We start from the raw sequence: 57,671 nt of genomic DNA on the forward strand, positions 1-57,671 counted from the left end.
TAAATATACTGAAATTATCAAATTCAAAAAAGTTAATTAGCTGACTCATGTAAGCGTTACAGCCTGCGAATGTACAAAACACACATTGGAAGAGGGGATTTAAATGAGTAATGTAAAAGATGTAAAAGATATAACAGCATTACATGCCGGTAATGTTAGTGTAGATGAATTGCCTTGGATTCCTTATTTTGGAGATGCGAAATTTAAATTGCTTAAAGTCAACCCAGTGACAGGGCAGACGATTACTTTATTATATGTTCCTGCGAAAATGCAGCTTCCGGCGCATTTCCATCCTGGAACAGTCATTGTATATACTGTCCAAGGGACTTGGAGATATCTCGAGGAGTCTTGGATCTCCAAACCGGGTGACATGGTTTACGAGCCTGCCGGTTCCAAACATACACCTTCAGCTGTAGGGGATGAAGATGTTATTACTTTCAATATTGTGGAAGCAACATTAGATTATATAGGTGAGAATGGCGAAATTCTTGCCAGAGATAATTGGGAATCATTCCTGAAAAAATACTATGACTATTGCGCGGCTGAAGGAATTGAACCTGTTGATGTGACTAAATTTTAAAAAATAGATTCGTAAAAAAGAGAAGCCCGGGCGTCATGAGACGAAGAGGCTTTTCTTTTTATATAATCAACACTTAATAATTTTGAATTTTTTGACAATGAATATTTTTCACTTTTGTATATTAGTAACACTTACTTAAACAATAAAAGTTTTAATTTTATTTAATTATTACTTATGAGTATAATCAGTAACATAATAATATTTATAAATTTTAGAATATTCAAAATGGGAGGGGCTAAAAAAACATATGCCAACAGAAACAGTTTTGATTACAGGCGCTACTAAAGGGATCGGTTTGAAATTCGCAAATGTTTTCGCAGACCATAGCTATAACTTGGTATTAGTTGCCAGAGACGCAAGGTTGTTGGAACAACAAGCCGAGAATTTAAAAAAGGATTATGGAGTGCAAGTAAATACTTTTGCCGGTGACTTAAGCAGCCATGCAACAGTAGAGAGCTTGCACCGGCACTTGAAAAGCGAAGGAATCAACATCGATATTTTGATTAATAATGCCGGGGCTGGCGGATTAGGGCCAATGACGGAATTGGATATTAAGAAAGAATTGGAATGTCTGCAGCTCAATATGATCTCGCTCACGTATTTAACCAGACTTATAGTGGATGAAATGGTAAAACGAAAGCAAGGTAAAATTTTAAACGTGGCTTCAACAGCGGCCTTTCAGCCAACTCCATGGATGTCGATGTATGGGGCGAGCAAATCGTACGTTTTATCCTTTACGGAAGCGATTGCGGAAGAACTAAAAGGAACCGGAGTTCAAGTTAGTGTATTATGTCCCCCTTCAACCAAAACGCAGCTCACGGAAGGATTGGCCACAACAGGAACAAAAATTTTCATTAAGAACTTGATGGACCCAGAAGCAGTTGCCAAGTGCGGTTTTGAAGGGTTAATGAAGAATAAAACAGTGATCATCCCAGGCTTTAAAAATAAATTTATGGCTAAATCTGTGGGACTGCTGCCGAGGAAGTGGGTAACCATCTATATCCGAAAGCTTATCGAGCAAAAAGTGTAAATAGCCATTAAATTTCAATCCTTGAAAGGGTAGGAGTTTTTACAGCTATCTTCGATTGGATTATAGGACGAATTTTTGGAGAGGAATTAAATTCCTTACCTGCTCTCAAACCTTTAATAAAATTGTTAAAAGTTTCAGAGGGGCAAAAATTCTTATGTTAGCAGTTCATTAACAATCCATAGATGGTTATGAGCATGATTATTGAATGAGCAATCGCTCGCCTCAATTACTCATGGGCGAAATAGGATTCAAAAAAATATATTTAAGAGGGGACTTACAATGAACTTTTTATTATCAGATGAACATCAGATGATGCAAAAAATGGTGCGCGAGTTTGCACTGAACGAATGTGAGCCTACTGCAGCACAGCGCGATGAAGAAGAATACTTTGACATCAAGATTTGGCGAAAGATGGCAGAACTTGGCTTATGCGGAGTCCCTTGGCCGGAGGAATACGGTGGTGCAGGTGCCGATTATTTAAGTTATGTGATAGCGGTGGAAGAACTTTCACGGGTAGACGCTTCCATAGGGACAACTCTTTCCGCCCATACATCGTTAGCCGGATGGCCGGTTTTCAAGTTCGGAGCGGAGGAACAAAAACAAAGATATTTGCAGGCCATGGCAAAGGGAAAAAGCATGGGTGCGTATTGCTTGACAGAACCTGGATCGGGATCTGATTCCAGTGGAATGAAAACATCAGCGGTACTAAAGGGCGATGAGTGGATCTTGAACGGTTCGAAGATTTTTATTACCAACGGTGGCTATGCGGATATCTATATTGTCTTCGCTCAGACCAATCCGGAATTAAAGCATAAGGGGATTACCGCATTTATTGTGGAAAAGGACTTCCCAGGTTTCTCTGTAGGAAAGAAGGAGAAAAAAATGGGCATTCGCTCCTCCGCCACGACGGAAGTTATCTTTGAGGATTGCCGCGTGCCAAACGACAATCTTTTGGGGCAAGTGGGTGAAGGATTCAAGATTGCCATGATGACCCTCGACGGCGGTCGGAATGGAATCGCTGCCCAAGCGTTGGGAATTGCTCAGGGAGCGTTTGATAAAGCAGTCGAATATGCAAAGGATCGCGTCCAATTTGGCAAACCAATTAGCTCGCTTCAAGCAATACAATTCAAACTAGCCGATATGGCCACAAAAATCGAAGCTTCCCGTTTATTGACCTACCAGGCTGCCTGGCGTGAAGATCAAGGAATTCCTTACGGACATCAATCGGCGATGTCCAAACTGTTTGCCGGAGACGCTGCAATGGAAGTATCGGTTGAGGCCGTTCAAGTATTTGGCGGATATGGCTACACAAGGGAATACCCGGTTGAACGGTATATGAGAGATGCCAAAATCACTCAAATTTATGAAGGCACGCAAGAGATTCAGCGTCTAGTTATAGCAGGAAATCTGTTGAAATAATAGAGAAAATTCAAAATTTAATCAACCTAAGTAATAAGCTGCTAATTTAAAGAGGTGGAAGAACAATTCACCGTCATTAAATAGTTGCTGATGATAGGGGAGAAGTAAATCATGTATTTTGAAGATTTTCAGGTGGGAGATTCATTCCCAGTTCTGAAAAAAGATCCGATAACACGAGTTCAGCTCGTAAGATTTGCCGGAGCATCCGGAGATTTTAATCCACTGCATACCGTTGAAGAGGTTGGGGAGCAAGCTGGCACAGGGTATTATCGCTCACGGAATGTTAATCATGAGGATGTTATCCCAAGGAGTTACATCATGGAAATCACGAAAAAACATTAAGAGAATACAAGTACGTTTTAGTAAAATGACGTATCCCGGAGAATCTATCGAAATTGTTGGCAGAGTGATAGAGAAAAAAGCTGACAACCTCGTGTTGGCTGAAGTACTGGCGAAAAACTGTGAAGGCGATGTAAAAGTTTCAGGGATTTTTGAAGCTCAATTACAATCAAGGGATTTGTAGAGCAATCTTATTCTCCAAACTTACATAAGGGGATACAAAAAAATGAACATATTAGTTTTGATGAAACAAACGATCGATCAGGAAGAGAAAATTGTCCTCAAAATCGGCACCGTAAGTGAAGAAGGGGTAAGCTTCATTATCAATCCTTACGATGAATATGCGATTGAAGCAGCGATTCAATTGCGTGAAGAACATGGTGGTGAAATAACGGTTATCACTGTAGGACCGACACGTGCAGAAAATGCGTTGCGTACGGCACTTGCGATGGGTGCGGATAAAGCGATTATTGTTAATAGCGAAGATTTAAATCTTGATGAATACTGTACAGTCAAAATTCTTGAGGCCGTTATTAAAAATCGGGAATTTGACATCATATTAGCCGGTAATGTGGCAGTTGATCATGGCAGTGGCCAAATTGGACCACGCCTTGCAGATGAACTCAATATTCCACAAGTGACGTCGATTACAAGGCTGGAGATTGATGGAAACGAAGCGGTGATAGAGCGTAACGTTGAAGGAGATATAGAGGTTGTCTTGGTATCTCTCCCAGTATTGGTTACAGCCCAACAGGGACTAAATGAACCGCGTTATCCTTCCTTGCCCGGCATCATGAAAGCGAAGAAAAAGGCAATTGAGAAGCTAGAGATTGATGATTTAAATATCCATGACATTCTTGAAGTAAAGACAATAACTACCAAGACATTTTTTCCGCCGGAAAAAGGTGCAGTCCGAATGCTGGAAGGAGAAATCAAAGCTCAAGTTTCTGAACTTGCTGTACTTCTTCGCGGTATTGCGAAGGTAATTTAACACAAAGGGGGACGAACTAACATGAGAAAAGTACTTGTAGTGACAGAAGCTAAAGCCGGGAACCTAAGAGGTGTTTCGCTGGAGTCCCTGACAGCAGCGCAGCGCATTTCGGAAGGTGGAGAAATAATAGCTGTGGCTTTCGGCAGTAATGCGGTTCATTATGCAAATGTTTTAGGGAAATATGGAGCAAATAAAGTATATACGGTGGAAAACCAAGAACTCGATGTGTATACAACGGACGCATATTCTAAAAGCTTGAGACAGGTAATTGATGAAGTGGAACCAGATGCTATTTTAATGCCACATACGGCAATTGGGAAAGATCTTGCACCACGCATTGCAGCGCGTTTGGGGCTGGGACTTGTATCTGACGTCATTGATGTTCAGGTAGAAGATTGTGACGTTATCTTTACACGTCCTATTTTTTCTGGAAAAGCGTTTGAGAAAAAGAAAGTAATATCTGGCATCCCATTCGCAACTGTTCGTCCGAATAACATCCCGGCTGCAGAAATCAGCGGAACAATTGAGATTATCCATTTTTATGCTGAAATCAAAGAATTACGGACGGTTGTAAAAGAAGTAGTACGAAAAACAACTAGCGGTGTAGATTTATCAGAAGCTAAAGTTGTCATCTCTGGAGGACGAGGGGTTAAATCCCCTGAAGGTTTCAAGCCGCTTCAGCAATTGGCGGATGTCCTGGGGGGAGCGGTCGGTGCTTCCCGTGGTGCATGTGATGCTGATTACTGTGATTATTCACTGCAAATCGGACAGACGGGAAAGGTCGTAACTCCTGATTTGTATATTGCCTGTGGAATTTCAGGTGCCATTCAACATTTAGCCGGGATGTCTAACTCAAAAGTTATCGTGGCGATTAACAAAGATCCGGAAGCCCCAATCTTTCAAATAGCCGACTACGGTATTGTGGGTGATTTGTTTGAGGTGGTTCCTCTACTAGCGGAAGAATTCAATAAAGTACTAGTAAACTCTTAAAATCATTTTGATAAGTAAACAGGGCATTACTCTTGTAAAGGAAATTTTTTCTGATTAACAATCTGTATGAATGTATCAATTGATGAAATTCTTGAGGGAGCAGACTCATTATCGAATATGGGCAATCCTTCTATAAAAAAATTACTATTTGAAAGGAACTTGTACATGTTTAAAAAGGTTCTTATTGCTAATCGAGGAGAAATTGCTGTTCGTGTAATTAGGGCGTGCAAGGAAATGGGGATATCCACGGTTGCCGTTTATTCTGAAGCAGACCGAGAAGCCCTGCATGTGCAAATGGCGGACGAAGCATATTGTATTGGACCCCCGGCATCGCCACAAAGCTATTTAAATATTGAGAATATAATTAGCGTTGCTCAAATTACGAATGCGGAATCGATCCACCCTGGTTATGGTTTTCTGGCAGAAAACGGTACTTTTGCTGAAATTTGCTCGGATTATGACATTTCATTTATTGGGCCAGAAGCAGAAGCCATTAATAAAATGGGGGATAAAGCGGTCGCGAGAGATACCATGAAAAGTGTAGGAGTACCTACCGTTCCTGGAACAGATGGTCTAATTGAAGATCTTGAAGAAGCTGTTACGATAGCGAAGGAAATTGGATTCCCCGTCATTGTTAAGGCAACAGCTGGAGGCGGCGGTAAGGGAATGAGAGTAGCAGAGGATGAAGAGGAATTACGCAAAGCCATCCGTCAAGCCCAAAAAGAAGCAGAAACCGCATTTGGAAACGCCGGTGTTTATCTCGAGAAATACATTGAGGAACCACGCCATGTGGAAATTCAAATTATTGGGGATATGCTCGGTAATGTCATTTATTTAGGGGAAAGAGACTGTTCCATTCAAAGACGCCATCAAAAGCTGGTAGAAGAAGCACCGTCACCAGCCCTTGAGGAAGATATTCGTAAACAGATGGGTGCAGCAGCAATCGCCGCTGCAAAGGCTGTTAACTATCATGGAGCGGGGACTGTTGAGTTTTTATTAGATAAAAACGGTCATTTCTATTTCATGGAAATGAATACCCGAATTCAGGTAGAACACCCTGTTACAGAAATGATTACTGGCATTGACTTAATCAAGGAGCAAATTTCGGTGGCAGCAGGCTACCCTCTCTCTTATAGACAGGAAGATATTAAAATAAATGGCTGGGCAATTGAATGCCGTATCAATGCAGAAAACGCGGCAAAGAATTTTATGCCTTCTCCAGGGAGAGTTGAAATGTATCTTCCTCCTGGGGGCTACGGTGTACGAGTAGATAGCGCTCTCTATCCTGGATGCGAGATTTCTCCTTATTATGATTCGATGGCAGCAAAAGTGATCGTTTGGGGAAAAAATCGTGAAGAGGCGATCGTGCGCATGAAGAGGGCACTTGATGAATTTGTTATTAGTGGAATCAAAACAACTATTCCATTCCATCAAAAACTTTTCGAACAAGAGAGTTTTTTAAAAGGACAGTTTAACACAAAATTTATTGAAACGAATCCATTACTGTTAGAAGTGTAATTCATCAAGTTAACAATGATTAAGGAGAGATAGAGATGTTTAAAATTCAGGAAATAAGAGAAATCATTAAACTAATTGATGGATCGACTTTAGACTGCTTTGAACTTGAAATGGGAGATACTCGAATTTCCGTTAGAAGAAGTTCAATGATAAATCCTTCTGTTATACAAGAAAATAAATCTATTAATCCAGCTATTCCTGCTGTTTTGGATGCACCTGTTCTTGTAGCAGCAACCAAGTCGAATGAAATTTCAGAAGCGTCTATTCAAACGGCAGCGACGAAGGAAAATACTGAGAAACAAGAAATAACACCAAAATATCTGAGAACTGAAAACCTATTAAAAATTGTTTCCCCTATGGTTGGGACGTTTTACAAGGCACCGGCAGTCGATGAGGCTCCATATGTAAAAATTGGTGATAAGGTTGAAAAGTCAACAGTTGTCTGTATCGTTGAAGCCATGAAATTATTTAATGAAATTGAAGCGGAAATGGATGGAGAAATTGTAGAAGTTTTGGTTGAAAATGGTCAACTGGTTGAATACGGACAACCTCTCTTTTTAGTAAAACCGACTGCCTAACACTTCGTAGGAGCGAAACACCATCAAAAATATCAGATATGTTAGCCAGCTTCAAATACAAACAAAAAGGAAGTTGAGATAACCAATGAACACAGTTTATGAGAAGATTTATGATTTATGGGATCGGAAAGTAAAGATCGAGCTTGGGGGTGGTAATGACCGAATTGATAAACAGCATAAACGCGGGAAACTGACTGCAAGGGAACGGCTTGAATTATTGCTGGATGAAGATTCCTTTGTGGAATTAAACCCATTCATAAAGCATCGTGCAACCAATTTTGGTATGGAAAAATTAGAAAGCCCGGGAGAAGGTGTAGTAACCGGATATGGAAAAATCAAGGGGCGCCTGATCTACGTATTTGCTCAGGACTTTACCGTTTTTGGAGGCGCTTTAGGAGAAATGCATGCATTAAAAATTTGCAAAATTATGGACTTGGCAGCCAAAAATGGGGCGCCGATTATTGGGTTAAATGATTCTGGCGGTGCTAGGATTCAAGAAGGAGTCGTTTCCTTAGACGGATACGGTCAGATCTTTTACCGGAATGCCATTTATTCAGGGGTAATCCCACAAATTTCTGTCATTATGGGTCCTTGTGCAGGTGGGGCAGTGTATTCTCCAGCCATCACTGATTTTGTATTTATGGTAGAAAAATCCAGTCAAATGTTTATAACAGGACCAAAGGTCATTGAAACGGTAACTGGCGAGAAAATATCTGCAGAGAATCTTGGAGGTGCAAAGGTTCATTCCTCTATCAGTGGTTGTGCGCATTTTATTGGTAATTCCGAAGCAGAGGTCTTAGAGGAAGTAAGAAATTTAATTTCCTTTCTGCCTCAAAACAATACGGAAAATCCTCAGTCTTTGGAATGCATGAAAGAGGATGATTGGCGGGAAGATTTGCTGGACCTAGTACCTCTCAATGCAACGAAGGTATATGATATTCGCAAGGTATTAGAACAAGTATTAGATCAAGGGGATTTTATGGAAGTTCAAAAGGACTATGCGAAAAATATCGTGGTTGGTTTTGGAAGAATTGATGGGAATAGTGTAGGAGTTATTGCCAATCAGCCAAAAGTAATGGCAGGAGGACTTGATATTAATGCTTCGGATAAAACTTCAAGATTCATTCGATTCTGTGATTCGTTCAATATACCCATCATTACGTTTGAAGATGTTACTGGGTTTTTCCCTGGCGTCAATCAGGAGCACGGAGGAATCATTCGACACGGAGCAAAAATTCTGTATGCCTATTCAGAAGCTACTGTTCCAAAAATAACGGTTATTCTGCGAAAAGCATTTGGCGGAGCCTATGTGGCAATGAATTCAAAAGCCATCGGTGCAGACATAGTTTATTCATGGCCAAATGCAGAAATTGCCGTAATGGGTCCGGAAGGAGCAGCCAATATTATTTTCGCGAACGAAATTATGAAAAGCAGTGATCCAGCAGCCACTCGCTCTGAAAAAATTGAAGAATATCGAAATATGTTTGCGAATCCATATGTTGCGGCTTCTCATGGAATGGTAGATGACGTGATCGACCCAAGAGATACAAGAAAAGTTCTGAAACAGTCTTTAGAGATGCTTAGAACAAAAAAAGAAGTAAGACCGAAAAAAAAACATGGGAATATTCCATTGTAGGATGTGTTCCAAAAAATAGGAAGAAAAAAGATGGTAAAAAACTTTTATGATATGTGGAAAAATTATTATTCTTAGTATAGTAATCTGTTGAATGATCAAGTAACGAAGGAATTTCCAACTCAAGCGATCAGCCAAGGGGATCTCGTTATTCGCGGACGTCAGGTCAAACTTGAGGCAATCACTGTTAATGTACTCAACTTATCGGGTGTAATGGACAACATTGCTCCACCCCATCAAGTAGAAGCATTAATGAATCGCATATCCAGTAAAGACAAACAGTATTTAAAATTACCAGATAGTCACACGTCCATTGCTTTTGGAAGTAAAGCTTCAAAAATAACGTATCCAACGATTGGTAATTGGTTGGAAGAACGATCAAGTTAATAGTTTAAAAAGATGGGATGAAGGGGTGAAATTATGTGGGTATGTAACACACATATGAAACAAGCACTGTCATTTTTAGATGCTCCCCATGTTAGCAAAGCATGGTATCAAATTAAGTGTTCTTATTGTGAAAATTTTGCGATTGCAAAAGTTTATTATCCGTACCCAACTTACCATTTTTCAAAACAATTCATGTATTCTTTGTCAAAAACCTCCCAGGAAAAATCAGGTTAAAAATACAAATTAGAATTATTACTTAATTATAGACTTGAAGGGAGTGACTTGAAACGGTGACCAATAATAGTAAAATTACAGAATCTAAAATATTGGAGACAGGTAGTTTAATTTTGCCTGAAGTCGTATTTTATTGTAATGATAGATGAAATTATTTACTTCTTCTACTACAAAAGGATTTGTAAGATGCTCTTTTTGTTGAAAGTAAAATGCTTCCGACTTTATGGTGGAGTGGAAGGATTCAATTATGGCGTTATCAAAGCAGTTACCTTTCCGAGACATGCTTGTGATAATGCCGTTTTCTTTTACCAAGGCCTAAAAATGCATAGGAAGTATACTGAGAACCTTGATCGCTGTCAATACTTGTAAGGAAAGAAAAATAAAGAAATGGAACAGTGGGCATACGCCTCCCGTAATCAGGGGACTTTAATTTGTGTAAATAATAACCAAATCCCCATCTGGTTTACAGGTGGGGATTACGACGCCTACGTATATTTGGTTCAATTCTTAAGTTATACCGCAATCGCGCCGGATTGCTGAAGATCGTTATTATAGGAAAGCACCCGTTAGCCATCCATGCAGCAGAAATATCGTCGCTGCACCACAGAGAATGAAAATATGTAACTGTCCATACTGGTTCTTGATCCAGTCAACCAATCCATAGATCAATGAATTGCGGCTCTCTTCATTTTATTAACGCATGAGATGGGTCTTCTTTGGTATTGTCGTTTTTCGGAGTTACAGAAGTTTAATTTCACGGTAGTTGAATAAATTTGTTGTATATTATCCTTGAGTGTCTTCGTCACTTTGATATTCTAAAATATCTCCAGGCTGACATTCTAAAGCCTTACAAATCGCCTCTAATGTTGATAATCGAATCGCTTTTGCCTTTCCATTTTTCAATATAGAAAGGTTAGCCATTGTTATTCCAACCCTCTCCGAAAGTTCTGTTACGCTCATTTTCCTTTTAGCCAACATCACATCAATATTGATTATAATTGCCATGTTATTCACCTCAGACTATTAAGTCATTTTCTGATTTAATATCGATGGCTTCTTGTAAAAGCCTTTGAAGAACAGCAGCAAAGACTGCAATCACCATCGAAGCAAAAATAACGACCAATCCGATTAATATGATACCTGGGGCGTCATCTATCTCCGCCATAAGATAAAAGAGTGGCATGCCTATTACAAACAAGATACTGATTGTGATTGCACAGTATTTTATATTTTTTAATGCTCTTACAGATAATTCCGAGAAAGCGTTGTTCTTGTCAATATAGCTTAAAAGTTTAAAAGCTTGATATAGAGCAAAGTAAAAAGGTATCGCCGTTACATACAAATAGATTAAAACGAGATATTTCATATAAGCAATATTTGGAAACAATTCTGCTGCATACTTCGCTATCTCAGGCACCAAAAAGATGCACAAAGCAAGAATCGGCATTCCAATAAGAATAACAGCTATCTTTAAAAAGAGCGTTGACACTTGTTTCATAAAAAGCACCTCACTTAATTTAATATGATTTTGATTTTAATACATAATTTATTGTTTTACAATAAATTATTATCGGTTTTAAATATTTTCTTATTGATATATATTAGGAAATGATAAAAAGAATTCCTTTGTAATCAGGAATTCTTTTTAACTTTAAACTATTCAATTTATAACTTCTTCAACTCCCTCGGTAAGCTGAGGATTTCTAACGAATGCTAAAGCCCCCTTTAAATAATGAAATATAACGTTTGTGTATGCTTATCTGTATTTTTCATGAAGCCGTTACTTAATTTTGGTTTACAATATTTATTTATTGACATTTTTTTAAAAGAACATTAATATGAAGTTAACTTCATGTGAAGTAAACTTCACTTTAGAAAAGGAAGTTGGTTAGGAGAGGTATATTTGAAAAATAGATTCACACAGCGCTTTTTATTCTCAAGTTTGTTAATTATATTGGGGATCATCAAGATAATTCTCGATAAATCAGCAGGATTTAATTTTGGCTATACCCTGTTATTTTTAGGTGGAATAATTTTGTTATATTCAATAATCTCTTACATAAAATCTCGAAATAACACATTATTAGAAAAGGAATTATCAAAGGAATATGACGAAAGAGACATTATAATTGATGGAAAAGTTGCCCATTTTTCCTTGAATATTCTGGTATTTGAAATCTTAATTATAATGTTTCTATCCAATTTTGTGGTCATTTCAACAAATGCTGCATTATTTGTTGTTTTAGTATCATTAATAATTAGTGAAATGGTATCTAGAAAATATTATAATCATGTCCTTTAATTAGGAGGATATATGAAAAATAGAGTGAAAGAATTGCGAATGAAACATGATATAACACAACAAGAATTAGCTGATAAAGTAAGTGTATCTTCAAGAACAATCATCTCATTAGAAAAACAAAAATATAATCCATCTGTTCTACTTGCATATAAAATAGCTTCAGTTTTCAAGTTATCAATTGAAGAAACTTTTATTTTTGATGAGGATGACAAATAATACATTACATTAAGATGCACATATTAAATAAACAACGGAGGATAGAAAATGATTTTTATATTATTTATTTTTGGTGGAATTCTAACTTGCTGGGGCATTTATCGTATGCGAACAGACTTTAGTGAAAATAAGAAGAAAAATAACATCGTTAGTTTGCTATTACAGGGTGAAGCTTCAGGAATAGGGCAGCTTTTAGGAGGGATTATCTGCATTATCTTGGGCATTATCGCATTTATTATTAAATAGTAACAAATAAGAATTTTCGGTTCTATAAATATCAATTACTTTTTCACTGAATACTTGTCAATGAAATTACTTTTTATGAAGAAGCTAGTCGATTACATTAAATAAGAGCATGTTTTGATCAATCTTTTTTCAAAACATGCTTTTCATATTTGTAGGATAAAAACGTTAATTTAATCAAATTTTATTTCAAAGCTGCATTCAAGAAGCAATTTTATGAAAAGCTCTAATCCTTTTCTGATTTCCCATCAGTTATATTATCAAAGGAGTAAAGTTATTACTTGGTAGTTTTTTCTTTCTTTCTTAACGCTTTAAATAACGAATACCCAACTGCAACCAATACAATTGCAGATATCTGCACCAAAGCGATCCTTCCATACAAATAGAGGTTGGTTGCTAGAACTAACCTGATAATATATTAATAATTGTAATCTCCACTCTGCTGTTCACTTTCAGCAGGAACCGAAACTCCCATAGTTTGCAAAGATTCTTTTGCTTGATTTAAATAGGATTCTGCTTGTTCTTGCCACTTGATAATCACTTTAATAAAGGTTTTAAACTCAGGACTTGCATTTTCCTCCATCGTTATTAATCCTTCACGTACATTTTTATCTTGATTTTCAGCATTTTTTATACAAGCCACCAGTGTTTCTACAATGGATTGCTGTTGCTCACCATTTACTAGTCTCTGTGATGAACCTACTGCTGTAACGCGATGATAGGAAGCAGGCACTAGATGATTATGCATCTCGCGATTCCCTTTTAAATTTTTGGTTTTTGGTATATGGAAAAGTTCAGAGCTCATAGCACATACCATTTCTTCGGCATATAAACTTTGGTGTAACAAATTTAAAATATGTCCCCAGTTGTTAACTCGATAAAAATAGTAAGGCTGCAAAAAAACATCTCCTTTTTATAGAAAATTGGAACCTCCATCTCCATATTATGATTAAGTATCGAAATTAATGTAAATGTATTACCTGGCAAGACTTTCTTCTTAAGCAAACGGGTGAGTGAGCCGAAAATCATTCGAGTTGCTATGGCAGCTCTTTATTATTTAACTTACGAAGCAGTTTACTTGAATAAACAATATAATTTACTGTGATAAAATGCTTAAAATGGTATAAAAAATTTTTTTCGGTTGTAACACCCTTTGTATTATTTAGGAAAGGAATGATGAAGAATGATGACTTATATTTTAGTAGTTCTAATGTTATTTTTAATCCCAGGTCCTGCTGTTATTGTAACAATCTCTCATACTATTAAAGGTGGGAAGAAAAATGGAATTGTAACAGGTTTAGGTATTGCTTTTGGTGATTTAATCCATACTTTTGCGGCGGTTCTTGGGCTTTCTGCTATTTTAATGACTTCTGCCTTTGCTTTTGAAGTAGTTAAATATATAGGTGCAGCATACTTAGTTTATTTAGGAATTAGTGCTTTGATTAATAAAACCAAAAAGGCTGCGAAACCTACTGTAGATAAAGTGAATCCTAACTTTCCTTTTCGTCAGGCTCTGTTGATTGAATTACTAAACCCAAAGACTGCACTTTTTTTCTTAGCTTTCTTACCACAGTTTGTCCGTAGCGATGGCTATCCAGTAACAATTCAGCTTTTAATGCTTGGGTTAACATTTGTACTGATGAGCATAATTTATACCACTTTCATAGCATTCCTAACGAGTATAATAGGTGGAAAGTTTTTAGCTAAAACGAACCAGAGTTCAAATTGGATGGGGAAAGTCGTAGGTTTAGTCTATATTGGTTTAGGTTTAAAGTTAGCTTTTCAAACTCAAGAATAAATAACTCAATGGTTATCATAAATAGTTATTCCAAAGGGTGCAAGAGTTGAAGATCCAGGCTGTCGTGAAGGCAGCTTTTTTTTATTGAGCTAACGAGAAAGTTAGTTGAAGAAGGCAATGAAAGTATCATTTTACTTGTGGTAAAATATGTATAATGGTACAAGCTTGTTTAGTTAAAAATTATTAGGAGGTTTATTTGTGAAAAGAAAATTAGTTTTAACTCTTGGTTTTACAGGAGTTTTAGCATTATCGATTGGTGTTGCGAAAGGCTTGCAAAGTACAGAGGTATTTGCACGAAATGAACAACCAAATATAGAAGAGGAACAAACAGACACTAATAGCGGAGATCAAGACAGAGTTGTAAAAAGAGAGGAACAAGAAATTAGAGAAAATATGTTAACTAAAGAAGGGGACCTTAGCACAGTTATTACAAGAGAGGAACAAGAAATGGTAGAAAATATGTCAGCTGAAGAAGGGTTTGTACCACAAGAAGATGGGACAGGGTTCTTTTTTGAAAAAGAGAATAAAAAGTAAGTTTAGTTGTTAAGCTAACGGGTAAGTTAAAATAATTCGACGTATGAAATGGAAAAGGGTTTAAGCGTATCATGTAATAAAGGAAAGCCGGCTGCTTTCCTTTTTATCTATTTCTAATCAAGCTGACTGCAGCTTTTGCCATATCTAATCACATCATATATAGATCGCCCGTCAGATGAGTGAGTTTCTGAATATTTAAAAGGAAGCAAAGAAAAGAAAACAAAGTAAACGGAAAAATAAACAAACTGATAGAAAAAAATATGAGGTTCAAGAATACCGATGTGGATCATTGTATTAACGATCAAAATCGCTGAAAGATTAAACAGAGAGCCGCCGGCATATACAAATGCGTGTGTGTAGCGATTATCCCACTTCAAATTTTCATATTGGCAAAATGAATCTAAGAAGTAGTATTGCTTTACTTCAAGTTTTCCTATTCTGAACAACAGTTTTCCTCTGCCCAAAATAAATACAGCTTTGCCTCCAAACATCCACACGAAAACAAAGTGCCCCAGCTGATGAATAAATGCTACGATCGGCAGCACGAAAAAGAAAGCCAAAAAAAATGTAATCATATCTTCTAACTGAAACATGAAAAAGGCCCTCCTAAAAATCATTTACTTATTGAATTCCCCCACACAGCTGAATAAAACTGAAAAAAAAAGAACCTTTCTGTCCTAGACAGATGAAATCTTTTCCTGATTCATGCGCCTAATTCCTTATCTTTTCATAGGCTGAAGGAGAATGAGAAAAGGAGTGTTTTCTAAATGGACTGTTACCGGGAGCAGCTTCAAGTTCCGCATGCTCATTTTTTTCAGGGAGTCACTGAAGAGAAGGAAAATCACTATCATTATTTACTCGGGTTTTCTAAACCTCTGAACGGGAATTCATATGATGGTCATTTTCATTATGTTGAAGGGTTAACAACGTTTAAAAATCAGCATTATCACAGGTTTTACGTTCAAACAGGACCTGCTATACCAATGCTTGATGGGTCTCACTATCACTTATTCTTCGGGAAATCTTACCGTAACTATACAGAAGCAGAGCCTCCGGAGTTTGGAGGAGTGGTTTATTCTCCACAGCAAAAGCATGTTCATCACCATTTATTTAGCGGCCGAACGGGCGGACCTATCGGTTATTGATACACAGCCGTTTGTCTGAACCGAAAACTGGAAATAATAAACTGGTATTCACTGATTTAAAGTGATAAGATGTTGAATAGCGGACTATTAGGAATGAAAGAGTGGTTGCAAGTTGAAGAAAGAGAAGCTGGTCGTAATTATAGGACCGACAGCTGTTGGCAAAACGAATTTGAGCATTCAGCTCGCAAAGAAGCTAAACGGAGAAATTATCAGCGGAGACAGTATGCAGGTTTACCGCGGGATGGATATAGGCACTGCAAAAGTAAAGCCTGATGAAATGGATGGAATTGTCCACCATCTCATTGATATAAAAAATCCTGAAGAAGAATTTTCTTCAGCTGAATTTCAGGAGATTGCACGACCATTAATTACGGAAATTCATGCAAAGAAAAAACTCCCTATCATCGTTGGCGGCACGGGATTATATATACAATCTGTTATTTATGATTATCAATTCACCGATGCTGCTTCTGATCCGGATTTTAGGAAACAGCTTGAATCTGAGGCCTGTTCAGCGGGAAATGAAACGATTCATAGAAAGCTTGCTTTGATCGATCCTGTTTCTGCTGAGAGAATTCACCCTAATAATGTCAGGCGTGTCATCAGAGCACTTGAAATTTTTCATTGTACGGGAAAAACAATGACCGATTTTCTCGCAGAGCAAGAAAAGGTTCTGCTGTATGATGTTGTCATTATAGGACTTACAATGGAGAGAGAACAGCTCTATGAGAGAATTAATTTAAGAGTAGACCTGATGATGGATCAGGGCCTGATTCAAGAAGTGAAAGGGCTTTATCACATGGGGCTGAGAGATTGTCAATCCATACAGGCAATAGGCTATAAAGAATTATACGCATATTTTGACGGCGCTGTTTCCCTTGAAGACGCAAAAGAGCAGCTTAAACAAAATTCCCGGAGATATGCTAAGCGTCAGCTTACTTGGTTCCGCAACAAAATGGATGTGCAATGGTATGATATGAGCAAGCCATTTGATATGGATTTGAGATTCAATGAAATTTTTACATATATAGCAGGAAAGCTTAACTTAAGCGCGAATACATAACACATAGAGAAAAGAGGAGGACGAAACATGAGAACAACAGTAAATATTCAAGACCAAGTTTTAAATTCCATCCGTAGAGACAGTACCTTTGTAACAGTATTCTTACTAAATGGCTTTCAATTAAGAGGGCTTGTCAAAGGATTTGATAACTTTACGGTTCTTTTAGAAACAGAAGGAAAGCAGCAGCTTATCTATAAGCATGCGATCTCAACTTTTGCACCGCAGAAAAATGTAACACTTGAATTAGAATAGAAATATGAAAGCAGCCTTCAGCAAAATGGAGGCTGCTTTTATTTTGATTTTGATAGTTATTCCCCCTTGTTTCATAAGGAAATAAGAGAAAATATTTCTCGGGAAAGCGCATAGTACTACAAAACATCGCATTTATCAACAGTTTTTTTAACAGTTAAAATAATTTTCATATTTTTATATAGGCATTTGTCACGATTTTGCCCGCTGCAACGTATAGTAGTAAAAGAATGTGAGGTGAACATCTTTGGATCAAGCAGTCACATTTAAAAACAATGGTCAAATTAATGTGATTTTAAATGGACAAAAAAAGACGTATCATGAGAAAATCAGCGAATCAACATCCTATGAAATAAAAATTCCGAAAACACAGCCTCAGCATGTCATTCTTAATGAAATGGAAGCTGAATTAAACACTCTTGTAGGCATGGAAGAAATGAAACGGATGCTAAAAGAAATTTATGCATGGATTTATATCAATAAAAAGCGTGAGGAACAAGGTCTTAAAGCTGGAAAGCAATCTCTTCATATGATGTTCAAAGGAAATCCAGGAACAGGAAAAACGACAGTTGCCAGACTGATCGGCAAATTGTTTTTTCAAATGAATGTGCTCTCAAAAGGACACTTGATTGAAGCTGAAAGGGCAGATTTAGTCGGAGAATACATTGGACATACAGCACAAAAAACAAGAGATCTGATTAAAAAATCACTTGGCGGGATTCTTTTTATAGATGAAGCATATTCACTTGCACGCGGTGGAGAAAAGGATTTCGGCAAGGAAGCGATTGATACGCTTGTTAAGCATATGGAGGATAAGCAGCATGAATTTGTTTTAATCTTAGCGGGCTATTCAAAAGAAATGGATCATTTCCTCACCCTAAACCCTGGTCTTCATTCAAGATTTCCGCTGGTCGTGGATTTTCCTGACTATTCCGTAGAACAGCTGATGGAGATATCGAAAAGAATGATGATTGAACGGGAATACACATTCAGCAAAGAAGCCGAGTGGAAGCTTCGTGATCATTTAAATATGATTAAAACAAATATGGCTCCTGCAAAATTTTCAAATGGAAGATATGTTCGAAATGTCATTGAAAAATCGATCAGATCTCAAGCTATGAGACTTCTTACATCAGATCAATATCAGCGTGATGACCTGATGACAATTAAAAGCCAGGATCTCATCATAAAAGAATAAAGCCGCTGTGTGCGGCTTTATTAATGATGAATAGATTTGTTCGGCAGTCGCCATTTATTCGTATATGAGAGCACCCTGCATGCTACCAGCAATACAAAGAGTGTATATAGTTGAATGGCAGACTCGGCAAGGTTAAAACCTATGACGAGACCCGCAAGGACAGCCCATACTGCATAAATTTCAGATTTTAAGACAAGCGGTTTGCGTCCTGCTAAAAGATCACGGATGATTCCCCCGCCGCTTCCAGTTAAGACTGCTGCTACGACAACTGCACTTATAGGATGATTCATTTCTGTGGCATATAAGGCCCCTTGTATGGCAAATGCGGATAACCCGATTGCATCCGTCAGGTTTCCCCATTTTTGCCAGTGTTTAAGCAAGTTATTCGGAAATAAGAAAACGGTCGTCATTGCAATCAAAGCTATTTGAAAGAGCATACCCTGTTCCCAGAGGGCGGATACTGGCACGCCGATCAGCAGATTTCTGATCGCACCGCCCCCAAAAGCGGTAACGATCCCTAATATATATACGCCTAAAATATCATATTCTTCTTCCATCGCAACAATTGCACCGCTGACAGCAAACGCAATTGTTCCAATGATGCTTAAAACTTCCCAAGTCATACTTGTATCCCCTTTGCTTATGCGCTTTCTAGTTGTAACCGTTTTTGATTTTATATGGCGTCATGGAGAAATGCAACCATTTTCTTTCATATAACGCTGTATATAGGAAACAATTAGTGAATTCCTGTTTTTTTTGTTATGATGATAGTGCAAAATTATTGCTGAAAAGGATGATACACGTTTGAAAGAGAACATATATTCTGGAATCGAAAAAGTCATTCTGGTTGGCTGTCAGCTGCCTAAATTAGATGACGAGGCCTTTCAATATACAATGAGTGAGCTCGCTTCATTAACGAAAACGGCAAACGGTGAAGTTCTGATCCAGCTGTCTCAAAAAAGAGAAAGAATTCATCCAGCTACATACATAGGAAAAGGCAAAGTGGAGGAGCTGATTGCTCTTTCAGAAGAACTTGAACCGGACTTAATAATATTTAACGATGAGCTTTCCCCAAGCCAGCAGCGTAATCTGACGGCTGCACTTGATATAAAGATAATAGACCGGACGCAATTAATACTTGATATTTTTGCGACTCGTGCAAAGTCAAGAGAAGGTAAACTTCAAGTTGAGCTTGCGCAGCTTCAATACTTATTGCCGAGACTTAGCGGACAAGGCATAAACCTTTCCCGTCAAGGAGGCGGTATTGGAACAAGAGGGCCGGGTGAAACTCAGCTAGAAACCGACAGAAGGCACATTCGAAGCAGAATACATGAAATTAAACTTCAGCTTTCTGCCATTGTCAGCCACCGTAATCGGTACCGCGAGAGACGGAAGAAAAATCAGGCATTCCAAATTGCCCTCGTTGGCTATACCAATGCAGGCAAATCCACTCTTTTTAACAGAATTACAGATGCAGGCACATTTGAAGAGGATTTGCTTTTTGCTACATTAGATCCTATGACCAGAAAAATGACACTGACTTCGGGGTATCAAGCCCTGCTTACAGATACGGTTGGATTTATTCAGGATTTGCCGACTACATTAGTTGCAGCATTCCGATCTACATTAGAAGAAGTAAAAGAAGCAGACCTCATTCTTCATGTTGTTGACAGTTCAAATGATGACTATCAAAATCATGAAAAAACAGTATACAAGCTTCTTGATGAATTGAAGGTTACTGCCATCCCGGTCCTGACTGTATACAACAAAAAAGATAAGCAGTCAATTGAGTTCGTTCCATCGCCAAAAGCTGAGCATGTTTTGATCAGTGCATTCAGCGAGAGTGACATCGGTCTACTTAAACAGAAGATCCAATCTGTTTCAGTCGAGCAAATGGAGCCATTCAGCATTGAAGTCCCTTCGAGTGAAGGCAGACTCCTATCCCTTATTAAGACTGAAACGATGGTCGGACATTTTGGATTTAATGAAGAAACAAATGAATACGAAATACAAGGACACTATTTGCCCGCACACTCAATTGCCGGGCATATACAGATGTACAACAGAAAGGGCAGCAGCAATGTTTAAACAACTAAAATTTGGTGAGAAAATATCACAGCTATCTAATCAGGTAGAAGAAAAAATAGGACAGATTCATAAAAAGATCGACGAAAGAATGGAACTAAATCAGTACCGTGTGCTGAAAAGCTACAGAGATCACAAAGTAAGCGATTCGCATTTTATTCCTTCAACAGGTTACGGGTATGATGACCATGGGCGGGATACGCTGGAGAAAATTTACGCAGATGTCTTTGGAGGCGAGGCGGGGCTTGTGCGTCCTCAGATCATTTCAGGCACGCATGCAATCTCCATTGCTTTGTTTGGAGTCCTCCGCCCTTTTGACGAGCTCCTTTACATAACCGGAAAGCCATACGATACGCTTGAAGAGATTGTCGGAATTCGGGGGAGCGGAGTCGGTTCGCTCAGTGAATTTAAAATCGGTTATAAGGCAGTGGATTTAAAAGAAGATGGAAGCGTTGATTTTGAAGCTGTCAGAGCGGCAATCACGGATAAGACAAAAATGATCGGCATTCAGCGTTCTAAAGGTTATGCAACAAGGCCATCCTACACAATTGCTGAAATAAAAGAAATGATCGATTTTGTAAAATCAATTAAGAATGATCTGATCGTTTTTGTTGATAATTGCTACGGGGAATTTGTTGAGGAGCTGGAACCCTGCCATGCAGGTGCGGACTTAATGGCGGGTTCTCTCATTAAAAATCCCGGAGGAGGACTTGCCAAGACAGGCGGTTATTTAGTGGGAAGAACGGATTTAATTGAGGCATGCTCATACAGAATGACATCACCGGGCATCGGAGCAGAAGCAGGTGCTTCCTTATATAGTCTTCAGGAAATGTACCAGGGCTTTTTCCTTGCTCCGCATGTAGTCGCACAAGCTCTTAAAGGAGCAGTATTTACTGCTGCGATACTTGAAATGGCAGGACTCAATACAAATCCTTCGTGGGATGCTGTCCGGACTGATCTTATACAATCAGTTCAATTTAATCAGGCGGATTTAATGATTGCTTTTTGTCAGGCTATTCAATACGCATCCCCAATTAACTCTCACGTGACACCATATCCAAGTTATATGCCGGGGTATGAAAATGATGTCATAATGGCTGCAGGTACTTTCATACAGGGTGCAAGTATTGAACTGTCAGCTGACGGACCGCTGCGTGCGCCATTTACAGCCTATGTGCAAGGCGGATTAACCTATTCTCACGTGAAAATTGCCATATGCTCAGCTATAGATCATCTTCTTCAAAAAGGACTCATTCATTTATAATGTTAATGTCATTTTTCCTAACATGTTGTTGACACATTATATGACATGGGATATAATAAGACTAAGTTAAGAAAAGGAGGGAATACAATGGGTGATACAATTCGACGCACGATGCCCTTATTCCCGATCGGAATTGTCATGCAGTTGACAGAACTTTCTGCCAGACAAATTCGATATTATGAAGAAAATGGCCTGATTTTCCCTGCTAGAACAGAAGGAAACAGACGATTATTTTCATTTAATGATGTAGACACACTGCTTGAAATCAGAAGCCTTATTGAACAAGGCGTCAATATGGCAGGCATTAAGCAAATCTTTTCAAAGAAAGAAGAACGAATTGATTTGCCTAATGATGAACAGCCTAAAAAAGTGGAAAAACCGGATCTATCTGATGCTGAATTGCGAAAATTGCTGAAAGCTGAACTTATGCAGGCAGGGCGTTTTCAAAGGTCATCACTCAGACAGGGGGATATGTCTAGATTTTTTCACTAATGAACTAAGCTTCACTTAAATTAATCATAAATATATCTTTGTATTGTTAGGAGAGGATTTTTCAAAATGGCTAAGTATACGAAAGAAGATATTGTACGATTGGTACAAGAAGAAAACGTAAAATATATCCGTCTGCAGTTTACGGATATCCTGGGAACAATTAAAAACGTTGAGATTCCAGTAAGTCAGCTTGAAAAAGCTTTAGACAACAAATGTATGTTTGATGGATCTTCAATTGAAGGCTTCGTCCGCATTGAGGAGTCTGACATGTATCTTTTCCCTGATATCGATACATTCGTTATCTTCCCATGGACTTCTGAAAAAGGAAAAGTAGCACGTTTTATCTGTGATATTTACAGCCCGGATGGAACTCCATTTGACGGTGACCCTCGTAACAATTTAAGACGTATGCTGAAAGAAATGGAAGACTTAGGATTCACAGATTTCAATCTTGGACCTGAGCCGGAATTTTTCTTATTCAAACTTGATGAAAAAGGCGAACCTACTCTTGAACTAAACGACCATGGCGGCTACTTTGATTTAGCACCAACGGATCTTGGCGAAAACTGCCGCCGCGACATCGTGCTTGAGCTTGAAGAAATGGGCTTTGAAATTGAAGCTTCCCACCATGAGGTAGCACCTGGACAGCATGAAATTGACTTCAAATATGCTGGTGCAGTAAAAGCTTGTGACGATATCCAAACGTTTAAACTTGTTGTTAAAACAATTGCCCGCAAACATGGTCTGCATGCTACATTCATGCCAAAACCATTATTTGGTGTAAACGGATCTGGAATGCACATGAACTTATCACTATTCACAAACGGCGAAAATGCGTTTTATGACAAAAACAGCGACCTTGAATTAAGCGAAACAGCTAAACATTTCATCGCTGGCATCATTAAGCATGCACCAAACTTTACGGCTGTTACAAACCCGACAGTTAACTCATACAAACGTTTAGTTCCTGGCTACGAAGCACCTTGCTATGTTGCTTGGTCAGCACAAAACAGAAGCCCGTTAATTCGTATTCCAGCTTCACGCGGTCTAAGCACTCGCGTAGAGGTACGCAGCGTTGACCCTTCAGCTAACCCATACTTAGCAATGTCTGTATTGCTTGCAGCAGGACTTGACGGAATCAAAAACAAACTTGCAGCTCCAAAACCGATTGACCGCAACATCTATGTAATGACAAAAGAAGAGCGTGTAGAGAACGGAATCGTTGATCTTCCTGCTACACTTGCTCAAGCATTAGATCTATTAAAAACGGATGAAGTTATCATCAATGCCCTTGGCGAGCATTTGTTCGAGCACTTCATGGAAGCGAAAGAAATTGAATGGGATATGTTCAGAACTCAAGTTCACCCTTGGGAAAGAGAACAGTATATGTCTCAATATTAATACCTTCAAACCCCTGATGCCATTGGCGTCAGGGGTTTTTTGTTTTTTGGTCAAATTGGTTAATTTCATTTCCAATTGATGTGCGACCAAAATTTGACCAAAAAATAATTACTTTAAGACATTTTTCAACAAGCAAATGGAAAAGGCGCAAAAAACTCAGCTGTAGCATTGGCCACAGGAACAGACATCACTCGATCAGCTTCACGAGATGCAGGAGCAGCTATTGTGAACCTAGAAGATTACAAAAGTGGAAATGGTGAAGGGACTGACAATGGTAAAGTAACTAGTCAGGCTGCTCGAAATACTCATTCGAACGGTACTGTTTCGGAAGCGCGGAACTGGTTCAACTAAACAATCAGAAGGTAGAAAAAACGAAGAGGTCAAACCTTCTACTCAACGAACATCAGGATCAAGTACTCATCAACCTTCCCAGCATCGCAAGCCGTCAGGAAGAATGGAAAGTCACCAAGAGGTAGCAGCTTCAAGAGAATCAGATAAACACATTACTCGATGGGAAGCTGAGCAGCAGATCAAAAAAAGAAATGCAAACCCTTCTACTGAAACGGTCAAGAGATCAGAAAGCAGGCAACCAAGAGCAAAGGAATCCAAACGACGAAAATGATGTTGGAGAAAAGCATTCTGACGCAATTACATTTGATTGGATGAGCAATCCCTAGTTGTTGCGTCAGAATGGCTTTCAGAAATGAGATCATATGCAAGGCGTGTTGAAGAAAGGTGCAAAAGTTGCTGGAACCGTTGCCGTTCTTAAAAACCCTCTTACGTGGATCATTGCAGGTATCCTTCTTCTTCTTACATCTATTTTCGGAATCGCTTTATTCGTTTCTATCAGTTTGGGTGGTGAGAATCAATTTGAATCTGGAATGTCAGGCGAAGGTGCAGGAGGAACAGTGCAAGTGTCGGCTGAAGTCCTTCGATATGAACCCCTCATACGGAAATATGCAGAGGAATACGGGATTGGCGAGTATGTGGGGCTAATTATGGCTCTTATTCAACAAGAATCAGGTGGAAGGCATTTAGACGTTATGCAATCGTCTGAATCGATCGGACTTCCACCCGGGGCTATCACGGACCCTGAATACTCGATTCAAATTGGTGTGAAATACTTTGCAGACGTGATGAAACAAGCTAAAGGTGATGTTCATTTAGCTTTTCAGTCATACAACTTCGGTAACGGGTTTATTGGATTTGCATTAGAACGTGGGGGCTATTCGAAAGAAGTAGCAACCCAATTTAGTTCTATGATGGCTGCTAAAATGGGCTGGTACAGATATGGTGACGTGGATTATGTTGAACATGTTCTTCGCTATTATGATACTGGAAATGGCAGTGTAATGGTTGTAGGCGACGGTACCCAATCGTTTGATGTAGAGGAAGTTCATACGATTATGAAAGAGTTTCTTGGCCGGCCTTATGTATGGGGTGGCAGAACACCAGCCGCAGGAGGTTTTGATTGTTCGGGATTGCTCGAGTACGCCTTTGCACAAGTTGGGGTCGACATGTACGGAACAGCTCAATCCCAATATGACAAAACCGTCCCGGTTCCTGAAGATCAAATTAAACCAGGGGATCTAGTCTTTTTTTCTACCTATAAGCCAGGTGCCTCTCACGTTGGTATGTATGTGGGAGATGATCAATTTATTAATGCAAATGGCAGCAATGGTACGTCTTATTCATCCGTTCAAGAATGGAAAGGCCTATATCCATTCTTAGGTTTTAGAAGGATTCAGTAATGGGGGTGAAATCATGGAACCAAACCAAAAGAAAAATTACATCTTGTTGATGTGCGGATTTGTAGCAGCTGCCATCATCGTCGTGTATGTCTTCAGCTTGCGCTCTCAGCTGCAGGAAATCAGAGCCAATCAGAGAAATTATGAAGAACAGATTAATTCGTTATCATCTGTTCAACAAAGCGAGGCTGTAAATACAAACCGTGAGTTCCTTGAATCGTTTTTCACCTATGAAACCACAGCTGAACGATATAAAAAAATAGAACCTTTCATGACCGATCAAGGATTTAAAGCAACCCATCCTTCAGGGACAGAACTTCCGGATTCAGAAGAATCGGTAAAATCGTCCATGGTAGGGCTGAAACCCTTTGAGTATCAGTCATCGAAAACGGAAGCAGAGTTTTTTAATGAGTTTAAACTCTCGACAGAGTTTAATAATGTGGCCAGCACAGAAACGGTGATTGTCAAAACGTCCTTGATCTATGTGAAAGAGAAAGGTTGGAGAATTGATGATGTCGAGTATGTTGGCGAGTTAACAGGACGATCTATGTAACGCTATTGAGTGCAGATGAAATATTCTTTTAAAAATTATTAAAATGAGGTGTAACTGTGGAACGTCCTTTTATTCCTTCAAGTAATCCCCGAATATTTAATCTGACTGAAGAAGATATCGAGTGGTTTGATGACTTTTTTCAATCAAAAGAGTTTGCAGAAGCTTTAGCAATCGTTTGGGGATTTGGCTCTCATTTTGTTGATTCATTTGCAGTTCGTAATGCGAATCATACGGTGGTAGAACGGTTTTCTCAGCTAGTGAGAAAAACACGACCTTTACATTCTTATGAATGTAAGGATAAAGCAAAACCATATATACAGTGGGTATGCGCTATGCATTATTTACATCCTTTTGTTTTGAGAATTAAAAATATGGGGTGGGTAGGAAGTAACCATGAAAATAAACCATATCCTAAAGGGAATTTTGATGAAGAAGTGTTCGTTAAAATGTACATTAAATTGCATCATTCATTAGATACTTCCTACAGTAAGTCTATTAAATATACCCGTCCTCGTCTTAGGATCCACGGAACAGCAGATGTACTAAGTCATATAAGTCATTTTCATTTTAATCAATTGAACGTAGGAGAAAAGAAAATTCAAAATCATAAACAAACTACCCGAACGAAAACGCTTCAATATACGTAAAAACTAGAAATTCCCCAGATCTTAAATTATGTAAAAGCTGAAGAATCAATTAAGAAATTTGATTCCTTGAAACTAGGATATTAATTTTCAGCTGATAGTGAACACGTAAATACGTTTTATAACCTCTGCATGTGGCGGTACCCCTTGAAGACGAAATCAGCCATCGCGGGCAAATACGCATAATCAAAAATTGCTACAAAAGCAGACCGAATAAAGAGAAAATTGACAGCATATGAGCTGTCAATTTTTCAATCTATACCGATTTATACTGGCTACAATGTAAGCTTGCAGTGGATTTAAAATTAAGTTCGAAAATTCATAAAAAAATTTGATGAAAAATTCTGTTTTGATAATGCTAGATTCTCTTTCGAATTGTCGAAGTAAAATCCAAGGAATGACTATTAAAATCACGAACGAAATTTCTTGGAAATGATTCCTGAATTGCCGAAAAGACGAACGATTTTTAACCAGTTACAGCTGCAAATCGATGTTGTACCCGAACAATCCCCCTAAACCTTGGGCTTTCCCCAAACCCACTGGGAAACATTTCTCCAGACCCCCTTTATCGAACTCCCCAACCCCTCAGTCCTTGAGGGGCTCCCTCGCCGGGAGGCAGGAACAAACGTGGTTTGTTCAATGCCAAGAGGGTTTGGGTGTAGTAAACCTGTCAACTCCTTAAATTCCTTCCACTCCGTTTCAGTCAGACACTTACCGTTGACAAGGGCGTTTAATAAGTGTTTTGATTACCAGTCTATAAGGAAAAATACCAAAATTAGTAAGAAAGGTCTATTGTCGTTGGAAATTATATCCTTTATACTCACCTTGTCAAGGAGGAGAGTTTGATGAAAAAAAAATGGTTAGTAGCAATATCCGCGATTGCACTTGTGGCCTCGCCACTTCCCTTTCAAACCGCAGACGCATCCTCAGAAAATGAATCGGTTCAAATGTCAGAGTTACCACCTGAGCTTGAACCCATTTTGAATGTAGCACCTGAACACCAGCCTACCTTGCAGCAAGGAAGTGCAGGTATAGAGGTTGAATTCGTTCAAGTAACGTTAAACCATTCTGGTTTTGAAACCGAAGTGGATGGACTGTTCGGAGCGCAAACAGATGAACAAGTGCGCCAGTTCCAGTCCGAGCATGGATTAGCTGTTGATGGAATTGTTGGTGTGGAGACATGGACTGCTATGTTCAATGAACACCAAGAAGTCATATTTCCAGTAGAAAAAGCGATTACTTATGCAGAGGAAGCCCTAGATAATGATGATCTAGTGTTTAGTAGCGATGGTGTGCTTCATAAGGACTCAGATGGAAAAGTATTTTATTCTTTGAAAGCACAAAGTCAAGATTTAATTGATGGCGGAGGTACTGGAACGGTCGGATTCTATGATGTGTATCAAAATGGAGATGTTGTGGAATCAAAACCAAGATAGAAACTTGATTTATATGAATCACTGAAAGGCTTTCTCCCGTTTTATCAACCCTTGAACAAGATCCCAAAATATCAGATGAATACTCTATACAAAACTAGTTAACATAATCAGATATTATAGGCATATAAAAAGGATCTTCGAGTTGTTGTGGAAGATCCTTTTCTTGTTTAATTAAGCAACTGTTAGTTGAATAAGTCCCGATAAAGCTGCAATTAAACCTATCAAAATACCTGATATTAATATCGTCCATAGAATAATATTCAATGGATTATTCAATCCCATTACTTCTTGCCATTTTGCCTTATAAGTATTGTCATTTACATGATATCTCTTTAATTGAAAATAAAGATACATATTGAGCATGATAGAAATTATTAAACTAATAATTAAAGCTACAATCATTGTATTAATTCCCCATTTTTATTAGTGATTACGATTTAATACGTTTCTTGTGTAGGAAAAGTTCCAACTATTGTAAATTTCTATTGAGTATCGGACCTGTTGATTTAGTCAACATAAGCGATTTTATCGGTAATTAAAAAACTACCCTTTAAGGGGTCCAGCCAACTTTTTAACCCTTTTATACGTTAAGACATTTTCTACCATATAATGATACATAATCACCTAAATATATTCATTATGTATCATTTAATAATTAATAAATTCCACTAAAATTAATAGGAAGCAAGAAAACCCTTATGTATCAAGGGATAGCGATTTTTAACCAATGATACATAAATACAATGAGTATCATTGACACGAAAGGAAGCTTAGCGTAATAAAAACTGACTTCCAACTTCCATAAATTGTCTTAGCGTATATTTCCGTTAAAATGTTGGCGGTACCCCCCCTATAGGTATTCCTTTGAGATTGGCTCATATTACTGACAAAATTTCATATCAACAAGGGATTCCCTTTCAGTTCTTGAATAATCATTGAAGAAAAACATAAGTTTTTTAAAAGGAGGATAAGGTAAATGATTGACTACGTAGTGAGTAATAAGGAATGGATATTCTCAGGTGTAGGTGTTGTGTTTCTAGGTTTTCTATTTAAAAACATTCTTAAAAAACTTTTTATCAAAAAGGATAAACTGCAGCAGGCTAATAATCATAAGATTATAAAGAACAATTTTACTCAAAAAGCAGGAGATAATTCTCAAAATATTATGGGGAATAATGTGAAAATTACTAATAAGAAAGAAAATGAGGATATATAAATGTTTTCTGATAATTATAAACAAACCGGAGGTAATCATTCGAATAATTATCAGGCGGAAAACATGCAGATACATCAATATAATGGAATATCTTACTCTGATGTAAAACAACTTACACTTGATATTTTTGAGGCTAATTTCTATAGATTGTCTAAAGAGGCAAGCGAAACTGCTCTTCAACGTGTAGAAGAGTTGATGGACAAATTTTTAGGAAAGTTGAGGAATCAAAGTCCACAATTATTAGATAACATGAATGATCCTGATGTGCAATATAACTTATATAATGTGCAAATGGCATATGCTAGATCAGGAGACGAAAAGCTAGGAGAACGACTATTATTAATGCTTTTAGAGCGTATAAAAGAAAAAAACAGAAATTTGAAGCAATTAATTTTAAACGAAGCTATAGCAGTCCTACCAAGACTTACCGAGACACAATTAGACATACTAACACTTATATTTGTATATACAAAGGTAAAATTCAAAAATATAGTTTCCTATGAAACTTTAGCAAGAAAGTTAGAGGAAAATATAAATCCTTTTTTGACAAATGATTCTAGTGCTAATGACTATGACTTTAGTGACTATTTATATTTAGAGTCTCTAGGTTGTATTAGGAGTAAATATGTTCCAAAATCTTTCACTAGAAATACATCTTATAAAATAACAAAGGATCTTACAGGTTTGTATATGGATCGTTATCCGCTGTTATTTTCTAGTGGAGTGGATGTACTGACATTAGAAGGCATGCTTAATGGGTTTCGTTTAAATAAAAAAGAAAAAGCAAAGGTTGAAACATTACTAATGTTTTGTATAACAACAAGCCTAAATCAGTATAATGGAAGGGTAAAGACACCAATATTGGACAATAAAGCAGTAGTAAATGAACTAATGGAATTAGGAGAAACAAAAGAACTATTTTATAATTATTCTTTACAATTAGATACTTCAATATTTGATGAAAAAATGGCAAAGCAGAAAGCAAAGGAATTAGAATTACCAGAGGAGATAATAAATAAACTTTACAAGCTTTCTTGTGATTCTATAAAGGTTAATAATGCAAAAGAAATCTTAATGTCAATATACTCTAATTATGGTTTGTTCTATGAAAGATGGGAAAAATCTAATGTATGGGGTCTAACACAATTAGGAGAAGTACTTTCACACGCACACTACATTAGTAAAATCAAATCTGAGCCTAATTTAAGTAACTGGATGGATGGCAGGTATGGCTGATAAATGTAAATAAAATTGTTTACTCTCAAAAGCGTAAAACCGCATTCTGTAGATTTGAAACAAAGTTGAACTGTTTATAAAAAGTCGCACCGTTTTACCCCTTTAGATAACCATTGTAAATGTCAAAATAAGATTGTACAAATTAGATTGAATAGTGATGTACATATTTGATTTTATGGATGAATATTCCATTTTAATCATAGACCGTGATAACTTGACACGGAGCCTCTACGGGCATGAATTTCGAGACAAGAAGCCAGCAATATCAATAGCTGGCTCCACCTGACAAGGCTATCATGCCCGTCTCTCCATGTAAAGTTTCACTCAGGCAATCAGCCAAATTGTACATTCTTAAACAATCATTATTGCACATAGTTAAATTAGCATTTGTAAACCATTTTCAAAGGGGTAAAACGGTACATCTTTTTTATAACATCGTGACTTTTTTTCAAATCTACATTAAGTTGTGTTTTCACTTTCGCCGTGGTTTACGCTCATCTTGAAAGCTATGTTTTTTCCTATGTTTTCAATCAATAAAAGAGCGCTGAAGATGCCCTTCAGCGCTTTTATTGTGCCGTCCATTTCTCGAATGATGGGATACGTAGATAGCCCTTTTTGGCTAGGTTGCGATATTTCACAACCCCTTTTAATTTTGGGTCCAAATAAATAAAATCATCCGTTTCTGTCTGGATATGTTTTTTATATTCCGCATATAATTTTTTTCGGTCTGCTGGTTTCATAAATTCCATTAAGCCAGCAGGTGATCCATCTTCAAAAGAGAGCAGCACACCAAATTCTTTTTTGCGCAAGCCAGTGATCAATATGTTTTCATACTGATAGTTGATTACTTTCAGCCATTGATCAGAGCGAGTACCAGGACGATACTTTGAATCAGCTTTCTTTAAAACGATCCCTTCAAGACCTTGTTCCTTGATCAAATCAAAGTATTGACTGCCGTGGCCTTCTATATGCTGCACATAAGCAATTCTATTGTCTGTAGGAAGAATGCTTTCCAGTAGCATTTTTCGTTCAATTAAAGGCTTATTCATCATGTTTTCGTTCTTATAATATAAAATATCAAACACGCAATATTGAATGGCATGCAATGATTTTGAAGACTGAAATCGTTCCATCATTAGTTCCCAATTGGGTTTGCCTTTGTGATCCGTTACAATAATTTCACCATCGAGAATAGTTCCGGAAGGAATATCGATCGTATGCAGCTCTTTGAATTTCGAGCTTACATCGTTTTTGAGCCGTGTATATAATTTCACCTTTCCATCGAATTTAGAAAGGGTTATTCTGATGCCATCAAGCTTCAATTCCGTTAAAAACTTTAAATCAGAAAAAGCTTCATTCGATTTATGAAGCAACATAGGAGAAATATACAAATAAACCACCCCATCTAATTATAATGGTTTAATAGAACATATTAATTAGTGGAGTATTGGAATTGCAGGGGAAAGTTGATAAAAATATAGCTCTATCTAACCAACAATTATGACCTTCAGGTCAAAAAGGAAAGTCTTTAGGCTTCGATCTTCGATCGAATTAAAAGCTGTCGGTGGTCCTGTTTGTTTGTCTGCCTTTCGTCGTCTAATCGTAGCATGGCAACGGGGCGAGTCAAGGCACGTAAAAAATTTTTATCACAATTTTCCGCAAGCTCCAAATTGTGATAAAAATTTTTTCCTTTTCGCCTTGACTAGCCCCTTTCTGCCATGCCGTTATTCGTCTCTGACGAAAGGAGGTGACATGGAGATCATCTTCCAAGCAATCGCAACGATTGCTAGCTGCATCAGCGCGGTTTACGCGGTTCGGAACTTCCACTGGACGCACAAGAAGCCGAAGGGCAAGCACCGGAAGTAATCCGGAGAGCCGGGGTGAGGGAAACCTTGCCTCGGCTTTCTTGCGTGTCTTGAAGGCAGTTTGTTCAAACTTTATTTCAAGGCTACATGTGTAGCAATGAAGAAAAATATTCAGAATAATATTTATTTTCATAATTTACCATGTTAGGATATTTATGTATTTCAAACCATTTTAGGGGGATGAGGAAATGAAAACTCTTAAGAAATGGGCAACGATGATTGGTGCTGTAACAATGTTAGTTTCTATATTTTCTTTTGCAGCACCAATGCCCAAAGTGGAAGCCGCAGTTGCTAATGGATCAGACCCGATTGCTACAGGATGTGCTAGAGATGCAATAACAGTACCTGATTGGAATAACACCAGTTGGTTTAGTAGTGCCGAAGTTGAACTTCGCTATAGCCCTAGTTGTAGAAGTGCTTGGGCTAAATTAACTCTTGGTGGTGACCCGGCAATAACATCTGGAAATGCACGAATTACACGAAATGATGGCGTATCTTATTCATGTTCTGCCCAAAAATCACTAGGAAAAAATTCTTGTTATACGAGACAGGTTAATGATGCAGGGTATACCCTATCGGCCAGTTGAGAACGAATAAATTCTAAGATATTTTTTGCTTTTGGATCTTCATCTCGTTCATTTAATTCTTTAAGTTTATAAAACAAATTTGCTATTAATACTGAATACAACATAACTATAGCCGATCTATAATTCCCAATAGAATAAGAACTTAATACCTCTTCAAAATATTCTCTTGTTTTAGGATTGTATATTTTTTCTGTAGCTCGATCTATTGAATATTCAATCATATTCATCCCCCATAAGATAATTACTTTAAACCCGAAGACCCACTTCCAATTATGATAACTAACTACTTCTAAGAAGACAATCTATAGTTTTTCAACACCGTTTCTACTAAAATCTTAACCTATCTTTTTTATAAATGATCAAACTTTATTCAAAATACACAGATACTAATAACCTTGATAAACGAGCAAAAAGAAAGAGCATGTTTTGAAAAAAAGATTGATCAAAACATACTCTCAATATATTCCGTTTAGAATTGAACTAAAGAATTAATACCAACGAGTATATAAATATTCCCAATAACTAGCATAACCACCATCACGTACAATGAGAACATAAGCAGTAGCACGTGCAGCCTTTCTTTAATTTGAGGTATTTCATTCGAAACCGTACATCCTTGAAGAAGCATAGGAGAAGCCCCTTTTTTATAAGACTCATTTACCAAACGCATAGAGTGTTCTTTAAATTTATTTAGCAAATCTCCATCTTTTTGATTCAGTGCTTCCTTTAAATCTTCAAAATAAAAATCTATACCTTCTTTTATCAACTTTAGCATAAATTCCTCTTTAGTCGAAAAGTGAGCATAGAAAGCACCTTTAGAGTAGCCAGCGTGTTTTACAATTTGATTAACGCTTGTACTAGAATAGCCTTGTTTAGAAAACAATTCAATTCCTGCTTGAATTAATTTGTTAATGGTGTCTTCTGATTGCTTTTGAAAATAATTCAACGTAAAGCCCCTTTTTAGAAAATTCCGTATAATTTTGTATAAATTTCACATTTTATATTCCAAAATATGGTGTTTTAAAGTATAATAAATACAAACCGGTTGGTATTTATTATAACTGTAATGTTGGTAAATTAAAAGGAGGAGAAAAAATGAATTTATCCCTCAAGGAACTATAAGAAATAGCTGTTACTGTTTATTTTATGCTTTTCAATGTTTTTTGCATTTTCGCCACAGTCTAAGGACCAAAAAGCATCATCCCCTGACACGTTTCGTATAAACGGCTGGGGAGAGAAACAGGATTCAGCCATTGGTTTACAAGCCGAGATCGGCTGTAGAAAAAAGGAGAGGTGTTATTATGAAAAAACTATTAAATATTGGGATGATATTTACTCTTGTCGTTGGTCTGTTTTTTGCAATTACACCAATAAATAAAGCATCTGCACTTAGTTATGATTATACAAATCCTGTCTCAACAGGTTGTGCGTATAAAAGTCCAATCACCTATGAAACAAAATATATATATAGAAACGACGTGAAAATTGGATATGTACAGCTAAAAGGAAGTGCCTATTGTCATACGGCTTGGGGTTACGTAAAGCTTTATTCTGCTGCTCCGTACGATAATTATGCCAATGTATACGTAGATAGTTACACCAATGGCACTACTTGGAGAACATTTTCAGATTGTTACGAAGGAAACGGGAGGGTAAATGAAGGTCAAACCTCTTGTTATACCGCTCAATTATGGGATAAAGACCCGTATAAAGCTTCGGCCCAAGCGGTGGTTAGTGGTGGTTCAACTCTCATCAGGGTGACAACCGGCCGTCATTAGTAAAAGTCCCTTTTAATCCTAGGCTGGCTCAAGCTAGATCAAACAGGTCGTCACTAAATATCTGAGTTTAGACTAACGGGGAAGTTTAGTTCAACAAGGGGTAGCGCCAACCAGTATCACATTTCCCACGCTAAGGATAAAACCCTTGATAAATAAGCAGTTAAAAGGATCTTCGATTTGATATTATCCCCTTATAGTAGACAGTAAAAAGAAAGGATTGTACTGTCTTCTATGGGGGGATTTTTTCATGGGGAAAATTAGAACAACCTATACAAAAGAAATTAAGCTAAAAGCGATTAATTTATACCAAAAGAAAGATATGGGTATTAGATCTGAATCGCTACACTAAGTTAGACAATTATTTTAAGGTCAAGTAGACTAACGGAAACAATGAAAAAAGGAGATTCTACTATGACTAAACGAGAGCGCCGAACATTCACACAAGAATTTAAAGAACAAATCGTACAACTATACCTAACTGGAAAGCCACGTAAAGAAATTATAAGAGAGTACGATTTGACGCCTTCCTCGCTGGATAAATGGATCAGTCAACAACGCAACTCAGGTTCGTTTAAAGAAAAAGATAATTTAACGCCTGATCAAGTGAAATTAGCTGAGGTAATGAAGAGAAATAAACAGCTAGAAATGGAGAATGATATTTTAAAGCAAGCCGCGCTGATCATGGGACGAAAGTAAATGTGATTCGAAACAACACCCACAAATACTCGGTATCAGCAATGTGTAACGTCCTCGAGATTCCAAGAAGCACGTATTATTACGAAGAAAAAATTCACCCTCAAACAGATGAGGTAACCCTCAAGGTGATTGAAATCTTTCATGCCAGCCGCCAAAACTATGGGACGCGGAAAATTAAAGTGGAACTCCAGAAATGTGGATACCAGGTTTCAAGAAGACGGATTGGCAGAGTGATGAAAGAGCAAGGTCTAGTGTCCACTTATACCATTGCCCAGTTCAAGCCCCATGCATCAACGTGTAACGAATCGAAACAAAAGAATGAGCTTAACCGTGAGTTCAGACAAAAAGCAGCTTACAACGTGGTTGTCAGTGATTTAACGTATGTGAGAGTCGAGAAAAAATGGCATTACATATGTGTATTTGTTGATCTTTACAATCGGGAAATTATCGGGTACAGTGCTGGTCCGCAGAAGGACGTACAGCTTGTGTACCGAGCCATTTCTTCAATTGAAATTGATCTAAGCAAGATCAAGCTATTTCACACGGATCGAGGAAGTGAATTCAAGAATAAATTGATTGACGAAGCCCTAGCAACATTTAAAATCAAGCGTTCTTTGAGTATGAAAGGCTGTCCATATGATAATGCGGTGGCGGAGGCAACATTTAAAATTATCAAGACAGAGTTTGTGAAAAAACGCCACTTCGAATCATTATCCGACTTAAATAGAAAACTATTTGATTATGTGAACTGGTTTAATGGAACAAGAATACATGGTACATTGGGTTATTTAAGTCCAAGAGAATACAAAAATTTACACCTTAAAAAAACTGTCTAGTTTAGTGTTGACATACCAATCAATTTCCAAAGAGTTAGGGATTGGATATACAACTATACAAAGATGGATAGCTCACTATAAAAGAGAAGGAATTCAGGGGTTAGAGGAAAAGAGAGGAACATCTTGTAGCCCACTTAAAGGTAGACCTAAAAAAGACTATGAAAGCGATACAGAAAAAATAAGTCGATTAGAAGCAGAGAATGCCTATTTAAAAAAGCTCTTAGATGCGAAAAGGAGGAGGATGCAGGAAAAGAAAAATCAATAGAATACAAAATCATTCATGAGCTTAAAAATCAATTTACTATCAGTATTTTATGTATAATTGCAGGCGTATCAAAGAGTGGCTATTACAAATGGCTAAAACGTCAGAGTAACCCTACTAAAAGGGATTTAGATGATCAATCGATTGTATCTAGAATTATTGAATGCCAACAAGACCCTGATATTAATTGGAGCTACGGTTATCCAAGAGTTCGAACTTGGCTAAAAAAAGAGTATGGACTGAAAGTCAACCATAAGAAAATTTATCGTTTAATGAAAACGAATGGTATTCAAGCAAAGATACGAAAAAAAAAGTGGAAGCACTTTGGGCGTAAAGAAAAATATGTCCTTTCCGATAATTACTTAAATAGAGAATTTTCAGCTAAACGCCCGAATGAAAAATGGGTAACAGATATAACCTACTTACTTTTTAATGGGAAAAAAATCTATTTATCTTCGATATTAGACCTTTATAGCAATGAGATTGTCTCATATAAAAGACCTAAGGCTAGTAGCTGATACTGTAAAAGAGGCCATAAAAAAAAGAGACGTAAAAGGACTCCTATTACATAGCGATCAAGGATTCCAGTACACCTCAATAAGATATAACCAACTATTAAAAAGATACAATATTAAGCAAAGTATGTCTAGAAAAGGAAATTGTTTAGATAACGCATGTATGGAGAGTTTTTTTAGTCACTTTAAAACTGAATGTTTTTACCGATACCAATTTGAGACCTCGAAGAGGTTAAGACAGCAGTAAAAAATTATATTAAGTTTTATAACAATAAACGTTTTCAAAAAAAATTAAATAACCTTAGCCCTACTGAATATAGGGCTAAGGCTGCCTAATAAGTGCACCTTTTAATTAAATGTCTACTTGACGGGGGTAAGACCAATTTGAAGCTCCTTTTTTTGTTTTTTGCAAGCAGAAAATACAGAGAATTGCAGCGAAAAATGCAGAGACCTGCAAGCTCTCTTTTAATCTAATTTTCGTTGTGTAACTTAACAGAAGAAAGGGCATTTTTCAGCCTATAACTTTCCCCAGTAAATGCTATTACGTGAGCAAGAAGGGCATTGTCATGAAAGAACGAAGTAAGCGTTTTAGCGCGATGAACGTTTATATTTCTAATCTTCCTGCGGAAGTAGTCCCGACGGGACATATTCACGATCTTTACTCCCTACGTTGGCAGATTGAATTACTGTTTAAAACATGGAAATCCTTCTTTAAAATTGACCATTGTAAAGAAATCAAACGAGAGCGATTAGAATGCCATCTCTATGGCCAACTGATTGGCATCCTTCTCTGTTCTTCCACTATGTTTCAAATGAAGCAATTACTTCTTGATAAGAAAAAAAGGGAACTAAGTGAGTATAAAGCCATTTATATCATCAAGGATTACTTTCCTCTTTTATTTAGGGCTATACAAAAAAGCACTCAAGAGTTATTAAAGATTCTGCTTCGCCTGTTCAACCTCCTACAGAAAAACGGACGAAAATCTCATCGGTATGAGAAGAAAACAGTCTTTGATATCTTGGGTGTTGTTTATCAGTATACCATGTGCAAAAAGAAAGCAGCATAGCGCTAAAAAAACGACCTGTTTTTTGGCATATTTGGTATTTGGCATGCCTTTCTTTAGTCAAACATAGAGGGTTTCTTGTGGAAACGGCTCTACTCTAAGCATTCTTTGGGTTAGCTTGATGGACATGGGGTACCGCAAACATTTTGACGAAAATATACGTTAATACAATTTATGGAAGTTAAAAGCCGGTTTTTATTACGCTAAAAGTTGCTATCCCTTGGTACGCTAAGTTTTTTTGATAGTCTAGTATATTCATTGGAACTTCATAATTTTAGAATGATACTTAATGTATAGATTAGATCTACCATGTATCAGATAATGGAAAAAAATGTATTGACGTATAAAAAGGTTAAAATGTTGTCTGGACCCCTTATGGAAGACAAGAATATAAAAGACGGATTGGTCGAGTGATGAAAGAGCAAGGCCTAGTGTCCACTTATACCATTGCCCAGTTCAAGCCCCATGTCTCAACGTGTAATGAATCGAAGCAAAAGAATGAGCTAAACCGTGAGTTCAGACAAGAAGCAGCTTACGACGTGGTTGTCAGTGATTTAACGTATGTGAGAGTCGAGAAAAAATGGCATTACATATGTGTATTTGTTGATCTTTATAATCGGAAAATTATCGGATACAGTGCTGGTCCACAGAAGGACGCACAGCTTGTGTATCAAGCGATTTCTTCGATAAAAATTGATCTAAACAAGATCAAGTTATTTCACACGGATCGTGGAAGTGAATTCAAGAATAAATTGATTGACGAAGCCTTAGAAACGTTTGAAATCAAGCGATCTATGAGTATGAAAGGCTGCCCATATGATAATGCGGTTGCGGAGGCAACATTTAAAATTATCAAGACAGAGTTTGTGAAAAAACGCCACTTCGAATCACTATCCGACTTAAAGAGGGAACTATTTGATTATGTGAACTGGTTTAATGGAACAAGAATTCATGGAACATTGGGTTATTTAAGCCCACGAGAATACAAAAATTTACACCTTAAGAAAACTGTCTAGTTTAGTGTTGACATACCATAATCTGTAAAAAACATTTTTGGTCTCTTTTTTATTTTTTCCTAAATTAAGCCTAAAGCAACCATCCATCTACTTCGCCCCGTCGCTATGCCTGAGATGTCGAAGAATCATGAGCAGTATGAGCAGTGACAAAACCAAGGCCTCCGAAGATGTCACAGCTTTGATCACAGCATAATCGCAGCTCGGGGCATGCCGTACGCTACTTACGTGAGTCGCAGTTTCGCGGCGTGACCGAAGCCGATCGAAGAGGAGAAAGGGTGGACCGCGTCCTTCGAGAACTTTTCCGTAAGCAGAGGCATTTTCGGCTGGATATCAGGCGGTCGGGTGTTGGCCTGGAGGTAGGCCGTGCTGAAGAAAGCCAGTGACCAGCGTCCAGAGGGGTCGCGCCATTCCTCGGCCCAGGCATTGCCGACGGCGGGTGGGGCGATCACGGTCTTAGGCAGCGCCGCGAGCGCAGGAAAAAGTATGGCGGGTCGAACGTTGTCAGTCGTATACCCCGAATGATACATACGCAGCCGACGGTTGCTTATGCCGGCATTCAACCACGCGATCAGCGACTTTTCGAGGGTATTCCGTTTGATGCCGGTTCCTTTTTCGTTAAGTTCGAAGTCGAGGTCCCATATCTCCCGCCAGACGTCGGCGAACTGCTTGGTAGGCAAAGCGCCGGGGACGCCAAAAAGCGCCGGAGGGTATTTAACCTTGTCCACAAGTTCGGGTTTGCCGATTAAGGAAAACACCCCTTTAATGGAGTTGCTGAAACCGGCTACCGTGACATTCCGGATCTTCGGCCGCGGCTGATTGACTGCGCTGGAGGCGGGTGGTCTGGTCACAACGGGTAATTGGTTCTCGGGTGCAGAGGCACCCTGCCATCGGCTGAAGTCAGAGCCCGTCGCGTAGCCGAAGCCGTGCAGGAACTGCGTGATTTCAAGCAGTAACCTGTGGATTCCCTCCTGGGAGTTGAACGGCTGCCACATCTGCCTGGATTCTATGTCGGGTACGGCGGGGAAAATCGGCATGACGATGATCGCGGGCTTTTTGGATGCGATCGATGCCTGCGCCAGCACTGCGTTCTCGAACAGGTGGCGGTAGGCGAGATTGACGTAGGGCTGCCTCATGGTGTTCTCCGGGAAAACGGTATAGGGGTAGTTGACCCGGAAGGGAAAGGGCGATCGGGGATATTCCCCATTCGCCGTGCTGGGGCTGAAGTAGACGATGTAGTCCAGCCCATCGAACGGTATCGCGCCGGTTAGGGCGGGGGCCAAGACCGCTATCAGAAAGCGGGGCTCCTTTAGACGCTTGCCGGTGACACTACCGTACTCAAGCCAGAGGAAGCCGCCGTTGGCGTCCAGCCTGACCGGAAGGTCTGTGGTGTTAAAGCGGTCCCATCCATTGGCCGCCGCGGTCTTGAGCATGGAGAAATTCCCGATACGCCGCCTTCTCGGCAGGCCCCCGCTTATCGGGGCATCTTCCAGCGTGCGCACCGTGGTGGTTTGATTCAACAACGGGCCGAGGATGGCGTAGTACTTGGAACCGCTTACGCCGCCCCGGTAGAACACTCCGGGCTTGTCGCCCTTGGTCTTGTCGTTATATGGCGGAGCGGTGATCGGCGCCTGCTGGACCCGACCCATGATGACCTTCAGGTCGGCGGAGGTTGGAGTCATGATCAGCTCACAGCCGCGATTGTCCCAGTAATAGGGGACGGTGCCGAGTGTCACCGTCACGCGCTGGGTAACGTAGTCAGGATGCTCCACCGTTATAGTCAGCCTTTTCGTATCCGGGGGTGGCGCGGGCATGACGTATGTCTGTGAGGTATGGATGGTATGGGAGTGAACCCCGGAGGAGTCCTCCCGTTCTATTGTCAACGCCGCGTCGCTTGCCAGTGGCCCGTTCAGAACGTCGACCATCTCAATTTTAAACTGTATTCCCATAGTTTTTATCCTCCTTTATTATTGAATTACTTTATCTGTTGGTTGGGCAGAACTATAAACCACTAATATGTCTTTGCACTTTTCTGTATTATACTTATAGATATTTCCAATTGTATTTTTTACATAAAAAATCGTGACAATGGCGACTTGCGGAACTTTGTTATACAGGATTGTTTGCTTGTTTGAGGATTTATTGTGCTGATTCGATTCCTTATTAGACCATCCGTCTAGTCAATGTATATCTTTTGCTTAAAGGTCAGACTCTATTCACTAGTTCAATAAGAAAAAGAAGTTGCCGTGCAACCCCCAAGCTCTTAACTGAGAGGACCAACACTCAATCAATGAACCCGGTGCTTGTCCAAGCGTCGACCGACTGTTAATAAAATCCTTTTAATATACCCAAATTACTAATTACAATGAAGGCTTAAAATGCATTTTTGCTCTCACCCCTCCTGCCTTTTATTGACTTCCACCTATTTTTGGTATGCAGCGGTAAAGATGTCCCGCTGCCGCAATTGCTAAAGAAACCGCTTCAAACCACACACACTTTTTATTGGTTTAATAATACATATATACTCTGATAATTGGGAATACCTATGTCATAAGACGGCTAGGGTATTAGTCATCTAAGACGAAAGGGGTACATAACTTGTCAAACATTAAGAGAATAACTAATTTATCCGACTATCAATCCGTACTACCTTACGCTAGTGAGCTCTTTGGCGTATATCATTCCTTGATCGGTTGGAATTCTAAAAGGCAGCTCGACCGAATCAAAAACAATATTAAATATGAAAATAACGCTCTATTATCTCGATTGAGTCCTTATTTGGAAGACAAGGCAAATATCAAGTTCGATAAAAAATGTTCAATTTCGGCTCCCGACTTGGAGCCTGCGGGATTTGCTGCTCCTAAGTTAATTCCCCAGGATTCCATTGTACTTCAGCAAATCAGCGAAAAAATTTATTATTTTGGAAAGGTTCCAAAGAAGGAAGATGAGTGGCGGCACCTTGTGAACAATGACTTTCTTACGGAAATCCTTAGAACCAAAGTCATCGACCATTACAATGAAGTTTTAGCCAGCTGCTGCGAACAAAACGACACGGAGGAAAAAAAGGAAAAATGTAAAGAAGAGGTGAGGAGTGGTATCGCCAATGAAACAGTGATTGCAGGGGTCATTAAAGAGCTAGTTGTAAATGGTCGCGTCACTGAATTAAACAATATCTTTTTTAAAAAATTGGACATGGACTCAAGGTACTCTTTTCTTCAAGCGTTAAACAAGAAAGACATGGATTTTACGGACCCTTACCTGACCTTTGATCCAAAAAAAGACGTAAAAAATGCTGCATTGTCCCCGCTTGGTATTGTCCATTTATTCCGACAGTATTTCTTTGAGTTGGACACGTTTCTTGGGACGCCAACCGGCCACGTATGGCTAAGTCCTGGATCAACAGTAGAACTGGTAGAGGTTAGTACTCGGAGGACTACTACCGAAAAGACCGTTGAAACATTTATTGAAACCACGAAAAAAAAGGAGACCAGTATAACGGACCAAGATGACATAAGTGATGCGGTTAAGGAAGAAAACAAAGAAGATCTTAAACTTGGTTTCTCAACCACCGTGAATCAATCGTGGGGTACTGGAGACGCTTCCGCCACAGCAAGCCTTAACATGGACAAAACCCAACAGTCCGCCAGGGAAAAAACTCATAAAAGGATGAGAACACAGAGCGAAAAGCTATCAAGCGAAATACGTGAAAATTATAAATCGACTTTTAAAACTGTTACAGAGGTAACAGACACGTCAAGTAAACGGTATGTTATAGCCAACAACACAAAAAAGCTAATTAACTATGAATTACGTAGAAAGATGAGACAGGTTGGTGTACAAATCCAAGATATTGGTACTTATCTATGTTGGGAGACCTTTGTTGAAGATCCCGGTGAAGATCTTGGACTTGCGGAATTGATTCATTACGCCCAACCGACCGATCTCGTGCCGGTGCCGGACCCGACAAAAATAGCCATTCCTGACGATCAAGTGATCCCTTTTACAGCAAATGCGAAATGGGATTTCGACGACCAACGACAACACGGATTTGTAACACTTACGACGATCGATCCCCCGAAGGCACCAGACGGTTTTGAAGTTGTCGTTGTTGAAGGAATCATTCCGGCCGCACAGATCTCAGGTACTGGTGATGATTTCCACGGAGTTTGGGGTTTCGGGGCTCGGTTTACGCCAACTAAACAGCTTGAAATTGGTGTCATCACGGGTCCTGGTGGCCTTGAATGGGACAAACGCGTAGACTTTGTAGTCGGTGGAACATTGAGATATACAGCGAGCACAGCCAAAAGAGAAGAAATCGCAGCCGCCAACAAAAAGAAGATAGAAGAGGGTATTGCAGCAACCAACGAAAATAACCGTAAAACCAAAGAAGCTTTTTACAAGGCTGTTAAGGAGCGTGTCGAATTTGCCAGCGGGATCAACAAGCGCAAATTTGAAGAGTTGCGAGAAGAAGAACGCATCATTATTTACCGTAGGCTCATACGTTCCTTGATGACTGATGCTCAGTACGACAATGTGGTAAAAGGTAGCGAGCACGGCCGTCACGTTCTCTCGGAATTGATAAACTCAATCTTTGATATTGATAAGATGCTGTACTTTGTAGCTCCAGAGTGGTGGAAGCCCCGTAAGCAAAGGCAGAAATTTAAGACTTTGTCCGACATCCAGACACAGCTTGACGGTAACCTCGTTCCCTGGCCAGATAGTCCTCCGCGGAAAGACAATTACCTGATTACTGAAAAATCGCAACCAGCACCTTTGGGCAGTTCGCTCGGATGGCTTTTGCAATTAGACGGGGACAATTTGCGAAATACCTTCCTTAACGCACCCTGGGTTAAAGCAGTTATCCCCGTACGGCCCGGAAAGGAGAAGGCTGCTATAAATTGGCTACAAAACGCTAATATAGAGGGGGTTGATGGCCTGAAATGTGATTACGATGCTTCAGAAGATGAACTAAACCAAATCAAAACGAGGTTGGGACTAGAACCTGAAGCGACAGTCACCATACAAAACGCAATCGACTATCTTTGCTCTCAAGTTGCAGAGAAACATGAGGAGTCCAATAAAGTCAACACTTATCCGGAAACTGAGCTAAACGTTGATAACAAGGTTACTTCAACTCCAGTTGAAAAGGTCTTTGAGCATGGTTTTTATCCACTACAAAATGGCTTCCGTGTAGACCCGAACGATCCAAATCGGGATCCTAACAATAAAGATAAGAACTTCCAAGTTTTCGACCAATGGATTGAAGTACTACCGACTGATCAAATGGTCCCTGTCGAGGTAACCTACAACCCGCTTACAGGGAGACAAATTCCCATAGAATGTGAACGAAAGTCTGGAATATCTGAAGTAATGGAAATAATCGTCGATAGTACCATTAAAGATACATCTATTGCACCTTATCCCGGGCATTTTGTGAATATAGGTGATAAGGGAATGGTCGTGAAAAAGATTCAGGCTCGCCTCAATGAAGCGAATATTGAAGTTAAAATTGATGGTATTTTTGGCCCGAACACTCAGATGAAGGTAAAAGAATTTCAAAAAAGATTCGGGCTTCAGGTTGACGGAATAGTTGGTTCTGAAACTTGGCGCACTCTCTTTAACTCTGATTTAAAAGCAAGTCCTCATTTACGAAGTCTTCGGTCAGATGCGTTGGATAATCCGGAGAGTTAATCAAAAGTTCCACTAAATCCCTGTTGTACAATAGGATTGATTCAGTAATCTACCCTACCGATTGACAACTAAGCCATACGTACGGCAGGTCCTAGTATATACTTATCTTATTGAACAGTCCGTGAGTTAAGGAAGTGACGAAAATCCAGACGGCATGTTCTGTCTTGAAGGGGCCTCAGGATCGGTTGTCCTTGATATAGATTCTCCCACTCCTGTCGGATTACTGTGGGGAAAAATGTTCGGCGGAAGATGGGGGTTAATATCGCATATTCGTAATGTCGAATCACAACTTAAAATCAACATGGTATGGCAGTGACGGAGTTGTCATTAACCGGGAAGAGCTCGAATTCAAGCGTTGTCGATAAAAAGTCAATCACGTAAATATACTACATGATCCTAGTTTGACACGAGCGACCTCCTCGATAACACAGAAATAATTTCATGAAGCATAAGTAGGGTTATTCTCAATTTGTTACCCTTACCGGAACCAATAAGTAAGGTAGAATGAATGACCAAAATCTCGACCAAAAAATGACCAAAATTATTTAAAAAGATAGGATATATTTTGAAAACCTAAAAAAGTAATCTGCTGATATTACAGCATTTAATCCATATTTTAAAAAGAAATAAAAGGGTGAAATATGTTCAGAACACAAGTTCACCCTTGGGAAAGAGAACAGTATATGTCTCAATATTAATACCTGCAAACCCCTGATGCCGTTGGTGTCAGGGGTTTTTCAGTCAGATTTGATAAACTTAAGAAAACACGGGAAAAGGAGGAATTTTTGTTGGCAAAAGTTGTTTTAGGAATGACCATGTCACTAGACGGGTATATCAACGACAGGAAAGGTAGTGTAGGCCGTCTGTATCAGGATCTAGAAGAGCTGCGAAAAAGCGAAGTTCTGCAGGAATCAATACGAAATACAGGAGCGATTGTCATGGGAAGGAACGCCTATGCCATGTTAGATGACCCGGATTTGTACGCAGGAAATTATGAATATCAAGTGCCTATCTTTGTACTTTGCGAAAACGAACCAAAAAAACATCCGAAAGAAACAGATGAGTTAACATTTACCTTCGTAACTCAAGGTATCGAAAGTGCTATTGCTCAAGCCAAAACAGCCGCAGGAGATAAAGACGTCACGGTCATAGGTGGCGCAAGCACAGTCCAACAGTGCATAAAAGCAGAGCTTGTAGATGAGTTGCAGATCGATATCATGCCAGTTCTTCTGTGTGGTGGTCTTAAGCTGTTTGAGCACATATGCGAAGCTCCGATTGATTTGGAAACGGTCAGGGTAAGGGAGATCGGAGAAAGAACAAGTATTCAGTTCCGCGTTGTGAAATAGGCCTAAGAAGGAAACATAAAAACTAAGAAATAAGACTGGACTACCGAGAAAGCACTGAGGGCACCACCCGACTACTCGGTTTTGTTTCTGAGGAACAAACTGGTCTGATTTCTATGGGTATGGTGTCAAAAAAGTAAACACATAGAAGCGAGAATAGGATACTCCAGAAATGGGCGCAATCCCAAAGTTTTGGAATACGCTCGTTATTCCGTTAAAGGGCCATGATTGTGGAGGATAATTGCTGGTGTTGATAAAAAGTACAGTGCTATCCGTGTTTAAATATCAAAAATCTCGCCAATTCACAATCGATTGACGAGATTTTATATTTTTCTTAAAGTCCCATTACGTAGGACACTTTTGTCATATTCATTTATTCCAGCAATGATATTAAGGTATAATCACATCTGTTTCAATCAATCGTGGATGAATACTTTTCGCTTTTTCATATGTTTCAGCAGAGTTAACTGAGTATACATGCAGTTTTAGGCCTGCTTTTTTAATTTCTTTGGCAGTTTCTTCATCTACATTGTTAATTGATGTTGAGTAAATGGCGTTATCATATTGTTTTAATTCTTCAATATCAGCATCTACATTCTTCAATGCATTTCCAAGGAATGTCACAGTTGCTTCTGGGTACCATTCGTTAAATTGATTTCGAATATCATCATTACTTAGTACAAAGAATGAATGATTTAATACTTTGGCTTCCTCAGCTTCTTCCATAATACTGTCTACGAATTCCTTATCATCCCAGTCGCCTTTTGAACCATCAAAATTGATACCAATATTGTATTTATGAGCTTCCTCTAACACTTCCTCAAGTGTTGGTACTTTATAATCTGTTACATTTCCTTCTTTATCTTCAATATCAAAACTTTGAATTTCTTCTAATGTTAAATCTTTTACCTCTCCAGAGCCTGTCGTAGTGCGGTCAACCGTTTTATCATGCATCAATATGTATTGGCCGTCCTTGGTTTTTTGGACATCAATTTCAACAAAGCCATATCCTAATAGTCCAGCCTGAGTTATCGCCTCTAATGTGTTTTCAGGAGCCGCCACTTGTGCACCACGATGAGCACTTAACTCCGTTTTGCTGCTTTGTAACCAGTTATCATTCGGGGCTGCACTTGCAGCACCTCCAAACAAAGATGTTGCCAACATAAACGGCACAGTCAACGACAAGATTCTTTTCTTTTTCACTGTTCTCCACTTCCTATTCTTTAATATTTGGTGCGATTTAACAATACATAAACAGTGTAAATAGCACATTAATTTTTTATTACTTTTAAGATAATTTTGTTGTTTTTTGTCGTTCACTGAAAAAACACTGTAAGTAAATTATTGACTATGTGTTTCAATCTGCCATTGACCTGTACGGTGAAAAGACTCTCTATTCACGAATACATGATCGATTTATTGGGTTATTGTTAAACGGAACTTTCTCTTAGAAAAAATGAAATATAGCATCTTCAACAACCGGGCGCGATTGCGCAATTATACGCAGTTTTAAACCACTTTATTGTTATTTATTTTTGGAAAAGTAAGTATTAGGGTGAAGAAAATTAAATAACTATTTTTTGAAAACCGTTCCATTTATGAACGGTTTTCTACATATTTAAAGTATTATATTAAACAACTTTATTGTAAATGATCGGCCACTCAAAAAGTGACCGTTTTGTAACGAAGATCTTCTATAAAAAAATTTCTCTTGTTTATGAGTGGCCCCAAAAAGAACGAATTCTTGCCGTACCCCTCGTTCCTTTCTATTGACATTGACACTAGTGTTAAGCTTTATAATAAACTATACCTAATTTGAAAGGGGGATGCGATTCTTGAAGATCGGTAAAATTACGGATATCACTGGTGTCAGTGCTCGGTCCATAAGACATTATGAAAAGAAAGGATTACTGAACGTTCCTCGTCTTGACAATAATTATCGCGAGTTCGATGATTCGATTATCGAAGCTATTAATACGATCCAACTATATCTTAATTTAGGTCTAACAACCGACCAGATTAAAGATATTCTGCACTGCCCTGAAGATCAAGGGTACGACAAAAAAGACGAGTATTGTGAAGCATTGCTGCAAATGTATGAAACCAAGCTGAATGAAGTGATCCGGCAAAAAAAGGCATTGGATGAGGCGCAAGTCCGTTTGGAAAAGCAAATCAACCTAATGAAAGAAAACAGGGATAAGTGGGTACCCGTAGAGGAGGATGAACAATGACAATTTTAGTAACGGGAGCAACAGGAAATGTCGGTCGTCATATAGTCAACCAGCTTGTCAAGGCTGGCCATCATGTGCGTGCACTCACGCGCAACCCGTCAAGTGCTAAGCTACCTGAAGGGGTGGAGGTAGTGTATGGTGACCTTACTGAGCCAAAGACTTTTGCGCCTGCGCTGAACGGCGTTACTGGTATACACTTGATCACCTTTAATAGTGACGGTTACACCCCACTGCAAACCGGACCCGAGATTGTTGAACTGGCTGAAAAGGCAGGGGTGCGGCGAGTCACCGTTTTATGGAATGGCGAGAAGGGACCTGTGGAGAGGGGCGTAGAAGCCAGTGACCTCGAGTGGACCTTTCTCCAGCCTGTTGAGTTTATGTCAAATGCGCTTCAATGGGCAGAGTCTATTCGCTTAGAAGGTATTGTCCGGGAGCCATTTGGTGACTCACCCAGCGCTATGATCCACGTTGCCGACATCGCTAGCGTAGCGGTAGCCGCATTAATCGGTAATGGTCACGCCGGAAAAACCTACACGCTGACTGGTCCAGAGGTACTGACAGTGTTGGATAAGGTTCGGATTCTCGGAGCAGCGATCGACAGGGATATCCAGTTTTTCGAGCTCACCGAAGATCAGGCACGCGAACGTATGCGGGAGCAGGGATCGCCAGAGGACGCCATCGATTTCGTCTTAGGATGGTATGCCAACCCTCCAAAATCTGCGTACACAGTGGTTCCGACCGTCGAGCAGGTCACTGGTCTGCCCGCACGGACTTTTACCCAGTGGGCCGCCGAGCACGTACATCATTTCATTTAACGAACATATGTTAATTATTTATGATATATATGCATCTCAAGCTATGCAATTAAAGGGCCCTATTCTGTAGCAAGAATTGTGCTCTTTCTTTATGTATTGGGACAATTTGTTGAAGAAGGAAAGGAATAAAAAGTAGGAAATAAAATTTAAATAAAAGTAGTGTAGTATAATCAAAACACTGAAGGCATACCCTCTGCGATAGGAGAATTAATTAAAAAAGAACTATATATTGGAGGAATAATTAATGAGTGAACTGAATGCTTTATTTCGTAAAAGAATCGGTATTCCAGAAAACGAGAATATTACATTTGAAACGTTGGATAACGTTCTTGAAAAAACAGCAAAAAACATCCCTTTTGAAAATTTATGCATTATTGAAAATAAAACAAGTGATATCACTAAAGAAAACTTAATCAACAAAATACTAGTAAAAAAAGAAGGTGGTCTTTGTTATGAATTAAATTCGATTTTCTATTTCTTCTTAATCGAAAATGGTTTTAACGCAGTCCTAGCACGCGGGGGTGTTTACGAAAATGCTACTCAAGAGTATCTAACACTTGGAAGAACTCATGTAACTATTCTTATAACTCACGAGGAACAAACATATTTAATAGATACGGGCTTTGGAGGGAATTTGCCATTAAAACCTGTTCCTTTAACTGGGGAGACCATAACCTCTAATAATGGAGAATTTCGGATCAAAAAAGTGAATAGTGAACATGGAGACTATGTTCTTGAAATGAAGTTGAAACATAAGGATACAGCTTGGAAAATAGGATATGCCTTCGATTCCAAGAAGCCTATAAACGATGTATCGGAATTTAATGAGATCCAAACGATCATCGCTGAACATCACGAATCTCCATTTAACAAAAACCCTTTAATTACACGACTTACAACTGGAGGAAATTTAACATTAACAAATACTTCATTTACACAGTGGATTGATGGAATAGTTACAAAAGAGGAAATTGACAACGTGAGATTCAAAGAGCTATTGAAACAGCATTTTGAGATATAAAACACTCAATCAAAAGAAAATGATCACAAAAATCCGTAGCTGGAACCAAATTTATAGTAAATTACTCGTGTGGTTGTGAAAAATGACGTACAACCTTATCCAATTATAGATGAAAACTCGGCTAAACATGGTTTAAAATTTTGACAACTTAATAGGGCGCTATCCTGTGCAGCTTGGATATTCAAGAACGATCTTCCATTAAAGGGCGCCTTAATCGAATAAGTTTCACAAAAAGTAGAAAAAGCCTTCCGTTAGGAGGGCTTTTATGCTGTCCAATACTCAAAAGAAGGTATCCGTAAGAATCCCTTTCTTGTAAGGTTGCGGATATTTTACTACTTCAGCTTCGGTTTTAGATATATATAATCGCTGCTTTCATCAACAACGAACCGATAATAATCGGAATAAAGCTTCTTACGGTCTGATGAACGCCCCCCCCAATGGTTAGGTGTTTTAACGTTGGTAAAGGTTTTCTACCTATTTGTAAAGGGATAGAATGTTACCTTGTTGATTTTTAGATTTTTTTAAGATAAAAAGACAAAGCAATCCAATAGTAAGAAAGAGAAGACCGATAAAAAATGCCTTTGTTTCAATAAAAGACAATAAAAACAAGTAAAAGCTGAAAGCCAATAGAAGCCACCCAGCAACTAATAAGATGTTCATATAGATTCCACGCATTAGATTCTACCTTTCAAGAAGTCGTTTTTAGATTGAAAAAACCCCATGGTGGAGGGTGGCTCTGAACTGCACCCCAATTGTTAGACACAACTAACAACTGGAGGTGTAGTTTTTTCATGGGAAAGTTTTCATTTGAAGATAAAATGAAGGCAGTTCAAGACTATATTGAAGGGACTGAATCCTATAGAGACATAGGAAAGCGAATTGGTATTGATCATAAATCCATTGTAAAATGGGTAGCCCTTTATAATGAACATGGTCCAGATGGTTTAAAATTACGGTATACAAATTACTCTGCCCAATTTAAAATAGACGTACTTAATTATATGAACGACACAGGGACGTCTCTTTTAGAAACAGCTGCAATCTTTAATATTTCAGCTCCAACAACCATTTTACGGTGGAAAAAAGTTTTAGAAGAACAAGGTATAGACGTCCTTTATTCAAAGAAACGAGGGCGTCCATCCATGAAAAAAGACATTAAGAAAAAACAACCAGTAGAAGGCTCACAAGAAGCGCTATTAGCTGAAATTGAACGTCTAAAAATGGAGAATGCCTATTTAAAAAAGTTGAATGCCTTAGTTCAAGAGGAGAGAAAATTGAAGAACGTCAAAAAGCGCAAGTAATTTTTGAACTAAGGCATGAATTTAAAGTGATTCACTTAATTAAAGTAGCTAATATCGCAAGAAGCACGTATTATTACTGGGTAAAACAGCTCAATCGCCCAGACAAATATAGTGAAGTAAAGGAAGTCATTAAACAAATTTTTGATGAGCATCAAGGCAGATATGGTTATCGTCGTATCACACTAGAATTACATAATCGAGGCTTTTTAATCAATCATAAAACAGTCTGCCGTCTAATGAATCAGTTAGGCTTAAAATGTCTAGTACGCATAAAAATATCGTTCTTATCGCGGAAAAGTTGGGAAAGTCGCACCTAATATTCTTGAACGTGATTTCAAGGCCAATAAACCGAATGAAAAGTGGGTTACGGACGTTACGGAATTCGATTTATTTGGTGAGAATCTGTATTTATCCCCTATTCTTGACCTCTTTAATGGAGAAATTATCGCTTATAATATCGAGAAACGACCTGTATTTTCACTTGTGACAAAGATGCTAGATAAAGCCTTCCTTTGTTTAAATGAAGGAGAGACACCTATTCTCCATTCCGATCAAGGATGGCACTATCAAATGACAAAGTATCAACACTTACTGAAAGAACATCACATTACGCAAAGTATGTCGCGTAAAGGGAATTGTTTGGATAACGCAGTCATGGAGAATTTCTTTGGCTTATTAAAGTCTGAATTATTGTATCTCCAAGAATTTGAGAGTATGGAGCATTTTAAGAGAGAACTAGAAAAATATATTTACTATTACAATCACAAACGAATAAAAGCAAAACTAAAAGGATTGAGCCCTGTGCAATACAGAGTTCAATCCCCGGTAGCTGCTTAATAATATTTGTCTAACTTTTTGGGTTCACTTCACTCCACCATGGGGTTTTATTTTATTCCCATTCAGAACTATCTTCCATGTCATAATCGTCTGCTTTGACGGCACCGTTTGAATCGAATATATATTCTTCATCTAAAGTGGAGTCAAACTCATAATTCTCACCGATCTCGCTTAATTCATCTAATGATTCTTGTGTCTCAGCATCAAGTTCCGCAGCTTCTTGCTCATACTGATCCTGGTATTCTTCATCTAAATTATAGATAGTATCATCATTATTGCTTTCGTAGAATTGTTGACGTGCAGCTTCATATGTCTGTTCCAAGTCATATTTTATATTGTCAGTTTCTAATATCGGTTCATAATAATAAAATTCATGTAGCAAACTCCAGTACCAAGATCCCGATAAAAAGCTGCTGGCCAGACTATAATCCGGTGAGTGCACATAATTGCTGGAGTATTCATATGTTTTTGTTCCCATTTCCCCGGTATGAGGATTTATATTCCCTGTGGTGCTCCAGTTATTAGAGAAATTGCCGTCAGGTTTACTCCTATAATGTCCCTTCACAACCGTTCCATCTTTCTTGATGTATGGCTTAACCCATACATCAGCAGCCGCAGGGCTTACTGCAAAAAGCACAGATAACGCCATGACAAAAGCAATAAGCTTTTTCATCCGACCCCTCCTTTCAGCATATTTCTAACAAATATATATACACCATGCTTTTCCTTAATTCCTTTATCGGAATTTAATTATTGTTTTTTCCAATTCATAACATCCTATAGTCACAAGTTCTCTTTCACGTTCAGGCAGTTCCTCTAATAACTTTTCCTGATACTCTACACTCATTCCCCAGCACTCTGGATGAAGATTATTATCTATTGGCTTTCCGTAAAGATCATTACCTGCACAGATTCCCTTAAAGTTATTTTCGCAAGTTTCACAAGTATTTGGTGTAAGAGATAGCATCCTAGTTTCCCCCTTTTTTATGTTCTGAAAATTAAAAACAGGACTCTGTGATACAGATAAGTGGGGAAACTACCCGACTAAATAAAGTTAATTGCAACACAAATCCATTTGTGGAATAACTGGAAATATTTACTCGTTCTTCAATAAAGGTGGGCTTATCTTCTTCCTGATCTATGCAGAAGAAATGGTGCGGCAACATTCATAACCAGAATCAAAACTTCTTATAATGTACCGCTTGGTGTCCTTTTTCTTTTTCCAGAATAATAAACCCTTTTCTTAGTCGAAGCCTTATTTCCAGCAGAATTCCCAGTCAGCAAAAACATTTCTTTCAAAGCATCGTTAATGAATGAAACACTAATGGCTGTCAGGACGAAAAAGGAGATGGGCACAATTGCGATCCATTGCTGTACGAATAAATAGCTTAAACTATCCCCGATCAGACCTGACCATTCGTAGGAAAGAGTCCGGGGAGGATCTGACATTAATCCGAATGAGACAGATGTTCCTCCGAAAAACAATTTAAACACTCCCAGGTGGGCCAGCAGCATTAATACCTGTAAAAATTGCTGTCCAAATAGGAGGATCCATCTTTCATAAAGCTGAGGAACGATATGTTTCACGAAAACATGCATTTTCCTTCCTCCCAATACTTTTGATGCTTCGACAAAGGGCTCACTGTGGACCGCCCTGATTTCATTTGAAAGCTGCATGGATAATGTGGGAATCGCAAGGACAGAAAGAATAATAACCTCAAACGCCGCTCGTTCAAAAAAAGAATGAGCAAACCCATTGACCTGCATCCACAGCACGCTAAACAAAATAAAAAAGGCAAGTAAGGTTTGTGGAACAATCGAGAAGGGCTCAACTAGAGACTGAAAGGTTTTATAAAGAAAAGGCTTTAGTGAATACGCAAAATAACTAACCACCAGAGAAAGAAGCATTCTAAGCAGAGTAATAAGCAAGGTAAGTCCGATGGTATACTTGGCCCCTTCAACCATCATATGCAAGAGGTCAAAGCCGAATCGGTCTGAGCCGAGCAGAAAGACGGTAAAGGGCGGATAAGGAGGGGCAAGTATAATCCCCCCGTCTGCATCTTTTATGTATCTGATCTGCTGTATGTTTCCTTCATTAAAGATTGAATTTCCTGCACTGAAAGTCAGTAAAGTGAATAGGAAAAGGAAACTGAACAGAAATCTTTTCTTTTTTATTAAAAATAAGAACATTTACATTTTTTCCTTTCTGATGAAGCTGCTGATCCCATCGTACGTGCGGTATAAAATGAAAAACGGAACAAACAGGACAATGCAACTGACCGAAAACACTTCGGAATTGCTGGTTGAAAAAACAAGACTTAGTAATCCGTTCAAATTGAATAAATATTCGACAACCATCAAAGTAGACAGCATTGAATAGAAAATGGTCTTGGACACTCCAAACAGGGCATCTGTGATATTCCGAATCACATGCACGTTAAGGATATAAAAAAAAGAAAATCCCATCGATCTCGCGAGTAGGATGTACCTTTTGTCGAGTTCCTCAAGAACGTACTGAATCAGCACTTTTGTGAGAAAAAATGAAACCGGAATGCTGATGCATAAAATGGGAAGTAGAATGGTTTGATCCTGTGAGCCGACCGTCACAACCTGTGCAAGCTTGATTCCAGTCGATTTGTACACCGCGATCACACCAATTTGCAAAAGGACGATGATCATGACATCCGGAATGGCCTCAAACACATCAAGCGCTTTTATGACTTGTCTCAGTCTCCTTCTAAAAACCAGCAGAGCAATGTATGCATTTAACGAGGATAAGACGAAAGCGGTCGCAATTCCTGCACCCAAAATTTTCATCGTATCCGCATATCTCGCCATGACAATCGGAAACAGCGGGACTCCTTCAAAGGTAAGCTCTTGTAACGTGTAAATTTTCATAGAAACGTCAACGACAACTTCTAAATAGTCCAGCACATTAAAGCTCAACTTATCAAAAAGGACCGGACTCGTACCAATTAAAATGAGAACTTGAATGGCCGCCATGCATTGTAGCACGATGATAATAACTCCCTTACAAGCTGATACTATGTGTTTTTTATTCATGTAATCTCTCCGTCTTGTTATGTATTTAAATGGTTTTGAGGGCTTGGCGAATGTGGCCATTCCACGAAAAAACCCGTTGGTGTTATACCCTTCAGCTCCAACATTGAAATACATCTGATCTGAAAATAGGGATCAATTTCTGATCCATCTAAGAATCCTTCCGAAGGTTCAGAGACTATCAATTATATATTCTGTATTAGTAAAAAATTCCCTTTAATTATTTCCACCTATTAACCTCCAGTATTAATATCACATTTATCTTTTTCAGGTCATGAAGCAGTATCTTTAACAAGCAGAGAAAGATTGATTGATATTTATTTGCTTCTTAAAGGTTGCAATAGAATACCAATACGAGATGCTACCTTATGTTAGTAGCTTTCAATAAAATCCATAAAGTACTCCATTTTATTCTCTTGTTAGGTAGGATGTATACAATAGGATTTGGCAAAAAGAATTGAAATTAGCTTGTTTTGAGATATTTGCAGGCAATATGGAATGGTTTAGAAGAGATGTTCGGAAGGTAGATATTAAGCATTAAAATTGGGGGAATTTCATTTATCATTTCAAAGTGTCGTTATTCAACAATCGGGCCATTTAATGGAATAAGGCTCCCAAATAAAACTGGATGTTTATGTTAATATTGGTGTGAGATTGTGAAAAAATGTACTTAAACTAAAGGTGCAGGTTAGTTCAAGAAGAAAATGGTAAGATACTAATCAGTGATGTTGAATCAATTGGACTTCCTCTTTACGTTATAAGAGAATAGAATAGAATATAAATAAAAAGGTGATTACAATTAAAAAATTAAAAAGTATCCTATTTTTGCTTCTTGGATTCATATCTCTTGTGATTGGTGTTACAGGGACTGTGTTACCTGTTCTGCCGGGCGGTCCGTTTTACTTATTCGCTGCTTTTTGCTTTGCGAAAAGTTCCAAGTCGATTGAAAACTGGTTCAAAAGCACCTCATTATATGAAAAATACGTTGAAGCATTCCTACAAAAAAAAGGTATGACTCGAAAAGAGAAAATCAGAATCAATTTAGTTGCCGATTTCTTTATCGTAATTTCTGTATTTTATGTGGACATCCTTTTAGTGAAAATCCTGTTAGTAGTGCTCGCCCTCTACAAACATTATTATTTCGTTAAAAAAATTAAGACAATTGACCGAAACAGTACGAAACAAAGAGCTACTTGAAAAATTTTCTTCAAATAACGGATGCGTTTCTTCAATAATGTCTTTGAAATGTTTCTTCCACAAAACATGGGGCAATAGAGAAAGAACGTTATTAAATGTCTTTTAAGATTATCTTGAAATCGAGTCTTCTGTTAAAGGGCGCAATTCTGTAGTAAGAATTGTACTCGAACTTTATGTATTGGGCCACTATGAAAAACTGTAAAAACAATACATTTGTTAAGGAACATAGTACATAAAACTAATAGCTTCCGAACATACTAATAAAATGTTTTGGAGGTGGGTTTTATGGATAAAAAAGACTTTCAAAAAATTTATAATGAATACTTACAACAAGGGGAAGACCAAGCTCAATTGGAAGTAGTTGAGGAAGTCGATTCAGGAGTAGAACAAATTGTTGCAGTTCGTAAAAATGATGAGGATGATATTATTGCTTTTAAAACAAGTAGTGGAAGAGAATTAGATTATATTACTGCTCTTGATGAAGCAAAATCAGGGAAGTTAGCTCATGTGGACGTATTTCATAAGTATGGCAGGGATATTATACGTAGTGAACCCGATGGTATTAAAGAAAATAACTTAGATAACTTACCTTTTTTTTAAACGGGTAAACCTCAAGAAGAGAATGTTAATTTGGATATTCTCTTCTTTACTTTACTAATTTACTGTGAACTTCGTAAACTTGCTGTAAGAAAACCATCAGTTATTCAATTATAGGGCGCTTATCTGTAGTAATAAGGTAAGTGTTCTTTTTAATGGAATAAAAGATTGAGTTAATCACCTAATTTTGAAATAATTGGTATTAAGCAATCTAGACCGGATTGTTGAATAAGTAATACTTCAAGGAGGTATTTGATGAAGAAAGTTAGGGATATGGAACGAACCTGGAAGATTAAGTATCCAAAACGTAACATTTACATCATGCGAGATCATAACTGGGCGTTCTCTGCTTGGGAAATTAGTAGACTGAACAATGAAATAAAACCTGGTGCCAGACTGTTGCACGTTGATTTCCATGATGATTATTGTGATTCTCATGA

General features: G+C 38.4%; 56 protein-coding genes and 6 pseudogenes (1 of these 62 only partly in view). 46 read left to right on the forward strand and 16 right to left on the reverse strand.

All coding sequences use genetic code 11. The features are described from left to right. The first annotated feature begins 103 nt into the window (after positions 1-103). The 10 genes and pseudogenes from LIT25_11095 to LIT25_11140 all read left to right on the forward strand — a co-directional run bounded on the left by LIT25_11095 (position 104) and on the right by LIT25_11140 (position 9,465). The gene (locus LIT25_11095) at positions 104-580 is read left to right on the forward strand and encodes a 2,4'-dihydroxyacetophenone dioxygenase family protein (protein ID USK35792.1); all 477 of its coding nucleotides are present in this window, start codon (positions 104-106) and stop codon (positions 578-580) included. A 247-nt stretch (positions 581-827) separates the two neighbouring features. Continuing rightward, positions 828-1,610: an SDR family oxidoreductase gene (locus LIT25_11100; GenBank protein USK35793.1), complete on the forward strand. Its 783-nt coding sequence runs from the start codon at positions 828-830 to the stop codon at positions 1,608-1,610. Between the two features lie 279 nt (positions 1,611-1,889). Beyond that, on the forward strand, positions 1,890-3,029 hold the full coding sequence (locus LIT25_11105) for an acyl-CoA dehydrogenase (protein ID USK35794.1): 1,140 nt from the start codon (positions 1,890-1,892) through the stop codon (positions 3,027-3,029). Between the two features lie 111 nt (positions 3,030-3,140). Continuing rightward, a pseudogene (locus LIT25_11110) lies at positions 3,141-3,552 on the forward strand (3-hydroxyacyl-ACP dehydratase). 42 nt (positions 3,553-3,594) lie between these two features. Beyond that, positions 3,595-4,359, forward strand: coding sequence for an electron transfer flavoprotein subunit beta/FixA family protein (locus LIT25_11115; protein USK35795.1), 765 nt, complete (start codon positions 3,595-3,597; stop codon positions 4,357-4,359). A gap of 21 nt (positions 4,360-4,380) precedes the next feature. After that, entirely contained in the window at positions 4,381-5,349 is a 969-nt protein-coding gene (locus tag LIT25_11120; GenBank protein ID USK35796.1) for an electron transfer flavoprotein subunit alpha/FixB family protein, read from the forward strand. A 165-nt stretch (positions 5,350-5,514) separates the two neighbouring features. After that, a complete protein-coding gene (accC, locus tag LIT25_11125; GenBank protein ID USK35797.1) occupies positions 5,515-6,867 on the forward strand; it encodes an acetyl-CoA carboxylase biotin carboxylase subunit in 1,353 nt (450 codons plus the stop codon). A 35-nt stretch (positions 6,868-6,902) separates the two neighbouring features. Continuing rightward, positions 6,903-7,445 (forward strand): acetyl-CoA carboxylase biotin carboxyl carrier protein, encoded by a 543-nt coding sequence (accB, locus tag LIT25_11130; GenBank protein ID USK35798.1) that lies wholly within the window; start codon positions 6,903-6,905, stop codon positions 7,443-7,445. Between the two features lie 85 nt (positions 7,446-7,530). Further along, a complete protein-coding gene (locus LIT25_11135) occupies positions 7,531-9,081 on the forward strand; it encodes a methylmalonyl-CoA carboxyltransferase (protein USK35799.1) in 1,551 nt (516 codons plus the stop codon). Between the two features lie 126 nt (positions 9,082-9,207). Continuing rightward, a pseudogene (locus LIT25_11140) lies at positions 9,208-9,465 on the forward strand (class III poly(R)-hydroxyalkanoic acid synthase subunit PhaC). Positions 9,466-9,783: 318 nt separating this feature from the next. Here LIT25_11140 and LIT25_11145 read toward each other — a convergent pair. From LIT25_11145 to LIT25_11155, 3 genes are all read right to left on the reverse strand, one after another. Beyond that, positions 9,784-9,981 carry an integrase core domain-containing protein gene (locus LIT25_11145; protein ID USK35800.1) on the reverse strand — a complete coding sequence of 66 codons (198 nt, stop codon included), beginning with the start codon at positions 9,979-9,981 and terminating at the stop codon, positions 9,784-9,786. Positions 9,982-10,482: 501 nt separating this feature from the next. Beyond that, positions 10,483-10,704: a helix-turn-helix transcriptional regulator gene (locus LIT25_11150; GenBank protein ID USK35801.1), complete on the reverse strand. Its 222-nt coding sequence runs from the start codon at positions 10,702-10,704 to the stop codon at positions 10,483-10,485. A 10-nt stretch (positions 10,705-10,714) separates the two neighbouring features. Further along, positions 10,715-11,197 carry a DUF2975 domain-containing protein gene (locus LIT25_11155; GenBank protein USK35802.1) on the reverse strand — a complete coding sequence of 161 codons (483 nt, stop codon included), beginning with the start codon at positions 11,195-11,197 and terminating at the stop codon, positions 10,715-10,717. Between the two features lie 405 nt (positions 11,198-11,602). On the opposite strand from LIT25_11155, the gene LIT25_11160 reads away from it, so the two are divergent. Genes LIT25_11160 through LIT25_11170 form a run of 3 tightly spaced genes read left to right on the forward strand, consistent with a single transcriptional unit; the run spans position 11,603 to position 12,463 of the window. Continuing rightward, the gene (locus LIT25_11160) at positions 11,603-12,001 is read left to right on the forward strand and encodes a hypothetical protein (protein ID USK35803.1); all 399 of its coding nucleotides are present in this window, start codon (positions 11,603-11,605) and stop codon (positions 11,999-12,001) included. Between the two features lie 12 nt (positions 12,002-12,013). After that, the gene (locus tag LIT25_11165; GenBank protein USK35804.1) at positions 12,014-12,217 is read left to right on the forward strand and encodes a helix-turn-helix transcriptional regulator; all 204 of its coding nucleotides are present in this window, start codon (positions 12,014-12,016) and stop codon (positions 12,215-12,217) included. Between the two features lie 48 nt (positions 12,218-12,265). Then, positions 12,266-12,463 (forward strand): hypothetical protein, encoded by a 198-nt coding sequence (locus tag LIT25_11170; GenBank protein USK35805.1) that lies wholly within the window; start codon positions 12,266-12,268, stop codon positions 12,461-12,463. Between the two features lie 415 nt (positions 12,464-12,878). On the opposite strand, the gene LIT25_11175 is transcribed toward LIT25_11170, so the two are convergent. Further along, complete coding sequence (locus tag LIT25_11175; GenBank protein USK35806.1) at positions 12,879-13,358, reverse strand: hypothetical protein; 480 nt, start codon at positions 13,356-13,358, stop codon at positions 12,879-12,881. Positions 13,359-13,643: 285 nt separating this feature from the next. Between LIT25_11175 and LIT25_11180 the strand changes: the two genes are divergently transcribed. Together LIT25_11180 and LIT25_11185 are read left to right on the forward strand one after the other, a co-directional pair. Continuing rightward, complete coding sequence (locus tag LIT25_11180; protein ID USK35807.1) at positions 13,644-14,258, forward strand: LysE family translocator; 615 nt, start codon at positions 13,644-13,646, stop codon at positions 14,256-14,258. 198 nt (positions 14,259-14,456) lie between these two features. Continuing rightward, the gene (locus LIT25_11185) at positions 14,457-14,792 is read left to right on the forward strand and encodes a hypothetical protein (GenBank protein ID USK35808.1); all 336 of its coding nucleotides are present in this window, start codon (positions 14,457-14,459) and stop codon (positions 14,790-14,792) included. 113 nt (positions 14,793-14,905) lie between these two features. On the opposite strand, the gene LIT25_11190 is transcribed toward LIT25_11185, so the two are convergent. Next, a complete protein-coding gene (locus LIT25_11190) occupies positions 14,906-15,385 on the reverse strand; it encodes a hypothetical protein (GenBank protein USK35809.1) in 480 nt (159 codons plus the stop codon). A gap of 174 nt (positions 15,386-15,559) precedes the next feature. Between LIT25_11190 and LIT25_11195 the strand changes: the two genes are divergently transcribed. The 4 genes from LIT25_11195 to spoVK all read left to right on the forward strand — a co-directional run bounded on the left by LIT25_11195 (position 15,560) and on the right by spoVK (position 18,447). Beyond that, positions 15,560-15,937, forward strand: coding sequence for a YmaF family protein (locus LIT25_11195; GenBank protein ID USK35810.1), 378 nt, complete (start codon positions 15,560-15,562; stop codon positions 15,935-15,937). Between the two features lie 112 nt (positions 15,938-16,049). Next, positions 16,050-17,000 (forward strand): tRNA (adenosine(37)-N6)-dimethylallyltransferase MiaA, encoded by a 951-nt coding sequence (miaA, locus tag LIT25_11200; GenBank protein USK35811.1) that lies wholly within the window; start codon positions 16,050-16,052, stop codon positions 16,998-17,000. Positions 17,001-17,027: 27 nt separating this feature from the next. Next, positions 17,028-17,252 (forward strand): RNA chaperone Hfq, encoded by a 225-nt coding sequence (hfq, locus tag LIT25_11205; GenBank protein ID USK35812.1) that lies wholly within the window; start codon positions 17,028-17,030, stop codon positions 17,250-17,252. Between the two features lie 244 nt (positions 17,253-17,496). Further along, positions 17,497-18,447, forward strand: coding sequence for a stage V sporulation protein K (spoVK, locus tag LIT25_11210; GenBank protein USK35813.1), 951 nt, complete (start codon positions 17,497-17,499; stop codon positions 18,445-18,447). Positions 18,448-18,467: 20 nt separating this feature from the next. Here spoVK and LIT25_11215 read toward each other — a convergent pair whose 3' ends face one another. Then, positions 18,468-19,070, reverse strand: coding sequence for a trimeric intracellular cation channel family protein (locus LIT25_11215; protein ID USK35814.1), 603 nt, complete (start codon positions 19,068-19,070; stop codon positions 18,468-18,470). 181 nt (positions 19,071-19,251) lie between these two features. Between LIT25_11215 and hflX the strand changes: the two genes are divergently transcribed. The 8 genes from hflX (at position 19,252) to LIT25_11255 (ending at position 28,070) form a co-directional block, all read left to right on the forward strand. Continuing rightward, positions 19,252-20,535: a GTPase HflX gene (gene hflX / locus LIT25_11220; protein USK35815.1), complete on the forward strand. Its 1,284-nt coding sequence runs from the start codon at positions 19,252-19,254 to the stop codon at positions 20,533-20,535. Then, a complete protein-coding gene (locus tag LIT25_11225; protein ID USK35816.1) occupies positions 20,528-21,796 on the forward strand; it encodes a methionine gamma-lyase family protein in 1,269 nt (422 codons plus the stop codon). The genes hflX and LIT25_11225 overlap by 8 nt, the downstream gene beginning before the upstream one ends. An 87-nt stretch (positions 21,797-21,883) precedes the next feature. Further along, entirely contained in the window at positions 21,884-22,288 is a 405-nt protein-coding gene (locus LIT25_11230; GenBank protein ID USK35817.1) for a MerR family transcriptional regulator, read from the forward strand. A gap of 66 nt (positions 22,289-22,354) precedes the next feature. Beyond that, positions 22,355-23,689 (forward strand): type I glutamate--ammonia ligase, encoded by a 1,335-nt coding sequence (glnA, locus tag LIT25_11235; protein USK35818.1) that lies wholly within the window; start codon positions 22,355-22,357, stop codon positions 23,687-23,689. 713 nt (positions 23,690-24,402) lie between these two features. Next, on the forward strand, positions 24,403-25,440 hold the full coding sequence (locus LIT25_11240; protein ID USK35819.1) for a bifunctional lysozyme/C40 family peptidase: 1,038 nt from the start codon (positions 24,403-24,405) through the stop codon (positions 25,438-25,440). Positions 25,441-25,453: 13 nt separating this feature from the next. After that, positions 25,454-25,990, forward strand: coding sequence for a hypothetical protein (locus LIT25_11245; protein USK35820.1), 537 nt, complete (start codon positions 25,454-25,456; stop codon positions 25,988-25,990). 56 nt (positions 25,991-26,046) lie between these two features. After that, entirely contained in the window at positions 26,047-26,637 is a 591-nt protein-coding gene (locus tag LIT25_11250; GenBank protein ID USK35821.1) for a hypothetical protein, read from the forward strand. Positions 26,638-27,479: 842 nt separating this feature from the next. After that, on the forward strand, positions 27,480-28,070 hold the full coding sequence (locus LIT25_11255) for a peptidoglycan-binding protein (GenBank protein USK35822.1): 591 nt from the start codon (positions 27,480-27,482) through the stop codon (positions 28,068-28,070). A 171-nt stretch (positions 28,071-28,241) separates the two neighbouring features. On the opposite strand, the gene LIT25_11260 is transcribed toward LIT25_11255, so the two are convergent. Beyond that, a complete protein-coding gene (locus tag LIT25_11260) occupies positions 28,242-28,472 on the reverse strand; it encodes a hypothetical protein (protein USK35823.1) in 231 nt (76 codons plus the stop codon). A gap of 574 nt (positions 28,473-29,046) precedes the next feature. Here LIT25_11260 and LIT25_11265 point away from each other — a divergent pair. Then, positions 29,047-29,286, forward strand: a complete 240-nt coding sequence (locus LIT25_11265) for a hypothetical protein (GenBank protein USK35824.1) — start codon at positions 29,047-29,049, stop codon at positions 29,284-29,286. Further along, a complete protein-coding gene (locus LIT25_11270) occupies positions 29,287-30,522 on the forward strand; it encodes a hypothetical protein (GenBank protein USK35825.1) in 1,236 nt (411 codons plus the stop codon). A 566-nt stretch (positions 30,523-31,088) separates the two neighbouring features. On the opposite strand, the gene LIT25_11275 is transcribed toward LIT25_11270, so the two are convergent. Beyond that, the gene (locus tag LIT25_11275) at positions 31,089-31,913 is read right to left on the reverse strand and encodes an ATP-dependent DNA ligase (protein ID USK35826.1); all 825 of its coding nucleotides are present in this window, start codon (positions 31,911-31,913) and stop codon (positions 31,089-31,091) included. A gap of 662 nt (positions 31,914-32,575) precedes the next feature. Between LIT25_11275 and LIT25_11280 the strand changes: the two genes are divergently transcribed. Then, positions 32,576-32,974 (forward strand): YjfA family protein, encoded by a 399-nt coding sequence (locus LIT25_11280; GenBank protein USK35827.1) that lies wholly within the window; start codon positions 32,576-32,578, stop codon positions 32,972-32,974. Here LIT25_11280 and LIT25_11285 read toward each other — a convergent pair. Together LIT25_11285 and LIT25_11290 are read right to left on the reverse strand one after the other, a co-directional pair. Continuing rightward, entirely contained in the window at positions 32,926-33,195 is a 270-nt protein-coding gene (locus LIT25_11285; protein ID USK35828.1) for a hypothetical protein, read from the reverse strand. The two genes, LIT25_11280 and LIT25_11285, sit on opposite strands and share 49 nt — an antisense overlap. A gap of 248 nt (positions 33,196-33,443) precedes the next feature. Further along, positions 33,444-33,920 carry a TetR/AcrR family transcriptional regulator gene (locus LIT25_11290; GenBank protein ID USK35829.1) on the reverse strand — a complete coding sequence of 159 codons (477 nt, stop codon included), beginning with the start codon at positions 33,918-33,920 and terminating at the stop codon, positions 33,444-33,446. 355 nt (positions 33,921-34,275) lie between these two features. Between LIT25_11290 and LIT25_11295 the strand changes: the two genes are divergently transcribed. The 7 genes and pseudogenes from LIT25_11295 (at position 34,276) to LIT25_11325 (ending at position 39,141) form a co-directional block, all read left to right on the forward strand. Further along, positions 34,276-34,752 carry a DUF2690 domain-containing protein gene (locus LIT25_11295; GenBank protein USK35830.1) on the forward strand — a complete coding sequence of 159 codons (477 nt, stop codon included), beginning with the start codon at positions 34,276-34,278 and terminating at the stop codon, positions 34,750-34,752. Positions 34,753-35,163: 411 nt separating this feature from the next. Next, a protein-coding gene (locus LIT25_11300) for an IS3 family transposase (protein ID USK35831.1) occupies positions 35,164-36,284 on the forward strand; the annotation gives its coding sequence in 2 pieces (ribosomal slippage) (positions 35,164-35,413 and positions 35,413-36,284; 1,122 coding nt in all). A 4-nt stretch (positions 36,285-36,288) separates the two neighbouring features. Then, complete coding sequence (locus LIT25_11305) at positions 36,289-36,549, forward strand: helix-turn-helix domain-containing protein (protein ID USK35832.1); 261 nt, start codon at positions 36,289-36,291, stop codon at positions 36,547-36,549. 179 nt (positions 36,550-36,728) lie between these two features. Beyond that, positions 36,729-37,064 (forward strand): IS3 family transposase, encoded by a 336-nt coding sequence (locus LIT25_11310; protein ID USK36239.1) that lies wholly within the window; start codon positions 36,729-36,731, stop codon positions 37,062-37,064. Beyond that, positions 37,024-37,397 (forward strand): annotated as a pseudogene (locus LIT25_11315) (IS3 family transposase). Before LIT25_11310 ends, LIT25_11315 begins: the two are co-directional and overlap by 41 nt. Before the next feature lie 215 nt (positions 37,398-37,612). Further along, a pseudogene (locus LIT25_11320) lies at positions 37,613-38,128 on the forward strand (transposase). A gap of 389 nt (positions 38,129-38,517) precedes the next feature. After that, positions 38,518-39,141, forward strand: a pseudogene (locus LIT25_11325) (IS3 family transposase). 221 nt (positions 39,142-39,362) lie between these two features. Here the strand turns inward: LIT25_11325 and LIT25_11330 are convergent. Continuing rightward, on the reverse strand, positions 39,363-41,087 hold the full coding sequence (locus LIT25_11330) for a hypothetical protein (GenBank protein ID USK35833.1): 1,725 nt from the start codon (positions 41,085-41,087) through the stop codon (positions 39,363-39,365). A gap of 649 nt (positions 41,088-41,736) precedes the next feature. On the opposite strand from LIT25_11330, the gene LIT25_11335 reads away from it, so the two are divergent. Both LIT25_11335 and LIT25_11340 read left to right on the forward strand, forming a co-directional pair. After that, on the forward strand, positions 41,737-44,829 hold the full coding sequence (locus LIT25_11335) for a peptidoglycan-binding protein (protein ID USK35834.1): 3,093 nt from the start codon (positions 41,737-41,739) through the stop codon (positions 44,827-44,829). Positions 44,830-45,617: 788 nt separating this feature from the next. Beyond that, positions 45,618-46,175: a dihydrofolate reductase family protein gene (locus tag LIT25_11340; protein USK35835.1), complete on the forward strand. Its 558-nt coding sequence runs from the start codon at positions 45,618-45,620 to the stop codon at positions 46,173-46,175. A gap of 387 nt (positions 46,176-46,562) precedes the next feature. Here the strand turns inward: LIT25_11340 and LIT25_11345 are convergent, their stop codons facing one another. Beyond that, entirely contained in the window at positions 46,563-47,375 is an 813-nt protein-coding gene (locus LIT25_11345; GenBank protein ID USK35836.1) for a glycerophosphodiester phosphodiesterase family protein, read from the reverse strand. Between the two features lie 632 nt (positions 47,376-48,007). Here LIT25_11345 and LIT25_11350 point away from each other — a divergent pair. The 4 genes and pseudogenes from LIT25_11350 to LIT25_11365 all read left to right on the forward strand — a co-directional run bounded on the left by LIT25_11350 (position 48,008) and on the right by LIT25_11365 (position 52,377). Then, positions 48,008-48,403, forward strand: coding sequence for a MerR family transcriptional regulator (locus LIT25_11350; GenBank protein USK35837.1), 396 nt, complete (start codon positions 48,008-48,010; stop codon positions 48,401-48,403). Beyond that, positions 48,400-49,218, forward strand: coding sequence for an NAD(P)H-binding protein (locus tag LIT25_11355; GenBank protein ID USK35838.1), 819 nt, complete (start codon positions 48,400-48,402; stop codon positions 49,216-49,218). The genes LIT25_11350 and LIT25_11355 overlap by 4 nt, the downstream gene beginning before the upstream one ends. Before the next feature lie 244 nt (positions 49,219-49,462). Continuing rightward, entirely contained in the window at positions 49,463-50,239 is a 777-nt protein-coding gene (locus tag LIT25_11360; GenBank protein USK35839.1) for an arylamine N-acetyltransferase, read from the forward strand. A 791-nt stretch (positions 50,240-51,030) separates the two neighbouring features. Beyond that, positions 51,031-52,377 (forward strand): annotated as a pseudogene (locus LIT25_11365) (IS3 family transposase). A gap of 52 nt (positions 52,378-52,429) precedes the next feature. On the opposite strand, the gene LIT25_11370 reads toward LIT25_11365, so the two are convergent. From LIT25_11370 to LIT25_11385, 4 genes are all read right to left on the reverse strand, one after another. Beyond that, positions 52,430-53,050, reverse strand: coding sequence for a hypothetical protein (locus LIT25_11370; GenBank protein USK35840.1), 621 nt, complete (start codon positions 53,048-53,050; stop codon positions 52,430-52,432). Positions 53,051-53,113: 63 nt separating this feature from the next. After that, positions 53,114-53,344, reverse strand: a complete 231-nt coding sequence (locus LIT25_11375) for a hypothetical protein (GenBank protein USK35841.1) — start codon at positions 53,342-53,344, stop codon at positions 53,114-53,116. Between the two features lie 221 nt (positions 53,345-53,565). Further along, positions 53,566-54,567, reverse strand: a complete 1,002-nt coding sequence (locus LIT25_11380; protein USK35842.1) for an ABC transporter permease subunit — start codon at positions 54,565-54,567, stop codon at positions 53,566-53,568. Continuing rightward, positions 54,568-55,440, reverse strand: a complete 873-nt coding sequence (locus tag LIT25_11385) for an ABC transporter permease subunit (GenBank protein ID USK35843.1) — start codon at positions 55,438-55,440, stop codon at positions 54,568-54,570. A gap of 786 nt (positions 55,441-56,226) precedes the next feature. Here LIT25_11385 and LIT25_11390 point away from each other — a divergent pair. The 3 genes from LIT25_11390 to LIT25_11400 all read left to right on the forward strand — a co-directional run. Further along, on the forward strand, positions 56,227-56,634 hold the full coding sequence (locus LIT25_11390; protein ID USK35844.1) for a YbaN family protein: 408 nt from the start codon (positions 56,227-56,229) through the stop codon (positions 56,632-56,634). 285 nt (positions 56,635-56,919) lie between these two features. Next, entirely contained in the window at positions 56,920-57,234 is a 315-nt protein-coding gene (locus LIT25_11395) for a DUF3892 domain-containing protein (GenBank protein ID USK35845.1), read from the forward strand. A gap of 252 nt (positions 57,235-57,486) precedes the next feature. Next, on the forward strand, positions 57,487-57,671 hold the 5' end (the start) of the coding sequence (locus LIT25_11400) for a UPF0489 family protein (GenBank protein USK35846.1). It continues 325 nt past the right edge of the window; only the first 185 of its 510 coding nucleotides appear in the window; it begins with the start codon at positions 57,487-57,489; its stop codon lies beyond the right edge, outside the window.

It is taken from the genome of Bacillus sp. F19, from assembly GCA_023823795.1.
In the GTDB taxonomy this organism is placed as follows: Bacteria; Bacillota; Bacilli; order Bacillales; family Bacillaceae; genus Bacillus_P.

What these genes read in the sequence shown, in the direction of transcription:
- LIT25_11280 (USK35827.1), top strand. Translation starts at nt 32,576, where the DNA reads ATGAAAACTCTTAAGAAATGGGCAACGATGATTGGTGCTGTAACAATG.
- LIT25_11095 (USK35792.1), top strand. Translation starts at nt 104, where the DNA reads ATGAGTAATGTAAAAGATGTAAAAGATATAACAGCATTACATGCCGGT.
- LIT25_11155 (USK35802.1), bottom strand. Translation starts at nt 11,197, where the DNA reads ATGAAACAAGTGTCAACGCTCTTTTTAAAGATAGCTGTTATTCTTATT.
- LIT25_11115 (USK35795.1), top strand. Translation starts at nt 3,595, where the DNA reads ATGAACATATTAGTTTTGATGAAACAAACGATCGATCAGGAAGAGAAA.
- LIT25_11375 (USK35841.1), bottom strand. Translation starts at nt 53,344, where the DNA reads ATGCTATCTCTTACACCAAATACTTGTGAAACTTGCGAAAATAACTTT.
- LIT25_11265 (USK35824.1), top strand. Translation starts at nt 29,047, where the DNA reads ATGATTGACTACGTAGTGAGTAATAAGGAATGGATATTCTCAGGTGTA.
- LIT25_11135 (USK35799.1), top strand. Translation starts at nt 7,531, where the DNA reads ATGAACACAGTTTATGAGAAGATTTATGATTTATGGGATCGGAAAGTA.
- accC (USK35797.1), top strand. Translation starts at nt 5,515, where the DNA reads ATGTTTAAAAAGGTTCTTATTGCTAATCGAGGAGAAATTGCTGTTCGT.
- LIT25_11370 (USK35840.1), bottom strand. Translation starts at nt 53,050, where the DNA reads ATGAAAAAGCTTATTGCTTTTGTCATGGCGTTATCTGTGCTTTTTGCA.
- LIT25_11165 (USK35804.1), top strand. Translation starts at nt 12,014, where the DNA reads ATGAAAAATAGAGTGAAAGAATTGCGAATGAAACATGATATAACACAA.
- LIT25_11230 (USK35817.1), top strand. Translation starts at nt 21,884, where the DNA reads ATGGGTGATACAATTCGACGCACGATGCCCTTATTCCCGATCGGAATT.
- LIT25_11240 (USK35819.1), top strand. Translation starts at nt 24,403, where the DNA reads ATGCAAGGCGTGTTGAAGAAAGGTGCAAAAGTTGCTGGAACCGTTGCC.
- LIT25_11245 (USK35820.1), top strand. Translation starts at nt 25,454, where the DNA reads ATGGAACCAAACCAAAAGAAAAATTACATCTTGTTGATGTGCGGATTT.
- LIT25_11380 (USK35842.1), bottom strand. Translation starts at nt 54,567, where the DNA reads ATGTTCTTATTTTTAATAAAAAAGAAAAGATTTCTGTTCAGTTTCCTT.
- LIT25_11270 (USK35825.1), top strand. Translation starts at nt 29,287, where the DNA reads ATGTTTTCTGATAATTATAAACAAACCGGAGGTAATCATTCGAATAAT.
- LIT25_11150 (USK35801.1), bottom strand. Translation starts at nt 10,704, where the DNA reads ATGGCAATTATAATCAATATTGATGTGATGTTGGCTAAAAGGAAAATG.
- LIT25_11330 (USK35833.1), bottom strand. Translation starts at nt 41,087, where the DNA reads ATGGGAATACAGTTTAAAATTGAGATGGTCGACGTTCTGAACGGGCCA.
- LIT25_11100 (USK35793.1), top strand. Translation starts at nt 828, where the DNA reads ATGCCAACAGAAACAGTTTTGATTACAGGCGCTACTAAAGGGATCGGT.
- LIT25_11215 (USK35814.1), bottom strand. Translation starts at nt 19,070, where the DNA reads ATGACTTGGGAAGTTTTAAGCATCATTGGAACAATTGCGTTTGCTGTC.
- LIT25_11355 (USK35838.1), top strand. Translation starts at nt 48,400, where the DNA reads ATGACAATTTTAGTAACGGGAGCAACAGGAAATGTCGGTCGTCATATA.
- glnA (USK35818.1), top strand. Translation starts at nt 22,355, where the DNA reads ATGGCTAAGTATACGAAAGAAGATATTGTACGATTGGTACAAGAAGAA.
- LIT25_11145 (USK35800.1), bottom strand. Translation starts at nt 9,981, where the DNA reads ATGTCTCGGAAAGGTAACTGCTTTGATAACGCCATAATTGAATCCTTC.
- LIT25_11195 (USK35810.1), top strand. Translation starts at nt 15,560, where the DNA reads ATGGACTGTTACCGGGAGCAGCTTCAAGTTCCGCATGCTCATTTTTTT.
- accB (USK35798.1), top strand. Translation starts at nt 6,903, where the DNA reads ATGTTTAAAATTCAGGAAATAAGAGAAATCATTAAACTAATTGATGGA.
- LIT25_11385 (USK35843.1), bottom strand. Translation starts at nt 55,440, where the DNA reads ATGAATAAAAAACACATAGTATCAGCTTGTAAGGGAGTTATTATCATC.
- LIT25_11255 (USK35822.1), top strand. Translation starts at nt 27,480, where the DNA reads ATGAAAAAAAAATGGTTAGTAGCAATATCCGCGATTGCACTTGTGGCC.
- LIT25_11285 (USK35828.1), bottom strand. Translation starts at nt 33,195, where the DNA reads ATGATTGAATATTCAATAGATCGAGCTACAGAAAAAATATACAATCCT.
- hfq (USK35812.1), top strand. Translation starts at nt 17,028, where the DNA reads ATGAGAACAACAGTAAATATTCAAGACCAAGTTTTAAATTCCATCCGT.
- LIT25_11180 (USK35807.1), top strand. Translation starts at nt 13,644, where the DNA reads ATGATGACTTATATTTTAGTAGTTCTAATGTTATTTTTAATCCCAGGT.
- LIT25_11395 (USK35845.1), top strand. Translation starts at nt 56,920, where the DNA reads ATGGATAAAAAAGACTTTCAAAAAATTTATAATGAATACTTACAACAA.
- LIT25_11360 (USK35839.1), top strand. Translation starts at nt 49,463, where the DNA reads ATGAGTGAACTGAATGCTTTATTTCGTAAAAGAATCGGTATTCCAGAA.
- LIT25_11295 (USK35830.1), top strand. Translation starts at nt 34,276, where the DNA reads ATGAAAAAACTATTAAATATTGGGATGATATTTACTCTTGTCGTTGGT.
- LIT25_11190 (USK35809.1), bottom strand. Translation starts at nt 15,385, where the DNA reads ATGTTTCAGTTAGAAGATATGATTACATTTTTTTTGGCTTTCTTTTTC.
- LIT25_11170 (USK35805.1), top strand. Translation starts at nt 12,266, where the DNA reads ATGATTTTTATATTATTTATTTTTGGTGGAATTCTAACTTGCTGGGGC.
- LIT25_11260 (USK35823.1), bottom strand. Translation starts at nt 28,472, where the DNA reads ATGATTGTAGCTTTAATTATTAGTTTAATAATTTCTATCATGCTCAAT.
- LIT25_11225 (USK35816.1), top strand. Translation starts at nt 20,528, where the DNA reads ATGTTTAAACAACTAAAATTTGGTGAGAAAATATCACAGCTATCTAAT.
- LIT25_11120 (USK35796.1), top strand. Translation starts at nt 4,381, where the DNA reads ATGAGAAAAGTACTTGTAGTGACAGAAGCTAAAGCCGGGAACCTAAGA.
- LIT25_11105 (USK35794.1), top strand. Translation starts at nt 1,890, where the DNA reads ATGAACTTTTTATTATCAGATGAACATCAGATGATGCAAAAAATGGTG.